Origin of the sequence: Nocardioides sp. SR21, from assembly GCF_022761125.1 — a bacterium.
Taxonomy (GTDB): Bacteria; Actinomycetota; Actinomycetes; order Propionibacteriales; family Nocardioidaceae; genus Nocardioides.
In genome coordinates, this window is sequence record NZ_JAKWJR010000003.1 from 391,556 (window position 1) to 449,226 (window position 57,671).

A 57,671-nucleotide genomic window follows, 5' to 3' on the forward strand; every position below is an offset into this window, starting at 1 on the left:
CACAAGGGCCTGTCGATGATCCTGGTGCCGGCCGACGCCCCGGGCTTCTCCTACACGCCGGTCCACACGGTCGCGGGCGTGAGCACGAGCGCGACGTACTACGAGGACGTGCGCGTGCCCGCCGCCAACCTCGTCGGCGAGCTCAACGGCGGCTGGGCGCTGATGACCAACCAGCTCAACCACGAGCGGGTCGCACTCACGTCGGCCGCGCCACTGACGTACTCCATCGACATGGTCCGGCGCTGGGCGCAGGAGACCAAGAACCCCGACGGCCAGCGGGTCATCGACACCGAGTGGGTGCAGATCGCGCTCGGCCGGGCGCACGCGCGCACCGAGGCGCTGCGCCTGATCAACTGGAAGCTGGCCGCCGACGCGGACGCGGGCGTCGCGCTCTCCCCCGCCGAGGCGTCGGCCACCAAGATCTACGGCTCCGAGCTCGCCACCGAGGTCTACCGGTCGCTGATGGAGATCGTCGGGCCCAACGCCGGCATCACCGGCGCGTCCGACGGCGCGGTCCTCCAGGGCCGCCTCGAGCGCTTCTACCGCTCCGCGCTCGTCATGACGTTCGGCGGCGGCACCAACGAGATCCAGCGCGACATCATCGGGTACGTCGGCCTCGGCCTTCCCGCAGCGAAGAGGAGCTGACGACATGGACTTCCGGTTCACCCAGGAACAGGACGAGGCCGCCGAGCTGGCCGCCGGGATCCTGAAGGACCGCGTCACCAACGACCGGCTCAAGGCCGTCGAGGCCGCCGGGGACCGCTTCGACCGCGACCTGTGGTCCGAGCTCGGCTCGGCCGGGCTGCTCGGGCTCGCGCTCCCGGAGGAGTACGACGGCGCCGGCCTCGGCATCGTCGAGCTCGGCCGCGTCCTCGTCGAGGTCGGCCGCACCGTCGCCCCGGTCCCGCTCGCGTCCCACGGCCCGGCCGCCCGGGTGATCGCCGAGCTCGGCTCGGACGCGCAGAAGCAGCAGTGGCTACCCGGAGCCGCGTCCGGCGCGAAGGTGCTGACCGCCGCGGTCGCGGAGGACCGCGCCTGGGCACCGACTCGCCCCACGACCGTGGCCACCCCCGAGGGGGACGGCTACCGGCTGACCGGCAGCAAGGCCGTCGTACCCGCCGGCCCGTACGCCGACCTCTTCCTGGTGCCGGCCGAGACCCCGTCCGGCGTCGTGGTGTTCCTCGTCGAGCCCGGTGACGAGGGCGTCACCGTCGTCGCGCAGACGTACTCCGACGGCGACGGCGTGGCCCGGCTCGACCTGGACGGAGCGCTCCTCGGCGCGGACCGCGTGATCGAGGGCGCGGACGACCGGCTGCGGCAGCTGCTGGTGCTCGCCGGCGCCGCCGAGCAGCTCGGCATCACCGAGGGGGCGCTCAGGCTGACGTCGTCGTACGCGAAGACGCGGGAGCAGTTCGGGCGCCCGATCGGCACGTTCCAGGCTGTCTCGCAGCGGCTCGCCGACGGCTACATCGACGTGCTCGGCCAACGGCTCACGCTCTGGCAGGCCGCGTGGCGCCTGGACCAGGGGCTGCCCGCCGAGAGCGAGGTCGCGATCGCGAAGCTGTGGGCGGCCGACGCCGGCCACCGGCTCGCGCACACGACCGTGCACGTCCACGGCGGCGTCGGCATCGACCTCGACGGCGAGGCGCACCGCTACTTCACCAGCGCGAAGCGGTTCGAGTTCCAGAACGGCGGCGCGACGGAGCAGGCGCTGAACGTCGGACGGATCCTGGCTGCCGAACCGGCATGACGGCCATGCCGACCGTGCGCGAGCAGCTGCTCGCGCGCGTCGACGACGACAACCGGGGGCTGCTGTTCGAGCACGCCGCGTGGACCTGGGCCGAGGTCGTGCAGGAGTCGTGCGTCCGGTCCGCGCTGCTCGGCGGCATGCTCGACCCCGAGCGACCGCCGCACGTCGGCGTGCTGCTCGAGAACGTGCCGGACTTCGCGTTCCTGCTCGGCGGCGCCGCCCTCGGCGGGCAGGTCGTCGTCGGGCTCAACCCCACCCGGCGCGGTGCGGCACTCGCGGCCGACGTACGACGGGCCGACGTGCAGGTCGTGGTCACCGACTGCGTGCACGCCGACCTGCTCTCCGACGTCGACGTCCCGGTGATCCCGATCGAGTCCCCCGACTGGACCGACCTCGTCGCCGAGCACCGCGCGGCCGGCGTTCCTGGTGCGGACGTCGGACCCGACGACCTGCTGATGCTGATCTTCACCTCCGGCACCTCGGGCGAGCCGAAGGCCGTGAACGTCACGCAGGCCAAGGTCGCCCACCCGGGGCAGTTCCTGTCGGAGCGGTTCGGGCTCGGGCCGGCCGACGTCGCGTACCTGTCGATGCCGATGTTCCACTCCAACGCGATCATGGCCGGCTGGGGGCCGGCGCTGGCTGCGGGGGCGACGATCGCGCTGGCGCCGAAGTTCTCCGCGTCGGGCTTCCTGCCCGACGTACGCCGCTACGGGGCGACGTACGCCAACTACGTCGGCAAGCCGTTGACCTACGTGATGGCCACGCCCGAGCGGCCCGACGACGCCGAGAACCCGCTGCGGCTGGTCTTCGGCAACGAGGCCAACGAGCGCGACATCGAGGCGTTCGGCCGCCGGTTCGGCTGCGTCGTCGTCGACTCCTACTCGTCGACCGAGAACGCCGTGATCGTGCAGCGGGTGCCGGAGATGCCGCCTGGCGCGCTGGGGCGCCCGCTCGAGGGCGTGAAGGTGCTCGACCCCGAGACCGTGCTCGAGACGCCCGACGCGGAGTTCGACCCGTCCGGTCGGCTGGTGAACGCCGAGGCCGCGACCGGAGAGCTGGTGAACACCGCGGGCGCCGGGGCGTTTGCGGGGTACTACAAGGACCCGGACGCCGAGGCCGATCGGATGCGCGGCGGGATGTACTGGTCCGGTGACCTCGCCTACCGCGACGCCGACGGCTTCGTCTACTTCGCCGGCCGCACGGCCGACTGGCTGCGCGTCGACGGCGAGAACCTCGGCGCCGCTCCGATCGAGCGGATCCTGCTGCGCCATCCGGCGATCGACGAGGCCGCGGTGTACGCCGTACCTGACGAGTCGGTCGGCGACCAGGTGATGGCCGCGCTCGTCGTCCGGTCCGGGCTCAACCCGGCGGGCCTCGAGTCGTTCCTCGCCGAGCAGGCCGACCTCTCCCCCAAGGCCTGGCCGCGCTACGTCCGCGTGGTCGACACCCTGCCCCGCACCGCCACCAACAAGGTCCTCAAGCGCGCGCTCGCGGCCGAGGGGCCGGTCGCCGGCGACGGCGTGCTGTGGACCCGCGAGCCGCGCGGGACGTCGTACTCGGGCTAGGGGGTGAGGCGCGCCCGGCTTCGGGCTGGCGCTGCTGCCCGGCTTTGCGGTGGTGGGCTTCGAAGCCACTCCTCGTCGACCGTGCGTCTCGGTGGTCATCAACGGCATCGGCTGACCCAGCCGGACGACTTGACGGCCTGTCCTGTCGCCTGACGGCCGTTGCAACCCCCGACAAGCGACCGAATCCCCGGTCGACCGGGGATTCCGACCGGGATCAGCGCAGCAGCACGACCGCCGCAAGTCCGGAGCCGCCACGCCTGCTCAGTACTTGGGTGGTGCTCCTGGGTCCTTTCGCAGCGACGAACGGAGGCTGGGCCCCATGAGGTCCGTCCTCTCGACCCGTGAGCGGACGTCGGACGGGTCGAACCCTCGCAGGGTCCGGTGCTCGTCGCTCACATTCCGTCTGCGGTACATCACCCAGCCGAGGACACAGACGACGAGCAATGCAGCGATGACGAGCCAACCCATGACCGCTCCCTCCGATGAGGTGACCTTGACCGCCATGGTGCTCCTGGGAGTGCTCGGCGCGCCAGACAAATCTCGACCGTTGCCACCCACCGTTCTGCCGCGCGCTTCGAGCTCAGCTGAGCGCGACGACCATGGCGGCGACCACCCGCCCCAGGGCGAGCTCGACCTGGGCTGCTGACTCGGGGTCGAGGGCCTGGGTACGGCAGCCGTAGCCCTTGGCAGCGCGGAACTGTGCGACCCAGGCCCGGCCGTGCTCGGTGCAGGCGACCGCGAGTGCGTTCGCCTCCCGCCGGATCGCTCGCCGGGTGCCGGGGTCGGCGTACTGCCGTGCCTGAAGACCGAGCGCCGCCGCGGGAGCCTCCTCGACGAGCCGGTGCAGGTCCTCGGTGAACGGCCCGGAGCCGGGGAAGAGGGTCGCGTCGAGCCGGGCGGCGTCCTGCGCGAAGGTCGCGGCGACGGTCGCGGCCTCGGCGGCCGAGAGCGAGAGGCGGTGACCGCGCTCGGCGGTTCCGGCGGCGCTCAGATCGGCGGCGATCCGCTTGCCGATCCTCTGGGCGACGGGTTCCGGCACCTCGCCGGCGCGGAGCGCGCGGTGGACGATGCCGAGGAGGGCGAGCGACTCGACGGTCAGCGCCGTGTTCAGTCGCTCCGTCGGGGCCGCGACGGTGGCACCGGGGCTGGCGAGCTGGAGGAAGTCGGCGACGACGTCGCCCCCGAGCAGAGCGGTCGGGGACGCGAGCCGCGCGACGAACCGCGCGTCGTACGCCGCGTGCCAGGCCGCCATGCGGTCCGCGTACTGGAACCTCTGGCCCTGCGCTGCGGCCTGGACGAAGTGGTCCAGCGACCCCATGAACGCCCCGGACTTCCGCTGCTGCGCGTAGGCCGAGACCAGCCGCGAGCCGTGCGGGCGCAGGTAGCAGACCACCCGGGTTCGCTCGGCCCAGCCCGGGAGGTGGCGTTGCACGGCGGCGGCGAAGGTCCCGGCGGGTACGGCGACGAAGAGCTCCGACGAGAGGACGGACACCTCGGCGTCGGCGTCGGCGAGCCATCGCCTCAGGTAGCGCAAGCGCCTGGCGGCGTCGCCCTCGTGGCCCTCCCGGAGTGCTCGGGCGAGGGCCACCTCGGTGAGCCGGTTCGGGTAGGCGACACGCACACCCTGGGTGGAGAACGCGCCGTCGTGCAGGGCGCGCTGCAGCGAGGACGAGCCCGTCTTGGGCGTACCGATGTGGATGATGAGTTCGGGCACAGCAGATGCCCCATAGCTGCCAGCGGGAGGACGTCGTCATGGTCCGCCCGCGGCCTGCTGTCGCGCCATACCCAGTTTTGCCGAACGGCCGCCGGGCCTACGGCCGCGCCACCTCGGCGAACTCCGGCAGCCCGACCTCGGGATCGGCGAACAGCTGCTGCGGGTCGGTGGTGTTGCGCGAGATCGAGACCAGCAGCTTGCCGTTCGAGAGCGGGACCTCCGGGTGGGCCAGCGGCGCGTACTGCAGCTCACCGGTGTCGAAGCCGGCAGGTGCCGCGATGCCCTTCCTCGGCGTCCACGGGCCGAAGGGCTCGGGCGCGGTCCACACGTAGACGAAGTCGCCGAGGTCGCCGTCGCGCTTGGAGACCGCGACCCACTTCCCGTCGAGGTGGTCGACCGACAGCGTCTGCGAGACCCCGCCCTGGGCGGGCAGCACCGGCGCGGCGAGGGTCTGGTCGGCCTGCCAGTCGGTGCCGTCCCAGAACTCCCAGCGGCTGCGGTCCGCCGGGTCCGAGACCCGCGCCCGGCCGACGTACAGCTCCCGGCCGAAGTCCTCGCCGGTGGCGCGGGTGCCGAACACGTAGAACCACGGGCCGAAGACGGTTGCCGCGGCGCCCCAGTTGACCTGGTCGAGCGCCTCGTCGTCCGGGGTGACCTCCATGACCTCCATCAGCTGCGGAGCCCCGCCGTCGTCCAGCGTGAACACCGCGGCCGAGGTGCCGAGGAACTGGAAGTCCAGGTTGTCGCCGCCGCGACGGGTGCGTGCCGCCATCACGACCAGGACCTCGTCGATGCCGAGGTTGGAGTACTGCTGCGCGGGCGGCATCGCGACCACCGACATCGGCCAGTGCACGACGCCGTCCCGGACGTCGGGGATCACCGGGCCGTCGGCGTCGGTGCGCAGCTGGGCCACGCAGGCGCCGTCCGAGATCAGCATCGAGTTCGCCACCAGCCGGGGCGAGAAGCTGTCGGCCCGCACGGTGTCACCGAAGACCCACACCATCCGGCCGTCGCGCAGCTGGGCGCTCGAGCCGATGTCGGCGGCCTTCCACGCGGGCAGGTCGGCGGACGCGACGATCCTGTTCAGCTGGGCGACCGTCAGCCCCTGCAGGTGGTGCGCCGTGTGCGGGCAGGACGGCTCGACGCGGTACGCCGGCGCCGCGGAGTCGGGTGTCTCCGCGTCGGAACCACACGCACCCAGCACCAGCGCGCCGAGCAGCACCAGGGCGACGGGCCGCCGCATCACAGCTCCGGCGGCGGGGACGCGTCGGTGTCGCCGACGACGAACGGGGTGCCGCCGCCGAACCCGTCGCGCATCTGGCCGGCGTCGAGCACGCGGTACGGCGCCGCCGCCTTCGCGGCCCGCGCCTGCAGGGCGGCGAGCGGCACGGCGACGCGGGAGGCGACCACCACGAGGTTGCCGAGGCGGCGGGCGCGCAGCGTGGCCGGTTCGGCGCTGAGCAGCATCTCCGGGAACGAGACCCGCAGCGCGCCGAGCACCCGTCGGGTCCAGCCGAACGGCGAGCGGTCGGTGAGGTTGAGGACGAACAGCCCGTCGGAGTCGAGCACCCGACCGACGTCGGCGAAGAACTCGGTCGTCACCAGCTCCCCCGGCACGCGGCCACCCGCGAACGCGTCGAGCACCACCACCTGGGCGTACTCGTCGCGCAGCTCCATGATCCCGATGCGGCCGCCGACCGGACGGACCTTGATCCCGCTGCGCTGCGGCAGCGGCAGCTCGGTGCGGACCAGCTCGGTGACCTCGACCGCCGGCTCGAGCACGACCTGCGCGGACCGCGGCCGGGTGGCGGCGACGTACCGCGGCAAGGTCATCGCGGCGCCGCCGATGTGCACCACCCGCAACGGCGCACCCGGGGCCTCGGCGAGGTCGAGCACGTCGGCGATGCGGCGTACGTACTCGAACTCGATGCGGGTCGGGTGGGCCAGGTCGACGTGCGACTGGCTCATGCCGTCCAGGCGCAGCACGAACGTCCCGGGGCGGTCCCCGGGCACGATCTCGCACGACTGCACGCGGGCCACGGGGAGAGCCTGCCACCTCCGGGCGGGGCAGGACGTACCATTCCGCGGTGCTGTCGGCGACCGATCCCCTGCCCGTCCAGCCGTCCCGGGTCGCGGTCGCGGGGGTGAGCGGCTCCGGCAAGAGCACCCTGGCCCGCCGGATCGGCGCGCTGCTCGACCTGCCGTACACCGAGACGGACTCGCTGTTCCACGGCCCCGGCTGGACGCGGATGCCGACGTTCGAGGCCGAGGTCCAGCGGCTCGCGGACTCGGACCGGTGGGTGTGCGAGTGGCAGTACGACGACGCCCGTCCGGTGCTGCTGGCGCGTGCCGACCTGATGGTGTGGGTCGACCCGCCGTTCCCGGTCACGCTCACCCGGGTCGTACGGCGCACCGTCCGACGCCGGGTCCGCCGCGAGGAGCTGTGGAACGGCAACCGCGAAGGCCCGCTCCGCGCGTTCTTCACCGACCCGGAACACGTCGTGCGCTGGTCGATCAGCACGCGCAACGTCTACGACGAACGGATGCCGGTCGTCGTAGCCGAGCGCCCGGACCTGCCGATCGTCCGACTGCGGTCGAGCCGCGAGGTCGAGACCTGGCTCAGGCTCCTGGCGGCAGCACAGGCGGGCTGACCGTCAGCCCCTCGGTCGCGAGCGACGCCAGCGCGTCGAGGTCGAGGTGCTCCTCGACCAGGTCGGCCAGCAGCTCCATCCGGCGCTCGCGGGCGGCCGCGAAGCTCACCCCGGACGGGGCGAAGAGATGCCCGCTCAGCCGCGCGACCTCGGTGAGGAACGCCGTGCGGAAGCCGTCGCCCTCAAGGCTGCCGTGCCACATCGTGCCGAACACGTTCCCCGCGCGGGCGCCGCCGAGGAACTCGTCGACACGGTCGCCGCGGGTGATCCGGCCGTGGTGGATCTCGTACCCGGTCGTGCTCGCGCCGAGCGCGACGCCCCGCGGCAGCCGCAGCACCTTCTCGCCCTGGAAGTCGGTGCGCACGTCGAGCAGCCCCAGGCCGTCGACCTCGGCGGGCGCACCCTCGACACCGTCGGGGTCGGCGACCGTGCGGCCGAGCATCTGGAAGCCGCCGCAGATCCCGAGCACGGGCCGCCCGGCGGCCGCGTGCGCATGGACAGCCCGGTCGATCCCGCGCTCGCGCAGCCAGGCGAGGTCGGCGATGGTCGAACGGGTGCCGGGCAGCACCACGAGGTCGGCGTCCGAGAGCGCCCGCGGGTCGGCGGCGAACACGACGTCCAGGCCCGGCTCCAGGCCGAGAGCGTCGACGTCGGTGAAGTTGCTGATCCGCGGCAGCCGGACCACCGCGACCTTGAGCGTGCCCTGGTCGGGCCCGGCGCGGCGGCCGGCCAGGTCGAGCGCGTCCTCGGAGTCCAGCCACACGTCCGGGTGCCACGGGAGCACGCCGTACACCCGCCGGCCGGTGAGCCGCTCCAGCTGGTCGAGCCCTGGCTGCAGCAGGGACAGGTCACCGCGGAACTTGTTGATGACGAAGCCGGCGATCAGCCGCTGGTCCTCGGGCTCCAGCAGCGCGACGGTGCCGAACATGGCCGCGAAGATCCCGCCGCGGTCGATGTCGCCGACGACCACGGTCGGCAGGCCCGCGTGCCGGGCCAGCCCCATGTTCACGTAGTCGCTCGCGCGCAGGTTGATCTCGGTCGGGCTGCCCGCGCCCTCGGCCACCACGACGTCGAAGCGGGAGGCCAGGTCGTCGAAGGCTTCGTACGCCGCGGTCGCGAGGTGCCGGCGCCCGTCGACGAAGTCCCGCGCGTCGACGTGGCCGGCCGGGCGACCCATCACCACCACGTGGCTGCGGACGTCGCTGCCGGGCTTGAGGAGCACCGGGTTCATCGCCGCCTCCGGCTCGGCCCTCGCCGCGATCGCCTGCACCCACTGGGCGCGGCCGATCTCGGCGCCGTCGGCACAGACCATCGAGTTGTTCGACATGTTCTGGGCCTTGAAGGGAGCGACCTTCACACCGGCGCGTGCCAGGGCCCGGCAGAGGCCGGTCGTCACCACGCTCTTCCCGGCGTCCGAGGTGGTACCGGCTACCAGGATCCCGCTCACCGGACGCAGCCTACGGTCCGGCTCCGGCGCCCGACCACGCGGACCAGAGCCGGGCGTAGGCACCGCCGGCCGCCACCAGCTCGTCGTGGGTGCCTCGCTCGACGACGCGACCGGAGTCCATCACCAGCACGGTGTCGGCGGACATCGCCTGGGTCAGCCGGTGCGCGATCGTGAGCGACGTACGCCCGTCGGTGACCGCCTCCGCGGCGCGCTCGAGGTCGCGCGCGCCCGCCGAACCCGCCTCGGCCGTGGCCTCGTCCAGCACGACCACCCACGGGTCGGCGAGCAGGACGCGGGCCAGCGCGAGCTGCTGGGCGAGGGCGGGAGTGAGCGTGAGTGCCCCTTCGCCGACCGGCGTCGAGAGCCCCTCGGGCAGCGCCTCGACGCTGGGCCAGGCTCCGACCGCGACCAGCGCCCGCTCGAGCTCGGCATCGTCGGCTCCGGGTGCGGCCAGGGTCAGGTTGTCGCGCACCGTGCCGGTGAAGACGTGGACCTCCTGGCTCACGAGCGCCACCGGCGGTCGCCCCCGGCCGTCGACCTGGTCGAGCGGGACGCCACCGAGCACGACGTCGCCGCGGCTCGGCACCAGCCGTCCCGCGACCGCGGCACCGAGGGTCGTCTTCCCGGCTCCCGAGGCGCCGACCACCGCGGTCCGGCGGCCCGGCTCGACGTCGAGGTCCGCCTCGTCGACCGCGGGGCGGCCGGCGACGTACTCGTGGTGGAGCCCGCGGACGGTGAGGTGCGCATCCGCCGGCTGCCGCGGCACCGCCGTGGGCGCGGGGGGCCGCAGCAGCGCGAGCCCGGCCAGGCGCGTGAGCGAGGCACCGGCCGACTGGACCTCGTCGAAGAGCGTCAGCAGCGCACCGATGGGGTTGAAGAGCCGGTGGAACAGCAGGGCCGCGGCGGTCACCGCGCCGACCGTCACCTCGTCCTCACGGGCCAGCAGGAAGCCGGTCGCCAGGATCAGCAGCAGCCCGATCAGCTCGGCCCGGTTGGACCGGCCGTAGAAGCGGGTGAGCAGGCGGAACACGTCGATGGAGATCCGCGCCGAGCGCCACGACGCCGCCTCGATGCGCTCGTGGTGCGCGTTCGCGATGTCGTACGCCCGCAGCGTGCGGCTCGCGTGCACCCCGGTCAGCAGGGCCTCGGCGCGGGTGCCGTTCGCCTCGCGCTCGCGCCGGTAGTACGGGCCGGACCGGGGCAGGTACCACCGGAGACCGAGCACGTAGAACGGCACCGCGCCGAGCCCGGCCAGGCCGAGCCGCCAGTCGAGGGCGAAGAGCCCGACCGACGTGAACACGACGGCGATCGCGGAGTTCACGATCAGCGGGATGACCTCGGTGAACGACTCCGCGATCAGGCGTACGTCGTCGCCGACCCGTGAGAGCAGGTCGCCGCTGCCCGCCGCCTCGAGCTCGGTCGACTCCAGCTCGAGCGCGTGCTCGACGACCTGCTCACGCAAGTCGGCCAGGGCCGGCTCGGCGGCCCGCGCCAGCAGGGCGATCGACAGGGCCGTGGCCACGCCGCCCACCACGGCGGCGCCGAGGATCCACACGAACGCGACGGTGATCTCGCCCGCGTCTCCCCCGCTGCTGACGACGTCGACGATCCGCCCGAGCATCAGCGGCGCGACCAGGCCGGCGAGGCCCTCGACCACGAACATCGCCAGGCAGGCGGTGAGCGCCCACCGGCGGGTGGCGACCAGCGAGCGCACCAGCGCGAACGCCTCGCGCCGGGTCGAGACCGGGAGCAGTGGCGCGCTCATCGCAGCACCGCCGTGCGGTACGCCGCGTCAGTGACGAGCTCAGCGTGCCCCGCACGCGCCGTCACCCGGCCGTTCCGGATCCAGACCACCAGGTCGGCCCGGGCGAGCAGCGCGGGGCTGCTGGTCAGGAGCAGGGTGGCGCGCTGCCCGGTGGCGCGTCGTACGTCGGGCAGCCGGTCGGCGATCAGCTGCTCGGTGACCGCGTCGACGGCGGTCGTCGGGTCGTGGAGCACCAGGACCCGCGGGTCCGCCCCGAGCGCGCGGGCCAGGCCGAGGCGCTGGCGTTGGCCGCCCGAGAGGGTGGTGCCGTCCACCTGGACGTGCTCGTCCAGACCGTGCTCGGCGCCGGCGACGATGTCGTCGCAGCCGGACGCGGCCAGCACGTCGGCCAGCCGCTCCTCGCCGAGCAGCGCGAGCGGGTCGACGTTCGACCGGAGGGTGCCCTCGAACAGGTCGACGTGGTGCTCCGCCACCAGCAGCCGGCGACGGGACTCGTCGATGCGCAGCTCCGTCAGGGGTACGCCGTCCAGCAGCACCCGACCCGCGTCCGGAGCCGTCTCGCCCCGCAGCAGCGCCATCAGCGCCGCCGCGTCGGCCGGCTCCTCGGCGACCAGGGCGACCAGCGCGCCGGGCTCGACGTCGAACGTGACGTCGTCCAGCGACCCCGACCCGACCGCCTCGAAGGTGAGTCGCGGTGGGCCGTCGGCGCTCCGGTCGCCGCCGATGACCAGCGGCGGGGTCGCCAGCAGGTCGACGATCCGGCGCGCGGAGGCCCGGGACCTCGCCAGCTGGGCGACCAGGTAGGCGAGCAGGCCCATCGGCTCGGCGACGAACTGCGCCAGCCCGACGACCGCCACCAGCTCGCCGATCGACATCTCCCCGGACAGCGCCCGGTGACCGGCGATCAGCGCGACGGCGGCGAGGAACGCGATGCTGATGCCCTGCGTGACGCCGTACAGGAGGCCCTCCCAGCGCGCGGCCGCGACGCTCGCGTGCATCGCCGACCGGCTCCGCCCGCGGTACCGGTCGAGGGCGACGGCCTCGGCACCGATCCCCTTGAGCGGACGCAGGCCGCGCACGAGATCCGTCGCGAGGCCGGTGGCCAGGCCGATGCTCTCCTGACGCGCGTGGCTGCGGTGGGCCAGCCGTGGCGCGAGGACCTGGGTGCACACCAGGACGACCGGTACGCCGACCAGCACGACGACGGCCACCAGCGGGTCGATCGTCGCGAGCACGATGCCGCTGACCACCAGCCCGATCAGCGCTGCGGTCGTCAGGGTCAGCTGGCGCACGATCGTCCCGACCGCGTCCGCATCGGCGGTCGCGACCGAGAGGACGTCACCGGCCAGGCGCTCGGTGCGCGCGCCGCGCGGGGCGAGCACGTGCGCCGCGATCTCGGTCCGAAGCCGGTGGCTCTCCTCCTGCTCGGCCCGGAACCCGATCCGCGAGCCGAACCGGTAGCCCAGGCTGAGCACGGCGAAGTGCACGCACAGCACGGCGCCCCACAGCAGCAGCCGCTCGACGTCCCCGGTGGCGACGGCGCGGTCGATCACCACACCGATCAGGACCGGCACGCCGGCCTCGCAGACCTGCCACAGGGTGATCAGCGCGATCGCGCCGGCGAGGGCACGTCGTTGCCGGCCGAGCGTACGGCGGATCAGCCCGCCGGCGGTCGCGGGCGCAGGGTCCGTCGTCACGCCGCCAAGTATGGGTGGCGACCCTCGGTTCACCCGGTCCGGGTGGGCGCTGACGCGCCTCTCCCCCGCTAGCGTCGCCCGCATGGGACGACGCCTGCGTTGGGGAGATCTCGGACGCGCCGTGCTGGGGCTGGTCGGGGCCACCCTCGGGCTGATCATCGCCTCGTGGGTGCTGCCCGGGTTCAACGTGGACGGCGCCGGTGAGGCGCTGGTCATCGCGGTGCTGGTGGCGATCTGCGGAGCCGTGCTGCGGGTGTTCCTGGTCGAGGGTGCCGTGCTGGTCGGCTGGGTGGGCGCGCTGCTCGTCGGCCTGTTCGGCCAGGCGATCGCCATCTGGCTGGTCGTGTACGCGCCTCAGGGCGACTTCGGCCAGGACGACATCTGGTGGGCGCTGGGCGCCGCCTGGATCGTCTCGGCCGTGTCCACCCTCTTCGTCTGGGTCGCGACGACCGGCACCGACGACGCCGCCACCGCCTCCCTGCTGAGGAGGGCGCGCCGCCAGGACGTCCGGCTCGACGACCCGGACGTGCCCGGCATCCTGTTCGTGCAGGCCGACGGCGTGCCGTACCCCGTCCTCGAGTGGTGCGTCCGGGCCGGAACCCTGCCCACGCTCTCGCGGTGGATCCGCGACGGCAGCCACCAGATGGCGGAGTGGCGACCCAAGCTCCCGGCGACCACGCCTGCCAGCCAGATGGGCCTCCTGCACGGCACCATCGACGGCATCCCCGCGTTCCGCTGGGTCGACCGGGCCACCGGCAAGGTCCTCGTCGCCAACAAGCCCGGCGACGCCGCCGTCATCGAGTCCCTGCACAGCAACGGCCGCGGCCTGCTCGCCGACGACGGCGTCTCGGTCAGCAACCTGTTCACCGGCGACGCGCCGACGGCGTACGCCACCATGAGCGCCGTCGACCGCACCGGCGAGACCCGGCAGGCCCGGCGGGTGGTCACGGAGTACCTCAGCCGGCCGGCCGGCTTCACCCGCAGCATGACGCGCACGATCAGCGAGATCGGCCGCGAGCGCTTCCAGGCCTCGCGCGCCAAGCGCCGCAACGTCCGCCCGCGGGTGCACCGCGGCTGGTCGTTCGCCGTCGAGCGCGCCGCGCTGACCGGTGTGCTGCGCGACCTCAACACCACCCTGGTCGCCGACTCGATGCTGCGCGGCCGACGCGTGGTGTACGTCGACTACGTGGACTACGACGCCGTCGCGCACCACGCCGGCATCAGCCAGCCCGAGTCGCTGGACGCGCTGGCCGGCATCGACGCCGTGCTCGCCCAGCTCGAGGCCGTCGCCGCGGTGGCGCCGCGGAAGTACCACCTCGTGGTGCTCTCCGACCACGGGCAGAGCCAGGGCGCGATCTTCGCGGACCGCTACGGCGAGGACCTCGCGACGCTGGTCGCCCGGCTCTCGGACTCGGCAGCGCTCGCCGCCTCGGAGAACGACGAGGGCAGCGGCGCCCTCAACTCGCTGGTCGCCGGCTCCTCGGACAGCGACACCGTGCTCGGTCGCGCCCTGACCCGCACCTCGACCCGGCTCACGATCGACACCATCGACACCGAGGTGCCCGGCACCGGCGACAAGTTCCTGGTGTTCGGGTCCGGGAACCTCGGCCTGGTCTGGGTCGCCGGCGAGAAGACGCGGGTCACGCTCGAGGAGCTCACCGCGCGGTGGCCCGCGCTCCTTCCCGGCCTGGTCGCCCATCCCGGCGTCGGGTTCGTGTGCGTGCAGACCGAGGAGCACGGTCCGGTCGCGCTCGGCATCGGCGGCGAGCACCGGCTGCGCGAGGGTGTCGTCACCGGCATCGACCCGCTGGCGAAGTTCGGCCCGCAGGCCGCCGAGTTCCTGCTGCGCGCGGCGACCATGGACGAGGCCCCCGACATCTACGTGAACAGCCTGATCGACGACCTCGGCGAGGTCGCGGCCTTCGAGGGCCTGGTCGCCTGCCACGGCGGGCTCGGCGGCTGGCAGGAGCGCGGGATGGTCGTCCACCCCGTCGACCTCGAGCTCCCGGAGGAGATGGTGGTCGGCGCCGACGCGCTCCACCGCGTCATGGTCGGCTGGCTCGAGCAGCTCGGCCACCGCACCGACCTCCCCCAGCGGACGGACGCCACCGATGACTGACGCACCACCGGCCCGCACCGGGTGGTTCTTCGTCCAGGGCAGCGGGGCCCGGTCCCGGCGCCCGGTCGACCTGGTGATCGTGGTCCTCGGAGTCGCGGTGGCCGCGACGTGCGCGGCGCTCCATCGCCACCACCTGATCGGCTACTCACTGCCGTCCTGGCTCTCGAGCCTGTCGCAGATGACCTACCTCGCCTGCTCGCTGTACGTCGCCGGCGTGGTCCTCGTGGTCCTGTTCCGGGCGCCGAAGCACCTCCGCCTCGCGTTCACCGTGCTGGTCGCGGCCGGGCTCGCGATCGCCGGGTCGCTGGCGCTGTGGGTGGTCGCGAACGACCTCTATGCGCTCCGGACCGCCGTCAGCGCGGCGGTGCTGCTCGCGCTGCGGCCATGGGTGACCCTCCCGTTCCGCAGGCTGCACGCCCTGATCGTCCTGGCACAGTGCGCGGCGGCCTGGGCCGCGGGGTACGTCGGGCCGGTCGAGGTCGTCGGCGGGATCGCCCTGGGCGCGGCCGCGGCCAGCGCGGTGCTGGTGGTCCTCGGGTCGCCGGCCGGCCACCCGGACCTGCGCCAGGTCCAGAGCTCGCTGCGCGGCCTGGACATCGAGGTCCAGGACCTGCGGTTCGCGGAGCGGCAGCCGTGGGGGGCCCGGGTGCTCCTCGGCACCATGTCCGACGGGCCGGTCCTCGTGAAGGTGTACGGGCGCGACGCGACCGACGCGCACCGCGCGGCCCGGTGGTGGAGGGCCCTCGCCTATCGCGACCAGAGCTCTCCGGGCGCGACCCGGGTCCAGCTCGTCGAGCACGAGGCCCTGGTGACGATCCTCGCCGACCGCGCCGGGGTGGCGGTCACGCCGGTGGTCGCCGCGGCGACCAGCCAGGGCGACGCCATCCTCGTCCTCGGCGCGCCGCCGGAGCCTCTCGACGACGAGGACCTCGACGACGAGCTGCTCGGCCGGATCTGGTCCGAGGTCGCGCTCCTGCACCGCGCCGGGCTGTCCCACGGCGAGCTCACCATCGACAACATCGGTGCCGGCGCGGTCCTGTCGGGCTTCGGCCGGGGGACGGTGGCCGCGTCGGCGGCCCGTCGGGCGCAGGACGTCGCGACGCTGCTCACCGCGCTCGGGATCCGGATCGGCCCCGAGCGCGCCGTCGCGGCCGCGGCGGCCGCCCTCGGGAACGACGACCTCGCCGCGGCCCAGCCGTACCTGCAGCACGCCGCGCTCCCGCACTCGATGCACGGCGCCGAGGGCCTGAAGGCGACCCTCACCGCGCTGCGCGACCAGGTGGTCACGACCACCGGCGCCGAGCCGCTGCCACCCGCGCCGATCACGCGGGTGAGCGCCCGCGACCTCATCACGGTCGCGTTGCTCCTCCTCGCGGCGTACGCGCTGCTCACGACGTTCGCCCAGCTCGACTGGTCCACCGTCCGGGCCGCCTGGGCGAACGCCGACTGGCGCTGGGTCGCGCTCGGCTTCGTCGTCGCGCAGTGCACCGCACCCGTCGACTCGGTGTCGACGATGTCGATGGTGCCGGCGCGGCTGCCGTTGCGGCCGCTGGCGATGCTGCAGTACGCCATCAAGTTCGTCGGCCTCGCCATCTCGGCCACGGTGGGCAAGATGGCCATGAACACCGCGTTCCTGGCCAAGTTCGGCGTCGGCGCCACCGTGGCGGTGACCGCGAGCGCCCTCGGCTCCTTCGTGACCGGAGCCGTCAACGTGCTGGTGGTCCTGGTCGCGCTCCCGTTCCTGGACAACCGTCCCGAGGTCGACCTCGGGGGCGGTGGCGACGACGAGCGCCTCCTGCTCCTGCTCGGGCTGGTCCTGGTCGCCTCGGTGGTGGCCCTGGTGTTCGTACGCCCCCTCCGGCGCCGGGTGCTGACGGTCGTCCGGAGCTCGTGGGCATCGATCCGGGTGGTCACCGACTCCCCCGCCCGCGGCATGCTGCTGGTCGGCAGCCGTCTGGCCTCGCTGATGATCACCGCGGTGGCGCTCTGGTGCATGGTGCAGGGCATCCACCCGGACCGCCCCTCGCTCGGGTACCTCACCGTCCTGGTGATCACCGCCGGCGCGGCCGCGTTCGCCAGCATCGTGCCGGTGCCGGGCAACGTCGGCGTCGGCGAGGCCGCGCTGACGGCCGGACTGGTCGCCGCTGGGGTGCCCAGCGGCCCCGCCTTCGCGATCGCGGTGACGCAGCGACTCAGCACGTCGTACATCCCGGACGTGATCGGCGCGGGTGCGGTCCGCTGGCTGCGCAGGTCGGACTACATCTGACCGACCCGGCCGCGCACGGCGCCGGAGCATTGTCTCGTTCCAAATTGTGATCGTTAACGTTTCAGCAACGCGATCGACGGAACTCGGCGGAAAATCGCACGCCCAGGAACGATTGCGTTACCAGAATGTTATCGCTAACCTCTCGCCAAGATCCCGAATGTGAGGGCTAACATTCGCGGCAAGAGCGCAGTCCCGGGAGCGCCGTATCACCCATACTCAGCCGGCCTCGCCCGGCTCAATCAGGAGGTTTTGGAGTGAAGACGAAGTTCCGTACCGGAGTCGCCGTGCTGGGTGCCCTTGCACTCTTCGCGACCGGCTGTGGTTCATCCGACTCCGACGGCGGCGACGGCGGCAGCGCCAGCGGCGACACGATCAAGGTCGGCTTCGCGCAGACGGGCTCCGAGTCCGGCTGGCGCAGCGCCAACACCGAGTCCATGAAGGAGGCGTTCTCCGAGGAGAACGGCTTCGAGCTGGTCTTCAACGCCGCGGACAACGACCCCGCCGCCCAGATCAGCGCGGTCCGCAGCTTCATCAGCCAGGGCGTCGACGCGATCGTGATCGCGCCGATCGTCGAGGACGGCTGGGACGACGTGCTCCAGGAGGCGGCGGACGCCGACATCCCGGTGATCCTCGAGGACCGGACGGTGACCTCGTCCGAGGACCTCTACGAGAGCTGGGTCGGCCTGGACTTCAAGAAGGAGGGCGTGATGGCCGGCGAGTGGGCCGCCACCGAGTTCGGCTCCGAGCCGACCAAGATGGTGGTCCTCGAGGGCACGACCGGCTCCGCTCCGGCCAACGACCGCGCCGAGGGCTTCGACGAGGCCATCGCCGGCAGCTCCATCGAGAAGATCGACTCCCAGACCGGCGAGTTCACCCGTGACGGCGGCAAGACCGTCATGGAGGGCTTCCTGCAGAAGTACGGCGTCGACGGCATCGACCTGGTCTACGCCCACAACGACGACATGGCGCTCGGCGCGATCGAGGCGATCGAGGCAGCCGGCGGCGTGCCGGGCGAGGACATCAAGATCGTGTCGATCGACGCGGTGCACGACGGCATGCAGGCCCTCGTCGACGGCAAGATCAACTTCATCGTCGAGTGCAACCCGCTCCTCGGTGACCTCGCCGCCGGCCTCGTGAAGTCGGTGCTGGACGGCGAGACGGTCGAGAAGCAGGTCTACGTGGAGGACCAGAGCTTCACGCAGGAGCAGGCCGCCGAGGTCATCGACTCGCGCGCGTACTGATCCGTCCACCACACACCAGTCGAGTCTGGTCCGTCGGCGCCGATTCTCCCCGGCGCCGGCGGGCCAGCGCTCCCGAGGCAAGGGTCGTCCACGTAGATGCATGCCGAGACCGAGGTGGCACCGCTCGTCGAGATGCGCGGTATCACCATCCAGTTCCCGGGCGTCCTGGCGCTCGACCACGTCGACTTCTGCCTGCGCGCCGGTGAGGTGCACTCGATCATGGGCGAGAACGGCGCCGGGAAGTCCACCCTGATCAAGGCGCTCACCGGTGTCTACTCCATCGACAGCGGCACGATCCTGGTCGGCGGCGAGGAGCGGGTCTTCGGGTCCACCGCCGACGCACAGGCAGCAGGCATCTCCACCGTCTACCAAGAGGTCAACCTCTGCACGAACCTGTCGGTGGGCGAGAACGTCATGCTCGGCCACGAGCCGCGCAACCTGCGCGGCATCGACTGGCGGGCCACGCACCGCGAGGCCGCGCGCTACCTCGCGGACCTCGGCGTCCACCTCGACACCCACACGCTGCTCTCCAGCCACTCGATCGCGATCCAGCAGCTCGTGGCCATCAGCCGCGCGATGGTGCTCGACTCGCGCGTGCTCATCCTCGACGAGCCGACGTCCAGCCTCGACCGCGACGAGGTCGACCAGCTGTTCGCCGTCGTCCGCGACCTGCGCGCCAAGGGCGTTGCGATCATCTTCATCAGCCACTTCCTCGACCAGGTCTACGAGATCTCCGACCGGATCACGGTCCTGCGCAACGGCCAGCTCGTCGGCGAGTACTGCGCCCAGGACCTGCCGCGCGCCGACCTGGTCACCAAGATGATCGGCAAGGTCCTCGAGGAGCTCGACGACATCGCCACCAGCGCCGAGCGCACCATCGACCGCAGCGCGGCACCGCTGCTCCGGGCGACCGGCATCGGCAAGCGCGGCGTCCTCTCCCCCGCCGACCTCGACGTGTACGACGGGGAGGTCGTCGGGATCGCCGGGCTCCTCGGCTCCGGTCGCACCGAGCTGGTCCGCCTCGTCTACGGCGCCGACCGCGCCGACGCGGGCCACTTCGAGCTGCACGGCGAGCCCGCGAAGCTGACCTCGCCGCGGCACGCCATCGACCACCGCATCGCGTTCTCCTCCGAGAACCGGCGCGAGGAGGGCATCATCGCGGACCTCACGGTCGGCGAGAACATCGCGCTGGGCATCCAGGCGCGGCGCGGCTGGCTACGCAAGCTCCGCGGCGCGGAGTACGACGCGGTGGTCGCCGAGTACATCGCCGCCCTCGGCGTACGCCCCGCCGACCCGAACCGCCTCGCCGGCACCCTGTCGGGCGGCAACCAGCAGAAGGTGCTCCTGGCGCGGTGGCTCGCCACGGCGCCCGAGCTGATCATCCTCGACGAGCCGACCCGTGGCATCGACGTCGGCGCGAAGGCCGACATCCAGCGCAAGGTCGCCGAGCTCTCCCACCAGGGACTCTCCGTCATCTTCATCTCCTCAGAGCTCGAAGAGGTGCTTCGATTGGCCCAGCGTGTCGTCGTGATGAGGGACCGGCACCAGATCGGCGTGCTCGACTCGAGCGACGTCGATGTCGACGGACTCATCGACTACATGGCCAACCAGGGCGATGCCCAGAGTGAAGGGAGCGTCGCGTGACGAGGCTGATGAAGCACCGGCTCTTCTGGCCCGTGTTCTCGCTGCTCGCGCTGATCGTCATCAACACGATCGCCCGCCCGCAGTTCATCAAGATCACCATGCGCGACGGTGAGTTCTACGGCGCGCTCATCGACATCCTGCGCAACTGCGCCCCGCTGATGCTGGTGGCGCTGGGCATGACCCTCGTGATCGCCACCCGCGGCATCGACCTCTCCGTCGGCGCGGTCATGGCCGTCTCCGGCGCGGTGACGCTGACGATCATCGACGGATCGAGCAGCCCGGGCAGCACGAGCACCGTGCTCGTCGCGATCCTGGCCGGCATCGGGGTCTCGCTCGTGCTCGGGCTCTGGAACGGCTTCCTCGTCGCCGTCCTCGACATCCAACCGATCATCGCGACCTTGGTGCTGATGCTCGCCGGCCGCGGTGTCGCGCTGCTCATCACCGACGGCTTCATCACGACCGTCAACAGCGAGCCACTGAACTTCGTCGCGACCGGCTACCTGTTCGCCCTCCCGTTCGCGCTGTTCATCTGGCTGGCCGCGGCCGCCGCGATCGCGATCGTCGAGCGGCGCACGGCGCTGGGCGTCCTCACCGAGGCCGTCGGCATCAACCCCGAGGCCAGCCGGCTGGCCGGCGTGCGGTCGCGCGGCATCATCCTCGGCGCGTACGTCGCCAGCGGCACCCTCGCCGGCATCGCCGGCATCATCTACAGCTCGAACATCCGGGCCGCCGACGCCAACGCGGCCGGTGACCTCATCGAGCTCTACGCGATCCTGGCCGTCGTCCTCGGCGGTACGTCGCTCATGGGCGGCAAGTTCACGATCGCCGGCACCGTGATCGGCGTCCTCATCATCCAGACGCTCGACTCGACGATCCTGTTCCTCGGGGTCTCGTCGGCGCAGAGCCCGGTGTTCTTCGCGATCGTCGTCGTCATCGTGGTGCTGATCCAGTCACCACGCGTCCATCAGTGGGGCCGAGCACTGACCGGCGGCTTCCGCACCCGCCCGGGCACCGAGGTCCGCAACGACGCGGAGGTCACCGCATGAGCACCACGACCGTCACCGCCCCGCGCGCCCGCCTGGCGTCGTACTCGCGGACGTTCCTGGACCGGCACTCCTCGATGATGCCGACGTTCGCCGCGCTGCTGATCTTCATCGCGCTGCTGATCGGCGCGGAGATGCACTTCGGCAACTTCCTGACGCCGCTCAACATGTCGGCGCTGCTGCTCAACTACGCCTACCTGCTGATCCTCGCGGTCGGCATGACGTTCGTGATCATCACCGGCGGCATCGACCTGTCCGTCGGGTCGGTGATGGCGTTCACCGGCATCTCGTGCGCGAAGCTGCTCGGGGAGGGCTACTCCGCCGCGGTCGTGATCCCGGCCATCCTCCTCGGCGGCGCGGCGATCGGGCTCCTCATCGGCGTGCTGGTGCAGTACTTCGACGTCCAGCCGTTCATCGCGTCGCTGGCGGGCCTGTTCCTCGCCCGAGGCCTGGCGTTCGTGGTCAGCCTGTCCTCGATCCGGGTCGAGAACGAGTCCGTGCTGTGGCTGCAGACGACCCGCTGGCGCTTCGGCGAGTGGTACATCACCCCGACCGGCATCCTCGCGCTGTCCGTCGCCGCGATCGGCGCGTTCGTCCTCGCGTTCACCCGGTTCGGCCGCACCGTGTACGCCGTCGGCGGCAACGAGCAGTCGGCGCGACTGATGGGCCTGAACGTCGCCCGCACGAAGGTCCTCGTGTACGTCATCAGCGGCGTGTGCGGCGGTCTCGCGGGCCTGGTGCTGACGGCGTACTCAGGCGCCGGCTACCCGCGCAACGGCATCGGCACCGAGCTCGACGTGATCGCGGCGGTCGTGATCGGCGGCACCCTGCTGACCGGCGGCACCGGCTACGTGCTGGGCTCCGTGATCGGCGTGCTGGTGTTCGCCACGATCAACACGATCATCGCCTACGAGGGTGCGGAGCAGGCGTGGACCCGGATCATCATCGGCCTGATGCTGCTGATGTTCATCGTCGTGCAGCGGGTGATCGTCGTCCGCTCGGAGCGTCGAAGATAGCCAGGCCGGTTCCCGGCGATAATGGCCGCGTGGAACGTCCGATCCTCGAGCTCACCGGCGCGACCGTGTACTTCGGTGCCGACGCCGCGCTCGACGGTGTCGACTTCCGGCTGTTCCCCGGCGAGGTCCACTCACTCATGGGCGAGAACGGCGCGGGCAAGTCGACGCTGATCAAGGCGATCACGGGCGCGCTCCAGCTCACCTCGGGCGAGCTCCGGATCGACGGCGAGGTGATGCACTTCGGGTCGCCGCACGACGCCCAGGAGGCCGGCGTCCGCGCCGTCTACCAGGAGATCGACCTGCTGCCGAACATCTCGGTCGCGGAGAACATCTCGCTCGGCACCGAGCCACGCCGGTTCGGTCTGATCGACTGGAAGGAGATGCGCGAGCGCGCCCACGCCGTGCTCGCCGACCTCGGTCTCGACATCGACCCGGCATCGATCCTCGGCCGGCACTCCCTCGCCGTGCAGCAGCTGGTGGCGATCGCCCGCGCGATCTCCACGGAGGCGCGCGTCCTGGTGCTCGACGAGCCGACCTCGAGCCTCGACCTCGACGAGTGCGCCGAGCTGTTCCGCGTGATCCGTGACCTCAAGGAGCGCGGCGTCGCGATCATCTTCGTGTCGCACTTCCTCGACCAGGTCTACGAGATCTGCGACCGGGTCACCGTGCTGCGAGACGGCAAGCTCGTCGGCGAGTACCTCACCCGCGAGTTCCTGCGCATCGACCTGGTGCAGGCGATGCTCGGCCGCAGCGCCGAGTCCCTGCGGGCCCGGCCGCGCCTGCACCTCGCCGACGAGCGCAGCACCGAGCCGTTCCTCAGCGCGCGGGCGGTGTCGGTCGGCTCGGGCATCAACGACGCCGACGTCGACATGATCGAGGGCGAGGTGCTCGGCGTCGCCGGGCTGCTGGGATCCGGGCGCACCGAGCTGGCCCGAGCGCTCACCGGCATCGACAAGCTCGATGGCGGCATCATCCGCATCCAGGGCACCGACGAGAGCCTCGGCAACCCGCGCTCGGCCATCTCGCTGGGCGTCGTGTACTCGTCGGAGAACCGGCGCACCGAGGGCATCCTCAGCGAGCTCAGCGTGCAGGAGAACATCACGCTCGCGCTCCAGGCCGAGCGCGGCGTGTTCCGCCGGATCCGACCGGCGCGGCAGCGCGAGCTGGCGATGAGCTGGGTCGACGCCCTCGACATCCGCCCACCCGACCTCGACCGACCGGCCGGCACGCTCTCCGGCGGCAACCAGCAGAAGGTGCTGCTCGCACGGCTGCTGGCGCTCTCGCCCCGTGTCCTGGTGCTCGACGAACCGACCCGCGGCATCGACGTGGGCGCGAAGGTCGAGGTGCAGAACCTCGTCGGCGAGCTCGCCGACAACGGCCTCTCGGTCATGTTCATCTCGGCCGAGCTCGAGGAGGTGCTGCGGGTCGGCAACCGGGTGCTGATCGTGCAGGACGGCCGGATCCTCGACACGGTGCCGTCCGAGGACCTCACCGCAGACTCGCTCACCGCTCTCGTCGCCCGCCCCGAGGCCGTCTGATGAGCACCGAACCCGCGAGCGCGGAGCCGGGCAAGGGCCGCGCGGCGAACATCTTCGACGTGGCCAGGCTGGCCGGGGTCTCCCACCAGACCGTGTCCCGGGTCATCAACGACCTGCCGAACGTGCGGCCGTCCACCCGCGCCCGCGTCGAGCAGGCGATCGCCCAGCTTCACTACAGCCCGTCGCCCGCCGCCCGCGCGCTGGTCACCAAGCGCACGCGCACGATCGGGCTGGTCACACCCGGCATCTCCGACTACGGCCCGACGTCGATCGCGATGCACTTCAACTTCGCGGCCCGCGCGGCGCGCTACAACGTCGAGTCGGTCAGCGCGCCGGCCGACGACCCGAAGGCGATCCGGTCGGTCGTCGAGGCACTGCTCCGGCAGCGCGTCGACGCGATCGTGCTGGTGGTCGTCGACGTCGCCGTGCTGGAGCTGGTGCGCAGCCTCGACCTCCGGATCCCGGTCGTGGTGGCGGCGTCCACCGCGCGCCGCAGCCCGCTGATCGTGTCGATCGACCAGTACCGCGGCGCCCGGTCGGCGGTCCGGCACCTCGCCGAGATCGGGCACACCCGGATCCTCCACCTCGCCGGCCCGCGCAACGCCCCCGACGCCACCGAGCGGGTCCGCGGCTGGCGCGACGAGCTCGCTGCGCACCGCCTCGAGATCGTCCCGCCGGTGTTCGGCGACTGGTCGGCGGCCAGCGGCCACCGGCTCGGCACCGAGCTGGACATCGAGCCCGGTGTCGCGGTGTTCGTCGGCAACGACCAGATGTCCATCGGGCTGCTGTCCGCGCTGCGCGAGCGCGGCCTGCGGGTGCCCGAGGACATCAGCGTGATCGGCTTCGACGACGTACCCGAGGCCGGCTACCTCTTCCCGCCCCTCACCACGGTCCGCCAGGACTTCGACACCCTCGGCGAGCTGATCATGCAGAAGGTGCTGATCGCGGTCGAGGAGGAGAGCACGGTCACCGAGGACACCCCGATCCCGACCCACCTGGTCGTGCGCCAGTCGACCCGTCCGATCGAGGACTGAGACCCGAAGCGGCGGTTCTCGTCAGATCCCGGCACCTCGTGCCGATAGAGAGACGTGTCCAAGTTCAGGCTCGTGCTCGCCTCGGTGCTCGGCGTGTCGTTGCTCTGGACCGGCGGTACGCCGGCCGAGGCGGCCACCGACACGGCTCCGCCGACCGTGGTGACCTTCGACTTCACGCCCAAGACGGTCGACGTCAGCGCGGGTGACCAGCAGGTCACGGTCACCGCCCAGATCACCGACGCCAGCGGGGTCGAGGCGCCCCGCGTCCGGGTCACCTCGGACTCGACCAGCCAGGCCTCGGAGTACGCCGACCTGACGCTCACCGCCGGAGACGCGAAGAACGGGATCTACGCCGCCACCGTCACCGTCCCGGCCGGCGCCGCGGCGGGCGCCTGGAGCGTGTCGATCGACCCGCTCGCCGACGTTCTCGGGAACGTCTCGGGCGCCAAGAGCACCCACGCGAAGAAGCTCGCCGTGCTCGACGACAACGCCGACCTGAACCCGCCGGCTCTCGTGGACTACACGTTCAGCCCGTCCACGGTGGACGTCAGCTCCGGCCCGCAGCTGGTCACCATCAGCGCGCGGATCACCGACGCCACCGGTACCGTGCCGCCCCACGTGACCGTCACCTCCGACCGGTCCACCCAGTCCGTCGGCACCCTCGACCTGGTCCTGACCGGCGGCGACGCGCGCGACGGGACGTACGAGGCCACCGCGACCATCTTGGCGGGCGCCACGGCCGGCGCCTGGACCGTCACCCTCGACCCGCTCGCCGACACGCTCGGCAACCGCGAGCTCAGCCACCACCGGCACGCGAGCTCGCTCACCGTCCTGGACCTCCACCCCGACCCGGATCCGCCGGTGCTGGAGGACTACACGTTCACCCCCACGACCGTCGACGTCGGTGCCGGCTCCCAACAGGTCGACGTCACCGCCCACATCAGCGACGCCACGGGCGCGGTCGCGCCGACGGTGTACCTCGACTCGGACACGACCAACCAGGTCGTCGGGCCGATCACCCTGACCCGGACCTCCGGCGACGCCAAGGCCGGGATCTACGGAGCCAGCGCCACCGTCCCCGTGACCGCTGCGGCGGGCACCTGGGCCGTGGTCCTCTCCCCGCTCGTCGACCTGCTCGGGAACAGGGAGCCCTCGGAGCACACGCACTGGGCGCGGCTCACCGTCCGCAACGAGCCGGTCAGCGTCCCCGACCCGCCGACCGCAGTGACGGCGCTGCGCTCCGACCGCTCCGCCCAGGTCAGCTGGACCCCCGGCAACGACCACGGCTCCCAGGTCACCAGCTTCACCATCACCGCCTCCCCCGGCGGGGCCACGAAGCAGGCGACCAGCAACCAGACGTCCACCCTGTTCACCGGCCTGACCAACGGCACGGCGTACACCTTCACCGTCACGGCGACCAACGCCAACGGCACCTCGAAGCCGTCGCTCGCGTCGACAGCGGTCACCCCGGCCGCGATCCCGGCGCCGCCGACGGCTGTCACAGCGACCCGTGGCGACAAGACCGCCCAGGTCAGCTGGACGCCGGGGTCGAACAACGGATACCCGATCTCGGGGTACACCATCACCACGTTGCCGGGCGGCGTGGTGAAGACCGTGACCGGCACCATGACCACCACCTCGATCGCCGGGCTGACCAACGGCACCCCGTACACGTTCACGGTCGCGGCCACGAACGCGAACGGCACGTCCCTGCCGTCGCTGCAGTCGACCGCCGTCACTCCCGCCGGGGTCCCCACGGCGCCGACCGCCGTCTCCGCGGTCCGCGGCGACAAGTTCGCCCAGGTCACCTGGACGCCGTCGGCGGACAACGGCTCCGCGATCACCGGCTTCACGGTCACCGCCTCCCCCGGCGGCGCCTCCATGAGTGTCTCGGCGGAGAAGACCAGCGCCACGCTCATCAACCTCTCGAACGGCGTGCCGTACACGTTCACGGTCAAGGCCATCAACGCGGTGGGAACCTCCACGGCCTCCACGCCGTCGCCTGCCGTCACCCCGGCCACGCTCCCGTCCGCCCCGGCGGGTGTGATCGCGAAGGGTGGCGACAAGTCCGCCATCGTCACGTGGACACCCGCCGTGGACAACGGCGCCCCGATCACCGGCTACACGATCACTGCCAGCCCCGGTGGTGCGACCGTCGTCCTCACCGGGACCAAGACGAGCACCACGCTCAAGGACCTGATCAACGGGCTCTCGTACACGTTCACCGTCACGGCGACCAACGCGGTCGGCACGTCGCCGTCGTCCCCGGCCTCGGCGGCGATCACCCCGGCCACCGTGCCCTCGCCCCCGATCGGGCTGATCGCGACCCGCGGCGACAAGTCGGCCCAGGTCACCTGGACTCCGTCCGCGGACAACGGCTCCCCGATCACGGCGTACACGATCACGGCGAGCCCCGGCGGGGCCACCACCACCGTCGCCGGCACCCTGACGACGGCGAAGATCCTCGGCCTGGTCAACGGCTCGACGTACACGTTCACGGTCAAGGCGATCAACGCACTCGGCTCGTCCGCGGCCTCGCCTCCCTCGGCCGCGGTCGTCCCCGCGACGGTGCCGGGTACACCGACCGAGGTGACCGCGACCCGTGGTCCGAGGTCGGCCGCGATCAGCTGGCGGGCACCGGCGGACAACGGCTCCCCGATCACCGGCTACACGATCACCATCAACCCCGGCGGGACGACCGCGACCGTGGCGGGCACCCAGACCCGCACCACCATCAAGGGCCTGGCCAACGGGACCAGCTACACCTTCACGGTGTCGGCCACCAACACCGTCGGCGCCTCGCCGGAGTCGCTCAGCTCGCAGTCGGTCATCCCGGCCGGCCGGCCGCGCCGCGTCGAGACCCCGACCGCCACCGTCGACAAGCGCACCGTGACGATCAGCTGGTCCGCGCCCGAGGACAACGGCGCACCGCTCACCAGCTACATCGTGAACGTGGACCCCGGCCGGGCGTACAAGACCGTGCTCCCGACCACCCTCACCGCGACGTTCGTCGGCCTCAACCCGGGCACGTACCGCTTCTCCGTCGTCGCGACCAACTACCTCGGGTCAGGGAAGAAGTCGCCGAAGATCACGGTGCGGGTGCGGGGCTAGAGGTGGTCCCTCGTCGAGGCGGGTCGGACCCGGCTAGATCCCCCGCCAGTGGGAGGTCGCGCGGCCGACCCGCTCCGAGAAGCCGGAGCCGACGAGCACGCCGATCGCGATCGCGACCACGGCCAGCAGCGCGTTGAGGAAGTCGCCGAGACCGGCCGCGCCCTTCTCGCCGATGATCTGGGTGACGCCCTCGAGGCCGAGTGCCCCCGGCACCAGCATCCAGAACGCTGGCAGGAAGGTCGCCGGCACCGGCGGACCGCTCTTCCGGTCCTGGACGAAGTACGCCACCGGCAGCACGACCGCGCCGGCGACGAAGCTCCCCCCGAGCGACCCGAAGAACGTGCCGGCGACGAACTGCGCGGCGTAGGCGGCGTACAGCACGAGGACCAGCCAGGCGAACGTCCGGCCCGGCGCCGCGTTCGCGAAGAAGTGCCCGACCGCGAACACGAAGACGCCGACCCACGGCGCCCACGCGCCCATGCTTCCCGTCCGGCCGACCTGGTCGGGCAGCCCGGCGACCTGGAAGCCCATCGCGATCCCGAAGCTGAGCAGCAGCAACCGTTGCAGGCCGTAGACCAGTCGTGCGGAGCCCGAGAGCATCGAGCCGCCGGCGAGCTCGACGGTCGCCATCGTCAGCGCGGCGCCGGGCAGGAACACGACCAGGGCGGCGATCACCAGGTCGAGCGGTGGCGCGTCGAACGCCGGCGCCACCCAGGCCGAGGAGGCCCACGTCACCGCGAAGGCCGCCGCCACCGGCAGGATCATCGCGAGCGTCCGCTCCCGCTCGGACACCCACTGGAGCACGCCGACCAGGAGTCCGAGCATCAGGTACGCCGGCACCGCGCCGGCGGTCGGGTTCAGCATCAGGCCCAGGCCGAGCGTCAGGATCGTCGTGCCGACGACGATCGACCAGTTCCCGAGCCTGCGGGGGGCCGCGAGCATCTCCTCGAGGCGCCGGGAGGCCGACGCGACGTCCAGGGCGCCGTGCCGGATGTCGTCGACGATCCGGTAGAGCTGGTCGATCTGGTCCAGCCGGAGGGCCCCCGCCGACGTGGTCGGCGCGAAGTCGATCCGGCTCGAGGTGCCCGACTCGATCCGGACGAAGATGCCGGTCGGGAGCACGAAGAAGCTGACGCCGTACGCGCCGTACGCCTTGGCCACGTCGTCGAGGATCTGCGTGATCCGCTCCGCGTTGTCCTGTGCACGACTCATCGCGGCGCCGAGGTTGCGCAGCAGCTCGAGGACGTCCTCCGGCGCCTGGTCGGGGATCCGGCTGCTGATCGCCGTGTCGTCACCGAGCGCGCGCTGGGCGATCTCGTCGATGCGCGAGAGCACCTTCCGACGCGTCCACCAGCGTCGTCCCGACCGTGTCTCCCCGGGGCGGCTCACGCTGCCCAGCATGCCGTCCGGTCAACCGACGGTACTCGCCCGAAAGGGGGGATGCGACCGGGCATCCGCCACTCCTACCGTCAGGGCGATGCGGCGACCGGAGGGGGCCTCTTGAGCACGACCGGAACGGCGGCACGGACGGGCGGCGTCCTCGCGGCGACCTGCCTGTCGACCTTGGTGGTCAATGCGAACACCTCGGCCGTCAGCATCCTGCTGCCCGCGATCAGCGAGGACACCGGCATGTCGGTGGACACCCTCCAGTGGGCCGTGACCGGCTACTCCCTTGTCGGCGCGGCGGTCATCATCACGTCCGGGTCGCTCGGCGACGTCTTCGGGCGCAAGAAGATCTTCCAGCTCGGCCTGCTGCTGTTCGTGGTGTCGTGCGTGCTGATCGCGCTCGCCGACACCGGAAGCATGGTGATCGCGGGGCGGGTGATCCAGGGCGCCGCCGGGTCCACGATCCTGGCGTGCGGCCTCAGCCTGCTGTCGGTCGCAACATCAGGGGACCAACAGCTCCGGTCGGTGTCCCTGTGGGGTGCCGCCGCAGCGGTCGGAGCCGCCGCCGGCCCGCTGCTCGGCGGCCTCCTCGTCGGCCTCACGGGATGGCAGGGGCTCTTCTGGATCGACGCCGGTGTCGCCGTCGCCTGCATGGCGCTGACCTACTTCACGATCCAGGAGTCGCGCGACCCGGACCGGCCGCGCTCGATCGACTACCTCGGCACGGTCCTCATCGCGGCCACGCTGGTGCCGCTGATCTACGGGTTCACCAAGAGCGGTGACTGGGGCTGGGTCGACGCGCGCACGCTGGGCTGCTTCGCCGCCTGCATCGTCTTCGGGTACCTCTTCATCGTCGTCGAGAAGCGGGTCGCCGTACCGCTGCTCGACCTGGCGCTGCTGCGCAACCGGATCCTGGTCGGCTCGACCCTGGCGATCCTGATCGGCGCCGGCACCATCAACGGCCTGATGTACCTGCTCAGCCTCTACTTCCAGAACCCGGACGCGCTCGACTTCAGCCCGCTCGAGGCCGGTGTCGCGACGCTGCCCGCCACGGTCGGGCTGGTGGTCGTCGCGCCGTTCGTGCCGAAGCTGGCCAACAGGATGGGCGGCCGGCAGGTCATCGGCGTCGGGTTCATCGCGATGGCCGCCGGGTTCGTCGCGATCGGCTTCACCCAGTCGTCCTGGGCGTACGTCAGCTTCCTCCTACCGATCCTCGCGATCGCGGTCGGCATGGGCCTCTCCAACGGCCCGGCGTCCTCCGCGGCCACCGCGTCGGTCCCCCAGGAGCAGGTCGGCGGCGCGTCCGGCGTCTCCAACATGGCGCGGTACGTCGGCGCCGCGGTCGCGACCGCGCTGTGCGCCACGATCTACAACAGCGTCCAGGTCAACCAGCTGGCCGACGGCGCCAGCGCGTCGGACGCCCTCGCGTCCGGGCTCGCCGCCGCTTCCTGGCTGATGGCCGTGATCAGCTCCCTCGGCATCCTGCTCGCCGTGGTCGCCATCCGCCGGCACAAGTCGGCGACGGGCACCGCCCAGGACGCCGCCGCGTCGGCCGCCGCCCACCTCCACACCATCCCCACCTCGGCCTCGGGAGCCGCCTCATGATCGCGCCGGAACCGTTCACCACCGCCGACTACGCGGCCCGGATGGCCCGGGTCGCGACCGACGCCGCGGCGGTCGGCCTGGACGGCGTGATCGTGACGCCCGGGCCGGACCTGGTCTGGCTCACCGGCTACCAGCCGACCGCGATCACCGAGCGGCTCACCGCCCTGGTCATCTCCGCCGCCTCGGAGCCGGCGCTGCTGGTTCCGACCCTCGAGCGCCCGGATGCCGAGTCCGCGGCCGGTGCGGCGGCGGTCCAGATGGTCGACTGGACCGACGGCGTCGACCCGTACGCCGCCGCCGCTCCCCTGATCCGCGCCACCGGTACGTTCGGCATCTCCGACAACGCCTGGGCGATGCACCTGCTCGGGCTGGAGGCCGCGCTGCCGGGCACGTCCTACCGCGCCCTCACCCAGTCCCTGCCGATGATGCGCGCGGTCAAGGACGCCGACGAGCTCGCCCGACTGGAGGCGGCCGGCGCCGCCGCGGACGCGACGTACCTCGAGATCCTGGAGGTCCGGTTCGCCGGGCGCCGCGAGACCGAGGTCGCCGCCGACCTGGCCGACCTGCTCCGCCGGCACGGCCACGAGCAGGTCGACTTCACCGTCGTCGGGTCCGGCCCGAACGGCGCGAACCCGCACCACGAGGCCGGCGAGCGCACGATCCAGGACGGCGACGCGGTGGTGCTCGACTTCGGCGGGCTGATGTACGGCTACGGCTCCGACACCACCCGCACGGTCAGCGTCGGTGAGCCGTCCGCCGAGCTGCGCGAGGTGCACGCGATCGTGCGCGAGGCGCAGCAGGCCGGCGTCGACGCGGTCCGCCCCGGAATCGCCTGCCAGGAGGTCGACCGCGCCGCGCGCCGGGTCATCACGGACGCCGGCTACGGCGCCCAGTTCATCCACCGCACCGGGCACGGCATCGGCGTCACCACGCACGAGCCGCCGTACATGATCGAGGGCGAGGAGCAGCCGCTGGTCCCCGGGATGTGCTTCTCGGTCGAGCCCGGCATCTACCTCGCCGGCCGCTTCGGCGTGCGCATCGAGGACATCGTGACGGTCACCGACGACGGTGGCCGCCGGTTCAACAACACCGACCACGGCATCGGCGTGGTCGGATGAGGAGGAGGTTGCGATGAGCACCATGGACGTCCCCGCCGAGGGCGTTCCGGCCCAGGCGGGCGCTCGCAGAGCGGTGCCCGCCACCCACTGGATCTCCTGGATCGCCCTGGCCATGATGACCACCAGCTCGGTGGCCAGCCTCCGCGCCGCGCCCACGATGGCCGTCTACGGCCTCGCGTGCGTGTTCCTCTACATCGTCCCCGCGATCGTGTTCCTGCTCCCGACGTCGCTGGTGTCGGCCGAGCTGGCCTCCGGCTGGAAGGGCGGCGTCTACAACTGGGTGTCAGAGGGCATCTCGAAGCCGATGGGCTTCCTGGCCGTCTGGTGCCAGTTCGCGATGACGATCTTCTACTACCCGAGCCTGCTCGGGTTCGTCGCGAGCACGCTGGCCTACGTGATCAACCCTGAGCTCGCCTCGAGCGGGGTGTGGACCGCCGCGGTGATCGTCGTCGTCTACTGGACCGGCGTCTGGGTGTCCTCACGCGGGACGAGCGGCGTCGCCGGGCTGGCCAGCGCCGGACTGATCATCGGGACACTGATCCCGGGCGCGGTGCTGGTCATCCTCGGCATGGTGTTCCTCGGGCAGGGCAACGAGTCGGCCGCACCGATGACCACCAGCAACCTGCTGCCGGCGTGGGCCGGCCTGTCGAGCCTGGTGCTCATCGTCAACAACTTCCTGTCGTACTCCGGCATGGAGATGAACGCCGTGCACGTCGGGTCGCTCAAGAACCCCGGCAAGGAGTTCCCGAAGGCGATGTTCCTGGCCATGGGCATGGTGCTGCTGATCTTCATCCTCCCGGCGCTCGCGATCGCCTGGATCGTCCCCGCCGACGAGCTCTCGCTGACCGCCGGCGTGATGCAGGCCTTCGACGCGGTGTTCGCCAACTTCAACGCGCAGTGGCTGACCCCGATCTTCGGGATCATGCTGGTCGCCGCCTCGCTCGGCGGCATGCTCACCTGGCTGGCCGGCCCGTCGAAGGGCCTGCTGATGATCTCGCGCCAGGAGGGCTACCTGCCGCCGTTCCTGCAGAAGCTCAACAAGCACGGCGTGCCGCAGAACATCCTGGTCACCCAGGGTGTCGTGACCACCTTCATCGCCCTCGGCTACGCGCTGATCCCCGACGTGTCCAGCGCCTACTGGATCTTCTCGGTGATCACCACGCAGGTGTACCTCATCGTCTACCTGCTGATGTTCGTCGCAGCGGTGCGGCTCCGGAGGAACCAGCCCGACCACGAGCGCGGCTACCGCGCCCCGATGCTGGTGGGTCTCTGCGGTGTCGGCTTCGCGGCCTCGCTCGCGGCGCTGCTGATCGGCTTCGTCCCGCCGTCGCAGTTCAGCGGCGGCAGCCCGCTGGTCTACTTCCTGATCGTCGGCGGCGGCGCGCTCGGTCTCGGCCTGGTGGTGCCGTTCCTCTTCTACAAGCTGCGCAAGCCCAGCTGGAAGCTGGCCGAGAACGAGGAGGTGTCGGCATGAGCGAGCACGAGATCCCGGACGAGAAGCGCCACATCATCTACATCGTCGCCGGCGTCGTCCTGATCGCGCTGATCGTCGTCGGCCTGGTCGCCTACCGCGGCCACGAGAGCAACGAGAAGGCCGAGGCGAACGCCGACCAGCTGATCGCGGTGATCGAGGCGGCGGGCTATCCCGCGCCCGATCGCGACGCGATCGTCGGCGTGCTGGGCGACGACGGCGGCGCGGCCTGCGAGGACCCTGAGGACGCCCTGAAGCGCGCGACCATCAACAGCATGCTCGCCAACGGCGCCGCCGGTCCGGGCGCCCGGCCGGTCATCACCGACAGCCTGGCGGTCCGCGGCCAAGCGGCGATCATCGCGATCTACTGCCCGGACGAGCTCGAGGCGTTCGAGGAGCACTTCTCCGACTACGACTTCGACGACGACCTGCTGGACGACTGACATGGACCTCGAGGCCGCCCGTGCCGCCGTACGGGACCTGATGCCGCGCGCTCGCGCGGACCTGACCGAGCTGGTCGCGATGAAGTCCGTCGCCGACCCGCGGCAGTACCCGCCCGAGGAGTGCGCCCGCGCTGCCCAGTGGGTGCTGGACGCCTTCGCCGAGCGCGGGTTCGCCGACGCCCACCTCGAGGAGACGCCCGACGGCAGCATGGCCGTCGTCGGCTCCCGGCCGTGCGGCGACCCGGGCGCCCCGACGGTCCTGCTGTACGCGCACTACGACGTACAACCGCCGCTGGACGAGGCCGCCTGGCACACGCCACCGTTCGAGCTCACCGAGAAGGACGGTCGGTGGTTCGGCCGGGGCACCGCGGACTGCAAGGGCAACATCGTGATGCACCTGACCGCGCTCCGCGCGCTCGGGGACGACATCCCGGTCAACCTCAAGCTGGTCGTCGAGGGCTCGGAGGAGATGGGCACCGGGGGCCTCGAGGAGTTCGTGCCCGGTCATGCCGACCTGCTGCGCGCCGACACGATCCTGGTGTGCGACACCGGCAACGCCGCCGTGGGGAAGCCCGCGGTCACCGTGAGCCTGCGCGGCATGGTGAACGTCGTGGTGCGGGTGAAGGCACTCGCCTCCGAGGTGCACTCGGGCATGTTCGGCGGCCCCGCGCCGGACGCCCTCGCCGCGCTGATCGAGATCCTGGCGTCGCTGCGCGACGAGCAGGGCAACACCACGATCGACGGGCTCGACAACACCCAGGTCTGGGAGGGCGCGCCGTACCCGCCCGAGGACTTCCGGTCCGACGCCGGCATCGTCGAGGGCGGCGCGCTGCTCGGCTCCGGGACGGTCTCGGACATGCTGTGGGCGCGGCCTGCGGTGACGGTGCTGGGCATCGACTGCTCCCCCGTGGTCGGCTCGGCCGCCGCGATCACCCCGGACGCCGCGGCGCGGCTGAACCTGCGGATCCCGCCGGGCACCACGCCCGGCGACGCCCAGCAGGCGCTGGTCGCGCACCTGGAGGGTCACGCCCCGTGGGGCGTCGAGGTCGAGGTCGAGATCGAGGCGACCGGGTCGCCGTTCCGCGCGGTCACCGACGGGCCGGCGTACCAGGCGATCGCGGCGGCGATGGGCGACGCCTACGACACGCCGATGACGTTCCTCGGCCAGGGCGGCTCGATCCCGCTGTGCAACGTGCTCGCGGACACCTTCCCCGGCGCCGAGCTGATCCTGATGGGCGTCGAGGAGCCAGCCTGCCTGATCCACGCGCCGAACGAGAGCGTGGACCCCGGCGAGATCGAGCGGATGGCGGTCACCGAGGCACTGTTCCTCAGTCGCTACAGCAGGTAGGGCGGATGACCGTCGAGCACTCCGACGTCGGCTCCGGGCCGCCGGTCCTGTTCGTCCACGGCTCCCCCGGCGGCTGTGACCAGGGCGAGCTGATGACCCGGTTCCTCGCCGGCTCGCACCGCGTGATCGCGCCGTCCCGGCCGGGCTACCGAGGCACGCCGCTCACCGACGAGCGCCGTACGCCGGCGCAGCAGGCGGAGCTCGCCCTCGGCCTGATGGACTCGCTCAGCGTCGACCGGTTCGACGTCGTGTGCTGGTCGGGCGGCGGGCCCTCGTCGTACCTCCTCGCCGCGGCCCACCCCGACCGGGTGCGCACGATGGTCGCGATCGCCGCGGTCAGCACGTCGTACCACGTGGACCTCCGACGACGGGTCGGGATGGCCGAGGAGAAGCTGCTGATGAACCGGTTCGGCACCTGGCTGGCCGGCAAGCTCGCCGACAGCGCACCCAGTACAGCGGTGAAGATGCTGCTGGCCGAGGAGGGCGACCTGTCACGCCACGAGGTCAAGGAGATCACCGCGCAGGTGCTCGACGACGAGGAGCAACGAGCCTTCGCCCTCGGGCTCTTCGACACCGTCACCGGCCCGCGCAAGCGTGGCTTCGACAACGACATGCACCAGTACGCCGAGCTCGACCTGCCGCTCGGCGACGTCACCGCACCGGTGCTGCTCGTGCACGCGCGCGGGGACGCCGACGTGGCCTACGAGCACAGCACGTACGCCGACCAACGACTCCCCAGCTCGCTGCTGGTCACGCTCGAGGGCGGCACCCACGTCTCGGCCTGGCTCGGGCCCGACGCGGGCGCCGTCCAGGCCGCGATCCGCGAGCACCTCGGCCGGGGCTGACCGTCCGGCTGGGCGATCCGGCGCTCGCCGCCGCCGTGACTAGGCGGCCGCCGGCTCCCAGCCGTTGTCCCAGGCGACGGCGACGGCTTTGCACTGCGAGGAGACGTCGAGCTTCCCGAGCACTGACTTGACCTGGGTTCTCACGGTCTGTTCCGAGACCACCCGGAGGACCGCGATCTCGCGGACGGCGCGTCCGGCCATGAGGTGACGAAGGATGATCCGCTCCTGCGCGCTCAGGCTCGCCAGCCGTCCTCTCGCTGCGTCGCGACCGTGCTGCTGCTGGCGATACAGGTCGACCACCCGGAGCCGCTCGAGGCGACTGATGGCCGGCACCCCTTGCATGGTCCTGCGAGCCAGGCCCAGGAACTCGTTCACCGGCATGCTCTTGCAGGCGACCGCAGAGGCGCCTCCGAAGAACGCCTCCCCGCGCCGGATCGCTCCGTCGGTCTCCATGACGACCAGGATCCGTTGACCGGATCGGGCCAGCGAGAGGTGCACGGCGGCCTGCTCCTCGTGTCCGGACCACCGGTCGATACCGACCACCACCAGTTCCGGGCTGGTCGCGAGGATGGTGCGCAACAGCGACGTCGGCGACGTACCTGGTCGGGCTATGACGACTCGACAGCGGTAGCCACGGCGATCGAGCGACTGCGCGAGGAGCTCGGCGAACATCGCGTGTGAATCGATGATCGTGACCCGCCTGAACTTTTCTCCCATGTGGACCCCCCGGACCTGGGAGACACACCTGCCGCTCCCCCCACGGGCACGGTCACGCGCATCGGTGTTCAGTAGAGCACGCGCGACGGGTATTGACCACGACGGCCGGTCTCGAGTCCCCGATTTCGCGGACGCCGGGTCAGGAGTGGCGGGGTACGGTGGTGCCAACCAGCCTGCCACGCCCGGCTCGTCGAGCCTCCTGGGCAGGAGACGAAGGGTGGACGTCATGCCGACGTCTCCGAACCAGCCCGCCCCGGCACTCGTGCCGCAGGGACGGCTCGAGCTGCGACGGGGCGACGGCACTCGGGACGGATCGGCGCGTCCGGCCGGGCGAGACGAGCGTTTCGTGCTCGCTTCCTGCCTGGCCGTGGCCGACGCCGCCCGCGCACGATTGCAGGTCGCTCGCCGCGGCCTCGGTCATGAGCGCGACCTGGACGCCATCCGAGCCGATCTCCTGGCGGCCTTGGAAGGGTGCGCCCAGGCGATCGCCCTTCTCGGGGCACCGATCCCGCCCCGGCTTCGCGACGAGATCACGCTCTACCGCCGCCTCTGAGCACGACACCGCACTGCTGAGTGGCCGGCTGCTGCAGGCGGCCAGGTCTCACACGGCTGCGACGCCGAGGGCCGATGGAGCCGCCTCGAGCAGGATGAGCTGCTCCAGGGACTGCACGACGCTGGCCGGCGTGGCAGGCGCTGGCCGGGCGAGCATGTCGAGGAGCTCGCGAACGGACTGCTCGACGGTGAGGTGGGCGCCGGCCCGACGTCTTGCGTCGGCCGACATCGGCCCTGCGGCGATCGCCTGCCGGATCCCGGCCCCGAGCGCCTCTGCGTTGTCCGGCTCGACGAGCACCAACGCGCCGCAGTCGGTCTCCGGCAGACCCCCGTCGTCGGAGGCGACGACGCGACACCCCGCATGCTGTGCCTCGACGGAGACGATGCCGAACGTCTCGTGCCAGTACTGGCTGTTCGAGGGCATCACCACGACGTCGTGGTCCGCCATCAGCGCCGCCATCGCGGCCGGCGTCTTGCAGGCAGGCACGACGGACACCCCGGGATGGGCGACCATGATCCGCTCGATGATCGCGCCCTGGGGCTTGTCGTTGCCCGCCGACGTCGCGGTGAAGGCGAGCTCGAGGTCCTGCTCGACGACGTCGAGGTGCAACATCTCGAGGAGGGTGTAGACACCCTTCTCCGGGCTCAGGCGGCCTGCGAACAGCACCCGAGTCCGTCCCGGCGGACGCGGGCCCCGCGCTCGGGCGGCGAACTCCGGTTCGGCGAACGGATAGATCACCTGGATGGTGGCGACGTCCACGTCGAGGTAGTCCGCCCACAACGTCGCGGCGTACCGACTCGTCGCGATCAACGTCTTGTCACGGGTGCCGGCGGTCGCGAACGCGTGGTGCTGCTCGCGGATCGGCGGCGGGTTGTGCAGGATCAGGTACGCCGGGTTGCGCGTGGGTACCTCGTGCGCCTCGTTGACGAAGATGACCGTTCCGTCGAGATCGGCCACCTCAGCGAGGCTGGCCAGGGCCAGGAACGCGACGTCGGTGAACTCCTCACGGCCGTCGTCAACGCCGAGCCCGACCGTCACGACCTTCGCGGCGACACCGCGCCGGTTCAGCTCGCGGACCTGGCCGACCGTGTAGTTCTCCGACCCTCCCGTGCCAGCAGGCAGACGGTTCCCAGGGGACCAGATGAAGAAGATCAACGCGGTGAGACTCATTCCCGCTGCCAGCCGCTGACCGCGACCAGGGCCGGTCTGCTGCGACTGCAGCAGGCCAGGGTCTCGCGCCGCGAAACTCGCTCGATCGGGGCCGCACGACGCAGCAGGGACTACTTCGTCAACGTAGCACGATGCCAAGCAGGCATGGGGATCTGCGACCCTGGCCATCCCAGGCAACCAGGCACATGATGGCGACATGACCGCAACGGTTCACCACGTCAACACGTCCGACGCCATCTTCATGCAGGAGATGATCCTGCTGCTGCGCAGAGGGGTCCAGGACGGCGCGATGGCCGACACGATGACCGGCCAGCACGGCGGTGACCCGGGACTGAGGTCGCTCGCGCGCACGTCGTCGGCCGCAGCCGTCGGACAGATCTCGGCGATGGCCTCCTGCATCGACGCCTGGAACGCCGAGTCCCGGAGCGGGGCGTATCCCAGGGATCGCGTCGAGGTCCCGGCCGACCAGCCGCTCCCCGCGACAGCGGCCACCACCAGGTACGACGAGGAGCTCGCGGACCTGCACGGCTCCGCGTTCGACGCCCGGGTCGCGCGGCACCTGATCGCGCACCACCACGCCGTCATCGATCGCTCGCGCCAAGAGATGATCGAGGGCCTGAACGGCGACTCCCGAGGCTTTGCCAGGACCGCGATCTCCCAGCACAACCGGGAGCTGCATCTGCTCGGGATGTGGCGGGCCGGCCAGCCGGCCCGTCGCTGACGCGGCAGGCCGGGGCGCACGTCGGCGGCCGGATCGGACCCGGCGTTCGGTCAGGGTCCGGCGGGTAGAGTGGAAGCAACAACCCTGCCACGCCCGGCTCGTCGAGCCCCCAAAGCAGGAACGAAGGGCGGACGTCATGACGACGTCACCGAACATGCCTCCTCTCGCACCGCAGACCCGAGGTTCCTTGCGCCTGCGACTCGCCGACGACCCGCCGCTCGGCGCCCCCGACGGCGCCTGGTGGCCCCGATCGCGGGACCTGCAGGATGAAGCCGCGGATCTCGTGGATCACTTCCCGGACTCAGCCGGACACATCTACCGACTTCTCTTCTCGCGCCCGGACTGGGACCACTCCACCAACGCCGACGGCGGTGGCGTACGCAAGATCGCGGCAGCGCGCGGCCCAGTGAAGGTCGGCTCCTTCCCCAGCGACGACACCCATCTGATGATCCTGACCATGTCGTCGGGCCGCCACCTGCGACTCGCCGTCATCCCCAGCAGCGCCACCCACGCTGACGGTGAACGCCTCCTGTCGGCGGCCGGAGCGATCGACACGACGCCCGGCGACGGTGCCGACCGGGACCGCTGGGACAACGAGGGCGGACACGACTGACCGAGGTCGGAGGGAGGCTGTCGATGGCTTACGTCATGCTGTACGGCGTCGGATGGACCCAACGCTGGCACATCGCCGAGGAGTCCATCCCACTGGTCACGTCGGCGATCGAGCGGGTCGGCCGCGACGAGTCCAGCCATCTGCCGGTCCGTGATCCCGGCACGGACGAGCCGACCACCTTGGTCGTGGCGTGGCGACACGTCGTCGCGGCGGTCGTCCTGGGGAGCGGAGAGACCGAGGGCACGGGCGACGGCGACGGCGCGGGCCAGTACCGGTAGTCACCATCGGCAGCCGGTCGGGCAAAGCGTTCGGACGACCCGACTAAAGAGGACAGCGGTGGGGCACCGTACAAGTGTCCCTTGGAGTCGGCAGTCGCACTCGACCCCGACTCCAAGGGACGTAGACCGAGGGGTGGCGTGAGGGTCAGCAGCCGACCCACACGACCTGCCGCCACCCGACCTGATCGGCCTCGACCTCGGTCCAGGCGACTCGAACCGGCCCCTCCTCACCACGGCCGGTCGGCGGAAGACAGTCCGGCCGCCCACCGTCATGAAATGCGCCGCGCGCGTCGGTCCAGGCGACGTCAAGCGGAACGGAGACGTCCCATCCGTCCCCGAGGGTGCAGCTGATGGCTCCTTCGGCGGAGAGGCAGCCGACGTCCTCGCTGACCACACGTGAGCCACGGCCCCACGTGTACCCCGCGAAGATCCCTGCCACGAGCACCAGGACGAGAACGACGGCTATCCACCGATAGCGGAACAACAGCTCCCGAGACGTGGAGGTCATGGCGGGAGTGTGCCAGGTACCGCGGGACCGGCTGACGATCAGCTGTGACGCGCGCCGTGACGGCGAGCCCGTCCAGCAGCAGCGCCGACGCAGCTCAGATCCCAGAGACGCTTCAGGCCCGGCGATCCGTGGATCACCGGGCCTGATTCCGCAGGTGCGAGGCCATCTCTGGCCTCCCTGCATTCGGTCGGGCTGACAGGATTTGAACCTGCGACCCCTTGACCCCCAGATTCCGGAAAGCTGTTCGCAGGGATCCCCCGCTGACCCGCAAGATGACACGTAATCCCAGGTCAGAGGCCCTTCGGGTCGCACGCGATCATCCTGGAACAACTACGGTCGATTCACGCAACTCGCGGCCATAAGGTTGTTCGTAAGGTTGTCGCGCCGAACGCCGCTCCGCGCGACCGCATCACCCGCATCCCGGAGGACCGGCACGAGTGACGAGTGGCTTAGCCACGCAGCGCCCATCAACTCTGCGTTTCAACGGGCCTCCGTGCTGGCCCGGCTCAACGGGTGTCGTCCGTGTTCGTGCAAGATCAACGCGAGTTCGCCCATTAGCAACCGTGTGATCTGCGTCACAGTGAGTTTTCTACTGAGTACTCCTGAGTACTACCGCTTATCCGATCCTCGCGCGAGCCGCACGCGTGCTCCCGGAAACCTGCCCTACTGGCTTGCATGCGCCCCCGGCGACGGGAAGGCTTCTACCCGTACACCGACGAGCACCGAAAGCCCGTCGCGAACCGGCACGGGCCTCCAAAGGGCCTCGGTCGAATCTGCGTAAACGGGGCGGTCCATCCGCCAAGAAGTCCCGCCCCGTCACGCGTCTACCCCAACTAAAGAAGGAGTTCCATGACGACGGTACACAATTCGCCGCCGATCCTCAGCGTCAACGAGTCGCGCTGGTACCTCGGAGGGATCGGGCGCACCTCCATGTACCGCCTCATCAACGCGGGCGAGGTGGACGTGATCCGCGTCGGTGCGCGCACGCTCATCACCGTCGCGTCGCTCGACAACTACATCAAGCGTCACCACCAGACCAACGCTGCCGGGCCGAAGTGCCACAACGCGGGGGTCCAGCTCGGGGCGAGCTGATGGGCGGCCCCGTACGCGTCGCTCCCTTCCGCCGCGAGACGTACGGCCTGCCTCCCGGCCCCCCGCCGTGGCCGTGTCCCTGGTGTCTCGCCCCCGCCGGGATCGCATGCACGACGCGGGGATGTACCCGGCTGCGGCTCCGGTCCAGCGCCAGCCGCATGCACCCGTCGCGCATGGTCGCTGGCAGCGGCAGGTGACGGTCCGGGCGGGAGGCGGCTACTGGTACGCCCACGCCATCCGGGAGAGCGCCCTGCCGCCACCGTCCCGTCACATCGCGCTGACGCTGGCCGGGGTCGCTGACAACGACAGCGGCGAGGTACGCGTCTCGCTGAAGTGGCTGGCCGGTTCGACGGGCCTGGCGCTCTCCACGGTGAAGACCCACCTGAACAATCTCGAGAACGGCGCGTGGGTGATCCGTCATCGCCCGCCCGTCTGGAAGGCGCGCCAGGAGGGCGAGCGGACGCGGTACGTCCTGACGTACCCGCACGGGGTCATGGCCGGGAGGCGGCCTACCCATGGCCGGGAGACTGCTGAATCTCGGCCGGGACGCGGCCACGTTTCTACTGAAACTAAGGCCGTCACCGCCCTGCGGGGCGACGACCCCCACACCCTTCCGCACGCGTACGGGGGCGCGTGCGCCTGCCCGAACTCGCGCCCGACCACTGACGGCGACTGCGTCGCCTGCGGTGGATGCATTCCAACCAACGACAGCAACAGGGAGAACACCGACTGATGCCTCACTACCCGGTGCAGCTCGACTGCGCCCAGCCCGGCTGCGATGCCATCGCGGTCATCGACTACGCGCACGTCGCGAACCTGACCGCTTCCGGCGGGTACGTCTGCCCGCCGCACAACGATCACGTCACGGACTTCATCGACTCCTGCATCCAGTGCGGTGCATCTGTGCGTGGCTGCGCGGCGCTGACCATCAACGCCGGACGGCGCTGCTGCACCGCCTGCGACGGCACCCACAGGGAGAAGCACTGATGCCCGCCGACATCACCCACGCCGACAACTGCCCTCGCCCGAGGACGCACCGCTACATCGACGCGCAGGGCAACGAACGAGGCATGTGCGACAGCTGCGCCGCCATGGCGCTGCTCCGCATCAAGCCCCGCAACACGAAGCCGCGCCCGGTCATGGCCGCGACCACCGACTCCAACCCGGCCCGACTGGCCCGCATGTGTCCGGAGTGCACCCGCCGCGAGTCTCGCGACCAACGCCCCGGACGGCGCGACGGACGGTGCACCTCGTGCTGGGACGCCGCACGTCGCCGCCCCAACCGCGCAGGCAAGCGCAACCGCAACACCGCCCCACCGACCTCCCGCAACATCGACTGAGACGAAAGAACCCACATGACCCGCATCCGCACTGCCCTCCCCTCGGGGGACCCCTACCGCAGCACCGCCGTCCCCCTCGACGCGCTCCCGAAGAACATCGCCACCCTCCTGGCTGAATACCGCAAGCTGACCGCCCGCGCTGATGCTGCACAGGGCGAGCGCAGCAACCTCTCGTTCAATCGCCACGCCGACGACAGCGAGGCCAAGCGCCTCGACGCCGAGGCCGCCGACCAGGCCGCGCGCACCGGAAAGCCGCTCAACGGCACGCCCAACGCCGACGCCCTCATCCGCCGCCGCGCGACCGTCGAGCACGAAGCCGCAGCGCTCGCCGATGCCGTCGAGCTGGTTCGCGGCGATCTGACGAACGCGATCATGGAGCACTACGCGTCCGACACGGCTCGTACCGCCATGCAGGACGCCCGTACGCGCCTGCTGAAGGCCTCCGAAACCTTCGCCGAGGCCCTCCGGCACGCGGCGTCCGCGAAGGCCCTGGACGACTTCCTCAACGGCATGGAGTGGGACACCTCCGTGTACGTCGCGCTCACCGACATCGCCCCGGACACGCAGAACCAGCTCGGTCCATACCTGTACGACATCCCGCCCCTCAATGCTCTGCCCATCGTGGCCGCGCTCGGCCACATCGCCGACTGACCAACCCTCCGAGAGGAAGCAACATGACCGAGAACATCCGCTCTTCCACCGACAACGCCCGCACCCGCATCGCCGCCGCCCAGGCCGCGCGCGTCCCCACCGACGCCCAAGGCAACCCGCTTACGCCGCCGACCACGTACACCTACGACGAGACCGGGCGTCTCATCGCCGCGACGCCCGCCAACAAGAGCAGCAACTGACGTGCCCCGCTCGTCCCACGTCCGGATGACGCCCGTGCAGGACCGCCGCCACGCCGGCCAGTGGTTCCTGTTCTGCGGCGAGTGCGGCTGGCAGTCCGTCCAGCTCAACCGCACCCTCGCTGACATCGCCATCAGCCAAGCCGCACCGCACCACCTGCACGACAACAACCCCAGCCACACGTCCGACTGAACCCGGGCACCGAGACGTGGCGGGCGCGGCCATCTCCTACCGTGCCCGCCACACCCGATCACAGCCCCAGACAGTTCATCGACGGATCGACGGTCTCGAAATGTTTGAACCCTCCGCACCAATCGGAGCCCTCCCCGGCGGTCCTGGGACCAGCCATTGATCGGAGGTACTCCCCGGGGGTGGGACAACTGATTCGACAACCTTATTCGCAATCTCGCCTTGGCAACGTCAAAGGGTCACTAGCATGGTGCGCATGACAACCGAGGAACGCCGTCGCCGCCACAAGGGCGAGGGCCAGGTGTTCAAGGACTCGCGCAGCGAGGGCAGGTGGATCGCGCGGGTCGAGTACGAAGACCCGATCACGGGCCGGATGAAGCGGGTGCAGGGAAGTGCCGAGAGCGAGCACAAGGCCACGAGGCTGCTGCCCGACCTCCGGAAGAAGGCCGAGAAGGCGAAGGCGGGGCAAGCCCCTGCACAGGCCGCCGCGCGCGGCACCTTCGGCGAGTACGCCGACCGGTGGGTGACCACCACCCTGGCAGTTTCACCTCGTAAGAAGGACTCCACGAAGGCGCTGTACGGATCGCTGGTGAAGCACCACATCGTGCCGTCCAGGTTGGGTCAAACGACGATGCGAAAGGTCACGCGGCCGGCTGCAACCGCGTTTGTGGCGGAGCTGCGATCCAAGGATGTGCGCCGCCCCGGTAGGGATGGAGTGCTGCCCGGAACGACGGCGAGGCATCTGGCCGCGAGCACGATCCGACAGACGTTCATCGTCGTGAGCATGATCGCGGACGAAGCGGTGAAGGACGGTGTGCTCGCGTCCAACCCGTTCAAGACGATCGAGCGACCTGAGGAGGACCGTCACACCGAGGCCGAGGTGCTGACCCCGGAACAGGTTCGCAAGCTGTTGGCGGCCGCTCTCGGCGCAGGCGGGCCCGACGATCCGGATTCACGCGCTCACTCGCTTATCGCATTCACGGTCGGCACTGGCGTCCGCAAGGGCGAGGCGCTCGCGCTGCGGTGGGAGGACGTGAACCTCGACGCCGGGACGATCCATGTTCGGGGCACACTCTCGCGCCGCGGCGGTGCGCTTGTGCGGGACGAACCGAAGACCAAGAAGTCGCGTCGTCACTTCGAGGTATCCAGCGATGTCGTGGAGACGCTGCGAGCGGTGAAGCGGCGGACTGCGCGAGAGCGGCTCGCCGCCGGACCCGCGTGGGAGGACACCGGCTACGTGTTCGTGACGGAGAAAGGCACGCCTGTTGACCCGCGAAACGCACACCGCGACATCAACCGCCTGGCGGGCTTGGCCGGCCTGCCCAAGATCGGAATGCACACCCTGCGCCACACCGCGGCGACGCTCATGCTCAGCCACGGAGTGCCGATCTCGACCGTCAGCATGATGCTGGGTCACGCGAGCATCACCATCACGGTCGATACATATGGCCACTTGCTCCCGCAGGCGGCACGGCAAGCCTCCGACGTCCTTGCCAGAGCGCTGCAGGGCTGACCCCAGCGCGGGCGCGGAGGTCAAACGCGAGACTCTCGCCCAACGCCCCGCGCTACTGATAGGACGCGAGCCCTACCCCGTCTCAGGTCTCTGGTGTGTGGATCAACCGGATCAGTTCCTCAGCTTGCGATTGCCACGTGGAAGCCTCGGCTTGAGTCAGATCCTCCCGCGCCCGATCGACGTCGCCGAAGCGGTCAGCGAGGGACTCGTAGAGGGCGTCGGCTTGAGTTCGAACGGACTTCGTCGGATGTCCCCAGGCGACCGCACGAGCGACATCGAGGACCTCCGATGTCTTGCTAAGGACCGTCTTCTCGGTCCCCGGAAAGTGATACGCCCCGACGTCCTCGAAATGGATGTCGTAGGCAAGTTTGGTGGCCCAGAGCGCTAGCGACTCGGCCATCGGCAGGAACGTGGCACGGGCAGCGTCGTGAGCGGCCTCCCGCCGCAAGGATGCTGCGTGCGCCTCCTCCGCCTCTCGCTCGGTCTTACGCGCCCTGCGGTCCAGCCAGTTCGTCAGCAGAGAAGTCAGGTTGTTGGCAACGCCGGCCACGAGACCAGATGTCACGGCGACGAGGAACCAGTCCGAAGCATCCATGTCCGCAGTCTGGCGCAACGCTTGGACCGCTGATCGATCCCTGGCTCAAGTTTGTCACCAGCTATGACCACGCGGCGCGGAGTTCCTCCACAAAGACCTGGGTCTCGCCAGGATGGAGTTCGGCCCAGAGCGCAGGTAGTACCTGCAGCACCAGCGGTCGTCCATACTCTTCGCCCAACTTGTTGACCCAGTCGTGACAGTCCTCCCCTTCGATGGATGCCAGGAAGGGCCTGAGTCGTTCTTCGGTGGTCATCAGCCGTTCTGCAAGCGCGGCAACCTCCGAGGCGAGACTCTGCATGAGCTCGTCCGGATCCTCATCGGTCGGCAGAAAGACGCCACCCCAGCGCTTGTCCTTTGTCGCGCCTAGCGTTCCGCGCTGGTCTCCGTCGAACGCATACGCGAAGCGCACCTCTGGCTGGGGCGGCTTCGGGAGATGCTTGTGCAGCTCCTTCAGGTAGCCGTCGCCGTCTCCGCCCCACAGAAACACCGTCCGCCGAACCTGTAGAGGATCCACAGCCGCCACCAGGGCCCTGGCCAATGCACACGCAGACTCGTCTTCGGCAAAGACGATGCTGTCAACGGGCGGCCGCGACAACAGACTGATCGCAACCATCGGATCATCGGTCGAATGCGAGGCAGTCGTCTCCCCCGCTTCGTTGACCTGCAGGAGGGTGAAGCCTTGGTTGTACGTCGCGAGGGCAATCATTTCTTCGGAGTGGGTGCTCAGCACCAAGGACCAGTTGCGCTTGAGGCACACATGCAGGAGGCGGGCGAGCAGGCTGTGGACGCCAACTGGTGGGAGGTAGGCGTCCGGTTCGTCCAACAGCAGAACGATGCCCTGCTCCTCTCGGAAGAGTTCGAGAACCCAAAACAGGAAGTGGACTGAGAACTCCCCGAGTCCCATGTCCTTGGACGTGTAGCTATGCCCGCGGTACGTCGCGCGGAAGTACGGGATCAAGGACTGGTCGCCTAACCAGCGAAACCGATCGGCCACCTCCGGATCGTCGGGCTCGATTTCCAGCGAGAACCAGTCGATCGAGTCGTACGAGCGGCCGACGATCTTCTGGATGTCCTTGAGGCGGTCATCGCTCGGACCCAAGGGATCCACTTCGTCGGTCATGGCGTCGAAGTCATCGCGCGATCGGTAAAGGATCAGCGCTTGTTCGGTCAGGTGGTGCAGATCGACTAGGAGTGCCCTGTCCCCTAGATGCGCCTCCAACTTGCGCAGTAAACGGCTCTTCCCCGCGCCGTTACGACCACCTAGCACGGTGCAGGGTCTTGCCAGATCGATGGTCGTGCCACTCCCGACCTCGAACGGCTCGGAGCCGGCTTCCGCCCGTGCCTTGATGAGGCTGCCCCAAACTGCGGCCTCTTTCGCTGCGCGCACGCCTTACCTGCGCTCGACTAGGGGTTCGCCCCACATCGTCTCGTCAGCGAACTGGAAAACAAGGGACGACGCGTCGTAGCGAGGATGGTCAACCAGGTGCTGTATGAACGCCTTTGAGCCGCGATTCTCCTGAGTGGCATAGAAGCCTACGGAGAACAGGTGGATCGCAAGGTCGCGGGCGACGACGGAACTAACATCGGTGACCCGATACGAGGCCCGGTCGTCATAGATGGACACGACCGATAGAAGCCGCTCTACATCACGGGGCAGGTCAAGTTCCTCCCGCCGCTTGAGACGCCGCCTCTCGTGTTCGAACCGCGCCAGAAGATCGATCGGAATCGAACCCGCTTCTTGGGGTGCCCAGTGGCAGTACAACAGCCACGTTTGCAGTGTTCCCTTATTGAACTTGACGCCGGCCATTGCGTTGACGACCTGGGACATCAGTTCGCGTCCCGCTTGGCGCACCGCCTCGATCGTCGAAGTTGAGAACTTCTGATCGCGGTAGTAGTCCTCGACCACGTTGTTGTTGATGTGCTTCCGCAACGTGTTGCGCTCAACCGCCACACACGTACGGGCCACGATGTCGTCATAGGCGAGCCGCTGATTGTTGAACCCAATACGTTCACGCTGGAGCAGTCCCCAGTCTTCCATTTCACGCACTAGGTCCTTGACCTGGTTGCGCGCGACTCCATGAAGCGCATTGCGCTTCTCGGGCGGCGTCAGGTTGTACGACTGATTGAGACGGAAGAACAATTCGTTCGGCTCGCCGGGCGAATGTCCGCTCAGGTAAACGACCGGCAGGGGGAAACGCCTGAATGCGCGCTGCCTACTTTCAGGCAGATCAGAGAACCGGAGACCGCCGTAGCTAGCGATCTCTTCCGAGAACGGCTCGGTCGTTCCGTCCACGGTCAACTTGTCCGCAAAGAAGTCCCGGATTGTCGCCAACCGTTGCTGACCATCGAGCACCAGTTCGCGATCATTCTCGCGAACGATGTGGACTGCCGGGATGTACCAGTCGCGCAGGATGGTGTCGATGAGACGACGGCGACGCCTCTCGTCCCAGATCTCGCCGCGCTGAAACTCGGGCTGCAAGTCGAGCTCATCGTCCATGATTCGTCGGACGATCGTCTCAAGCTCGATGTCCGTTCGATGGGCTCTCATCACGGCTTCACTCTAAGGCTCAAGGGTGGCGTCGCTATTCACTTTTCCACCGGTGCCCTGTGCACGCAGGGCGCGCGCGTTCCCGTGAAAGTTGACGGGAGTGTTGTCGAGAAGCACGTTCAGCATGACGTCGAAGAACCGTGCGGGACTGACCTCTTCGGGAACCAGGTCATGGCGAAGCGTCACCGCAGGCAGAGACGACAACCTCTGCTCGATCTCGTCCCGCCGCAGGTCCAACTCGAGTTGTGGGTCCGGCTCTGGGACGACTGCGTCATCGATCGGCGCTGACTCGGCCTCATCCTCCTCGGCCAAAACGCCCCCGCCATACTCAGGCACGATCAGTGCGACCGCGTGGTAGGCGTCGTCCTCCCGCCCGAGCTTGGTCAGCAGATCGACGAGCCAGTGAGCCTTATCCGGCGTCTCTACCCAGCACGTCGAGCGCAGACCGTAGACGAACCCTGTGGCCGCTTGGGGGTACCGCAACCGCAGGTTCTTCGAGTCGCCGTAGGACTCCTCGACCCGATTCGCAGCGTTCTTCCCGAACGAGGAATCCATGCGCTTCGTGGAGATCATCAACTCCGGGCCGGTTGACCAGTGACTGAGCACGACATCAACCTGCTTGAGGTAGTTCTTCCCAAGGATGTTTGCGGAACCGCCTACGGTTCCCCCAAAGGTGGTGCCGCCCTTGGAAAGGCGTTCCTGGATCTCGTTCTTCGTTCGCACATACTGCTTGTCAACGAACCGAAGAAGATCCGACGAGATCACGCGTGGCGGGGACTCGCGGGGCCACACGGCGTCCGGGTCGAGGCCAGACCGGCGCAACTCGTACGCAACCCACACGTCGAGGGCGAGGGCTGGAACCCCTGAGGTCGAGTCCGCGCCGAGAAGAAGAGGCACGGCGAGGAGCCGCTCCAACGTCTCGAAGTCAGGGACGAACTTGCCCCGGGCCCAGGGGTTGACCTGCCGCTTCGACGCTCCCGTAACGAGCGCATCGAACATCGGCCATGCGAGTGCCTTCTTCGAGTCATCCTTCGCCACGCGAGCCGCCTCTACCTCTGACCGCACGCCTCGAAGCAAGATTCGCTCGGTCGAGTCGGATCGCAGCCAGGTCGCGCCCGCTCAACCCAAGTGCCCCTGTGAGGAGGACGCCGTCCACGAGCGATACGGCATCGAGCAGTCGCCCTGCACGCAATGAGGCTGCCACCGCAGGTCGCAGGGACCTCAAAGTGTCGCGATGCGCATTCACTAGTTCCGAAGACGGCATCGGAAGTCGATCCGCCTCGCGCGGCTCGATCTTCAGCATCCCGCCCCCATAGGCGCGTCCCACAACCTCAGCGCCGAGGAGGGTGACGGAGTTCAACGATGCGAGCGGGAGCAGGCTTCGTCCCAGCTCGCGAACCCCCGCGTTCAGATACACGCCGTGCACCGAGTTCAGATGATGCGCCTTCGCTCGATTGGTCGCCAGGCGCGGGGTGTCGGCGTTCATGTAGGTCAAGAAAAGGTCGGCCGGCCGTAGATACGGGACTCGCCACCAGGTGCTGCGCACACGACACTTGTAAGCAGTGTGGACGTCGAGGTCCTCGCCAGACTTGATGTAGCGCCAAGCAGCCCGAGAAGGTTCGCCGTCGGGCCGAAAGAGGTATGTCGCCTCTCCTTGCGATGCGAGGCGCTCCAATCCGATCGATGTCAGCGTTAACGAACGGAGATGGCGTGACCCGGGGGGCGACAACGGCACAACGTCGGTATCCGTCAGTCCTAGCGCGGCGACCTTGCCGGGACCCATCGTGAAGAACTTGTTGTTACCGGTGACCATGCCTAACGTCGTGTCGCCCCACGCCTCTAGAACATCGATTCCATCCAGTCCGAGAGCGGACGAGTAAGCGGCGAATCCGTGCGAAGACATGAGCCCAGCCGACCAACGAGCGCCACGCGCTGGAGGAGTCCAACGACGGGCTGATGCGAGATCGGTGAGGTCACCGGCACCGCCGACCTGGATCAGGCTCATGTGGTCCGTGCCGTTGTGCCCTTCCGCATCGAAGCCATCCGCGAGCAGAAGAACAGCCTCCACTTCGATGCCGGGGAAGACACGCTCCTCAAAGAGCACCAACGTCACGTCGCCGAAGTGGTCCATCAGAAACTGCCTTACCGGCGCTGCATAGTTCACCGTCAACAGCTCGGCCGGGAGGACCAATCCCAGACGGCCCCCATCGCGCAGGTGAAGCGCGGAGTGAACCGTGAAGGCAGCCCACGAACTCGCAAGATTCGTGAGATTGACCCCCGCACCCAGGGCCGCCGCAAGAGACGCCTTGCGGGCCTCGCCGGTCCAACCCTGATACCGAACGTACGGAGGGTTGCCGACGGCTGCATCGAATCGTCCAAACTCAGTGTGAGCGAAGAAGTCACCGGTATGAACGGAGGCACGGATGCCGTCACGGTTGAGCGTACGTTCCGCTTCCCGTGCGGACGCCGGGTGGATCTCCACCCCGACGATCCGTCCTTTGTGCTCACGGCTGATCTGATGCAAGAAGACCGCCTCGCCGCAGGACGGTTCGATCACAGCGTCGGCAGACGACCGAACGGCCCAGTCGGTGACGAACCGAGCCACCTTCTCAGGCGTGAAAAACGCTCCACGGGCCTTTCGCAGGTCTGCAGAATCACCGGGGAGCATGAGTCAGATCCTCTCGCACGTACGTTCGAGTGCAAGGCCGACCCGCCGTACTTGTGCATCCCGGAGAGTCGTATTGCCAGCCGAGTAATGCTGGAAGCCTCGCTACCTACTCCGGAGCAGCCAGTAGAACCGGTAGCCATCTTAAGGTGGCAGATAAGGTTGTAAGACCAATCAGAGGCTGGATCCGGGGAGTCCTACTCCCCGGATCCAGCCTCTGACCTGCGGTTTCTTCGGTCGGGCTGACAGGATTTGAACCTGCGACCCCTTGACCCCCAGTCAAGTGCGCTACCAAGCTGCGCCACAGCCCGAACGGTCCCCGGAAGGACCGCAGGAACCTTATCGCAGCCGGGCGCCGGTGTCGGAATCGGGTCGTCCGCCTGCCAGACGTAGGACAACGTGAGAGGCGGACGACCCGAGCAGGCAGCGGTCAGCCCATCGACTTCTGGCCGTCGATGGTCTCGCGGATGATGTCGGCGTGACCGGCGTGCTGGGCGGTCTCGAGCGCGATGTGGATCAACGCGCGGCGCGCCGACCAGGTCGCGCCGGCCGGGAACCACGGCGCCTCGGGCAACGGGTGCCGGCTGTCGAGGTCGACGGTGCGCACGAGCTCGTCGGTCACGGCCGCGGCGTCGGAGTGATCCTTGAGCAGGCCCTCGAGGGTCTCGTGCTCGAGCATCCGGAAGCCGTTCTGGAACTCGAGGACCTCGGCGGGCGGGTTGCTCCAGTCGACGCTCGCCCAGTCCACGTCCGGCCGCTCGGCCGGACCGTTCACGATGAAGTCGGCCCAGCTCTTCTCCATCGCGGTCACGTGCTTGATGAGGCCACCGAGCGACAGCTCGCTGGCGGTCGGGGTGGTCCGGGCGGCGTCGTCGGAGAGGCCCTGGACGGTGAACCGGAAGAGCTCCCGGTGCTTGGTGAGGAGGTCGATCAGGTCGTCGCGCTCGGTGTTCGTCATGACCAGCACGCTACGAACGCATCCGGTCAGAACCTGACCTCAATCAGAATCGACCGCGGCCGAGTCCGGCGACACCTGCAGCGATGAGGTGTCGACCGCGACGAACGCCGATGCCGGGATCCGCTTGAGGTCCTCGATCAGGAACTCCGGCCAGCGCCGGTTCTGCTCGCCCTGGAAGAACCACGGCGACCCGTTGTCGGCGAGCACGAGCCCGTACTTCTTCATCGCGTCGATGACCGCGATGGCGTACGTCGAGAACCCGTGGGTCCGGAAGTCGGCCCTCAGCCGGAACCGCGCCCCCATCGGCGGATAGGCCAGGCCGCTCCGCGAGCCGGCGTCGTGCCGGGCCGGCCACAGGTGGTGGGTGCTCGTGACGTCGGTGGTGAACCGGATCGCGTGGTCGACGTTCCCGGCCCTCACCTCGTTGAACCGCAGCAGCCCGGGCAGGATCGGCAACCCGGCCGCATCGGCCGAGGTCCACCCGTCCGGGCGCAGCCTGTTCGACCTCAGCGACCACACCGCGCCGGAACCGGCGACCCAGCCACCCCGGCGCACGCGGGTGTTCCAGGTCTCGTAGAGCTTGCAGGCGCCCTTGTCGACGACGATCGCGTGCTTGTCCCCCGACGACCCGCGGCCGCCCTCGATCCGGGTGCCGCGGCCGAGCGGGTAGCGCACCTTGTCGCTCTCCCCCGCGTAGTCGAAGCGCACCCGCAGCTTCGGGTGAGACGACTTCACGACGGTGATCGGGATCCCGTAGTCCGGCCCGTCGCCGTACGACGGCCCGAAGTCCGGGTGCAGGTCGGCACCGGTCGACATGTGCGACAGCCACTGCCGGCTGCGCGCGTGCACGGGCAGGTCGCTCACGTCGGCGCGCCACCAGTTGTCGGCCGGGAACTCCGAGCAGCTGGTGCCGGCGATCGGCTTGGCCTGCACGGCCGCGCCACCGAACGGCACCGCGAGCAGAACGGTCAGACCGAGGGCCACGAGTCTCCTCATGGCCCGACGGTAACCCGGGCCACGCCGTGCACCGAATGGTCACCAACCGCGCGTGAGGGCCCCGAAAATGTGCGGTTGGTGACCATTCCGCAGCGATCATCCATGCCAGCGGTGCGTGGGCAACCATTCACGACGCAGAAACGGTTGCTGACACACCGCTCACACAACCACCGGGCGGCCGTGCACCGAATGGTCACCAACCGCGCATCAGAGCCCTGAAATCTGCGGTTGGTGACCATTCCGCAACGACCACCGAAGCCAGCGGTGCGTGCGCAACCATTCACGACGCAGAAACGGTTGCTGACACACCGCCGACACCACCACCAGGCCCCAGCGCACCGAATGGTCACCAACCGCGCATCAGAGCCCCGCAAACCTGCGGTTGGTGACCATTCCGCACATCTCCGGGCACGCAGATCAGCGCTTGCGCTTCTCCCGCGGACGCTGGTTCAGCACGATCGGCGTACCGACGAAGCCGAACTCCTCGCGGAGGCGACGCTCGATGAAGCGTTCGTACGACGCATCGAGCTTGCCGCTCGTGAAGAGGACGAACGTCGGGGGCGCGGTCGAGACCTGGGTGCCGAACAGCACGCGCGGCTGCTTTCCACTGCGCACCGGGTGCGGGTGCTCGGCGACGAGGCGGCCGAGGAAGGCGTTGAGCGCGCCGGTCGAGATGCGCGTCTCCCAACCCTCGATGGCCTTCTCGAGCGCGGGGACCAGGCGGTCGATGTGCCAGCCGGTGCGCGCGGTGATGTTGATCCGCGGCGCCCACTGCACCTGCACGAGGTCACGCTCGATCTCGCGCTCGAGGTAGTAGCGGCGCTCCTCGTCGACGAGGTCCCACTTGTTGAAGGCGATGACCAGCGCGCGGCCGGCCTCGCGGACGGTCTGCAGGATGCGGACGTCCTGCTCGGAGATCGACTCCCCGCCGTTCAGCACCAGGACGGCGACCTCGGCGCGGTCGATCGCGGTCGACGTGCGCAGCGACGCGTAGTACTCGTGGCCGGACGCCTCCTTGACCCGCTTGCGGATGCCCGCGGTGTCGATGAAGCGCCAGGTCTGGCCGCCGAGCTCGATCAGCTCGTCGACCGGGTCGACGGTGGTGCCGGCGACGTTGTCGACGACGACCCGCTCCTCGCCCGCGAGCTTGTTCAGCAGCGAGGACTTGCCGACGTTCGGCTTGCCGACGATCGCGATCCGGCGCGGACCGCCGACCTCCTCGAAGGTCTGCGGCGGCGTCTCGGGCAGCGCGGCGAGGACCGCGTCGAGCATGTCGCCCGAGCCGCGGCCGTGGAGCGCGGAGACCGGGTACGGCTCCCCCAGCCCGAGGTTCCACAGGCCGTACGCCTCGGCCTCGGTGCGCTGGTCGTCGACCTTGTTCGCCGCGAGCACGACGGGCTTCTTCGACGCGCGCAGGATCTTCACGACCGCCTCGTCGGCGTCGGTGATCCCGACGGTCGCGTCGACCACGAACAGGACGGCGTCGGCGAGGGTCACCGCGATCTCGGCCTGCGCGCGGATCGCCTCGGCGAGGCCCCTCGCGTCCGGGTCCCAGCCACCGGTGTCGACGACGGTGAAGGCCCGCCCGTTCCAGTCGGCGTCGTACGACACGCGGTCGCGGGTGACGCCGGGGATGTCCTGCACGACGGCCTCGCGGCGGCCGATGATCCGGTTCACCAGCGTGGACTTGCCGACGTTGGGCCGGCCGACGACGGCGAGCACGGGAACCGGACCCGATGCAGTGGCTTCGGGCGTGGGCTCGGTCATGGTGCTCCTTGATCGGTAACGCCGGTGGCGGGGTCGGGATCGACATCACGGCCCGGCAGCGGGCCGGGCAGCTCCTGCCCGGTCAACGCGCGCGCCTGGTCCAGAAGGACCAACATGTGCTCCCGCAACAACAACGAGTGCTTCTCGACTTGTTCCCGTGTTCTCGGCCACGCGACGGCGTCGACGTGGAACGGCTCGCCGAAGACCATGTCGACCTGCGCGCCGCGGCGCGGCAGCGAGCCGCTGGTGCCGCCGGGCTCGCGGCTGCCGAGCATGATCACGGGTACGACGGGAGCGCCGGACACGAGCGCGAGGTACGCCGCGCCGCGGTGGAACCGCTGGAGGTCCCCGCTCCCGCGGCTGCCCTCGGGGTAGATGCCGATCGCGCGCCCGTCGCGCAGCGCGCGCAGGCAGGTCTTCACGGCGTCGGGGTCGGTGTTGAACCGGTCGAGCCGGATCTGGCCGGCCCAGTACAGGAACCGGCCGAGGACGCCCTTGAACATCTCCTGCTTGGTCAGCGCGTGCACCGGCCGCGGGGCGTAGATCGCCAGCATCGGCCCGTCGATGACGCCCACGTGGTTGGACGCGAAGATCACCGGGCCGGTGGCCGGGACCGCGCCGGTCTCGTGGATGCGGACGTCGTACCGACGCCGGAGCAGCCAGGCCGCGAGCGGGCGCAGGCCGTGCAGCATGAACCGCGGCGGTGCCTTCTTCTGGTCGCTGCGCGGCGGCGCGAGGTGCTCGGCGCCGCTGTTCATGTCCGCGCCTCGGCGGCCTCGACCAGCCCGACGACGAGGCCGATGACCTCGTCGAGGGAGTACGGCGTGGTGTCGATGTGCACGGCGCCGTCGGCCATCACGAGCGGCGCGGTCGCCCGGCCGGAGTCGATCCTGTCGCGCGCCAGGAGCGATGCCTGGGTGGCCTCGACGTCGGCGCCGCCCTGCTCGGCGGCTCGACGGATCGCGCGGGCGGAGGGGTCGGCGCTCAGGTAGACCTTCACCGGCGCGTCCGGGACGACCACGGAGCCGATGTCGCGCCCCTCGACGACGATCCCGCCGTCGGAGGCGATCACGTCGCGCTGGAGCCGGAGCAGACGGGCGCGCACCTCGGGGACGGCGCTGACCGGCGAGACCGCGGCGTTCACGTCGTCGCTGCGGATCGCGACGGCGACGTCCGCGCCGTCGACGGTGATCGTGGGCGCGAGCGGGTCGGTGCCGGACACGATCTCGGGCTCGTCGCAGCGGGCCGCGACCGCGGCCGGGTCGTGCACGTCGACGCCCTGCGCGAGCATCCAGCAGGTCATCGCGCGGAACATGGCACCGGTGTCGAGGTACCGCAGCCCGAGGCGGTCCGCGACACCCCGCGAGGTGCTCGACTTGCCGGATCCGGAGGTGCCGTCGATCGCGACGACGAGTGGGCTGCTCACGGGCCCACAGCCTACCGGTGGGTCACCCATCCCCGGGATTCGAGCGAGGCCAGCAGGTGCTCGCCGCGCGACTCGTCGACCAGCAGCTCGACCAGACCGACCGCGCGGCCCAGGTCGTGGTCGATCCGGACGTCCTCGATGTTGACCTCGGCCTCGCCCGCCGCGGCGAACAGGCGCGCCAGCACGCCGGGTTCGTCGGGCACCGAGACGAACACCGACGCCATCGGGCGCACCGGCCCGCCGTGCTTGCCCGGGATCGCCTTCGTGCCATCGACGCCGCGATCGAGCAGCACCCGCAGCCCGTCGCGGTCGGCCTCGGTGAGCGCCTGGATCATCGAGTCGAGACCGGCGCGCACCTCGGTCAGCAGGTCGACCACGGCCACGGAGTTCGCGGCCACGATCTGCCCGTACAGGTCCGGGCTGCCCGCGGCCACCCGGGTGACGTCGCGGACTCCCTGACCGGAGAGCTTGAGGTAGTCCTCGGGTGCGTCCGCGAGCCGCCCGGCCACCAGCGAGGCGACCAGGTGCGGCACGTGCGACGTCCGCGCCACCGCTCGGTCGTGGTCCTCCGGGCTGAGCCGGACGACCACGGCGTTGCACAGCGCCACGAGCTGCTCGACGAGCGCGACCGCGACCGGGTCGGCGTCGGCGTGCGGCGTCACCGCCCACGGACGGCCCTCGAAGAGGTCCGCGGCGGCGGCCAGCGGGCCGGAGCGCTCGCTGCCGGCCATCGGGTGACTGCCGACGTAGCGACGTACGCCGGGCTCCCCCGCGACCGCGGCGAGCGGGCCGCTCTTGACGCTGCCGACGTCGGTCACGACGGCGTCGCTCGCGTGCAGCGCGTCGGCGATCGCCCGGCCGAGGTGGTCGGGCGGCACCGCGACCACGACGAGCTGGGGCCGGTCGTCCGGCTGGCGCGGCCGGCCGGCACCGAGGGCGGACGCGGTCCGCAGGTGCTCGGCCGACAGGTCGGTCAGCAGCACCTCGAGGCCTGCGCGCCGGCAGGCCAGCGCGATCGACGTACCGAGCAGGCCGGTGCCGACCACCTCGACCGGCCCGACCAGCGCGTCACTCATCGTCGGGGACCGCGTGCACCCGGGTGAGGTCACGGCGCAGCGCGGCCGCGCCGTGCAGGTAGACGTGTGTGATGTCGGAGCGCGGCAGGTCGGTCTCGACGTGCGCCATCATCCGCACGACCCGCGGCATCGAGCCGTCGATCTCGAGCTCCCGGGCACAGATCAGGGGGACGTCGCTGAAGCCGAGGATCCGCGCCGCATAAGCCGGGAACTCGGAGTTCAGGTCGGAGGTCGCGGTGAAGATGATCGAGATGAAGTCCTCGACGTCGAGCCCGTTGGA

The 57,671-nt window shown here is 70.3% G+C and carries 53 protein-coding genes and 1 tRNA gene (2 of these 54 running past the window's edge); 31 read left to right on the forward strand and 23 right to left on the reverse strand.

Annotation, left to right across the window (positions count from 1 at the left end; translation table 11 throughout):
• The 3 genes in view from MJ604_RS07920 to MJ604_RS07930 are tightly spaced (at most 4 nt apart) and all read left to right on the forward strand, a layout consistent with a single transcriptional unit that may run on beyond the window.
• A protein-coding gene (locus tag MJ604_RS07920) for an acyl-CoA dehydrogenase family protein (RefSeq protein WP_243057776.1) crosses the window boundary here: on the forward strand, positions 1–645 show its 3' portion. Its footprint begins 546 nt before the window's first position; only the last 645 of its 1,191 coding nucleotides appear in the window; its start codon lies beyond the left edge, outside the window; its stop codon occupies positions 643–645.
• Between the two features lie 4 nt (positions 646–649).
• Positions 650–1,750 carry an acyl-CoA dehydrogenase family protein gene (locus tag MJ604_RS07925; RefSeq protein ID WP_243057777.1) on the forward strand — a complete coding sequence of 367 codons (1,101 nt, stop codon included), beginning with the start codon at positions 650–652 and terminating at the stop codon, positions 1,748–1,750.
• On the forward strand, positions 1,747–3,315 hold the full coding sequence (locus tag MJ604_RS07930; protein WP_243057778.1) for a long-chain-fatty-acid--CoA ligase: 1,569 nt from the start codon (positions 1,747–1,749) through the stop codon (positions 3,313–3,315). Before MJ604_RS07925 ends, MJ604_RS07930 begins: the two co-directional genes overlap by 4 nt.
• Positions 3,316–3,895: 580 nt before the next feature.
• Here the strand turns inward: MJ604_RS07930 and MJ604_RS07935 are convergent.
• The 3 genes from MJ604_RS07935 to MJ604_RS07945 all read right to left on the reverse strand — a co-directional run bounded on the left by MJ604_RS07935 (position 3,896) and on the right by MJ604_RS07945 (position 7,069).
• Positions 3,896–5,029 carry a hypothetical protein gene (locus tag MJ604_RS07935; protein ID WP_243057779.1) on the reverse strand — a complete coding sequence of 378 codons (1,134 nt, stop codon included), beginning with the start codon at positions 5,027–5,029 and terminating at the stop codon, positions 3,896–3,898.
• Between the two features lie 97 nt (positions 5,030–5,126).
• The gene (locus MJ604_RS07940; protein WP_243057780.1) at positions 5,127–6,272 is read right to left on the reverse strand and encodes a DUF4185 domain-containing protein; all 1,146 of its coding nucleotides are present in this window, start codon (positions 6,270–6,272) and stop codon (positions 5,127–5,129) included.
• A complete protein-coding gene (locus MJ604_RS07945; RefSeq protein ID WP_243057781.1) occupies positions 6,272–7,069 on the reverse strand; it encodes a spermidine synthase in 798 nt (265 codons plus the stop codon). Before MJ604_RS07945 ends, MJ604_RS07940 begins: the two co-directional genes overlap by 1 nt.
• Positions 7,070–7,116: 47 nt before the next feature.
• Between MJ604_RS07945 and MJ604_RS07950 the strand changes: the two genes are divergently transcribed.
• Entirely contained in the window at positions 7,117–7,680 is a 564-nt protein-coding gene (locus MJ604_RS07950) for an AAA family ATPase (protein ID WP_243057782.1), read from the forward strand.
• Here the strand turns inward: MJ604_RS07950 and MJ604_RS07955 are convergent.
• Genes MJ604_RS07955 through MJ604_RS07965 form a run of 3 tightly spaced genes read right to left on the reverse strand, consistent with a single transcriptional unit; the run spans position 7,649 to position 12,589 of the window.
• Positions 7,649–9,127, reverse strand: coding sequence for a cobyric acid synthase (locus MJ604_RS07955; RefSeq protein WP_243057783.1), 1,479 nt, complete (start codon positions 9,125–9,127; stop codon positions 7,649–7,651). The two genes, MJ604_RS07950 and MJ604_RS07955, sit on opposite strands and share 32 nt — an antisense overlap.
• A 10-nt stretch (positions 9,128–9,137) precedes the next feature.
• A complete protein-coding gene (locus tag MJ604_RS07960) occupies positions 9,138–10,892 on the reverse strand; it encodes an ABC transporter ATP-binding protein (RefSeq protein ID WP_243057784.1) in 1,755 nt (584 codons plus the stop codon).
• Positions 10,889–12,589 (reverse strand): ABC transporter ATP-binding protein, encoded by a 1,701-nt coding sequence (locus MJ604_RS07965; protein ID WP_243057785.1) that lies wholly within the window; start codon positions 12,587–12,589, stop codon positions 10,889–10,891. Before MJ604_RS07965 ends, MJ604_RS07960 begins: the two co-directional genes overlap by 4 nt.
• Before the next feature lie 82 nt (positions 12,590–12,671).
• On the opposite strand from MJ604_RS07965, the gene MJ604_RS07970 reads away from it, so the two are divergent.
• The 9 genes from MJ604_RS07970 to MJ604_RS08010 all read left to right on the forward strand — a co-directional run bounded on the left by MJ604_RS07970 (position 12,672) and on the right by MJ604_RS08010 (position 27,601).
• Positions 12,672–14,708 carry a phage holin family protein gene (locus MJ604_RS07970; protein ID WP_243057786.1) on the forward strand — a complete coding sequence of 679 codons (2,037 nt, stop codon included), beginning with the start codon at positions 12,672–12,674 and terminating at the stop codon, positions 14,706–14,708.
• A complete protein-coding gene (locus tag MJ604_RS07975; RefSeq protein ID WP_243057787.1) occupies positions 14,701–16,974 on the forward strand; it encodes a lysylphosphatidylglycerol synthase domain-containing protein in 2,274 nt (757 codons plus the stop codon). Before MJ604_RS07970 ends, MJ604_RS07975 begins: the two co-directional genes overlap by 8 nt.
• 254 nt (positions 16,975–17,228) lie before the next feature.
• Positions 17,229–18,215, forward strand: coding sequence for an ABC transporter substrate-binding protein (locus tag MJ604_RS07980; protein WP_243057788.1), 987 nt, complete (start codon positions 17,229–17,231; stop codon positions 18,213–18,215).
• Between the two features lie 96 nt (positions 18,216–18,311).
• Positions 18,312–19,859 (forward strand): sugar ABC transporter ATP-binding protein, encoded by a 1,548-nt coding sequence (locus tag MJ604_RS07985; RefSeq protein WP_243057789.1) that lies wholly within the window; start codon positions 18,312–18,314, stop codon positions 19,857–19,859.
• On the forward strand, positions 19,856–20,905 hold the full coding sequence (locus MJ604_RS07990; protein WP_243057790.1) for an ABC transporter permease: 1,050 nt from the start codon (positions 19,856–19,858) through the stop codon (positions 20,903–20,905). Before MJ604_RS07985 ends, MJ604_RS07990 begins: the two co-directional genes overlap by 4 nt.
• On the forward strand, positions 20,902–21,918 hold the full coding sequence (locus MJ604_RS07995; protein ID WP_243057791.1) for a sugar ABC transporter permease YjfF: 1,017 nt from the start codon (positions 20,902–20,904) through the stop codon (positions 21,916–21,918). Before MJ604_RS07990 ends, MJ604_RS07995 begins: the two co-directional genes overlap by 4 nt.
• A gap of 29 nt (positions 21,919–21,947) precedes the next feature.
• Positions 21,948–23,456 carry a sugar ABC transporter ATP-binding protein gene (locus MJ604_RS24195; protein ID WP_243057792.1) on the forward strand — a complete coding sequence of 503 codons (1,509 nt, stop codon included), beginning with the start codon at positions 21,948–21,950 and terminating at the stop codon, positions 23,454–23,456.
• Entirely contained in the window at positions 23,456–24,490 is a 1,035-nt protein-coding gene (locus MJ604_RS08005) for a LacI family DNA-binding transcriptional regulator (protein ID WP_243057793.1), read from the forward strand. Before MJ604_RS24195 ends, MJ604_RS08005 begins: the two co-directional genes overlap by 1 nt.
• 54 nt (positions 24,491–24,544) lie before the next feature.
• Entirely contained in the window at positions 24,545–27,601 is a 3,057-nt protein-coding gene (locus MJ604_RS08010; RefSeq protein WP_243057794.1) for a fibronectin type III domain-containing protein, read from the forward strand.
• Between the two features lie 33 nt (positions 27,602–27,634).
• On the opposite strand, the gene MJ604_RS08015 is transcribed toward MJ604_RS08010, so the two are convergent.
• Positions 27,635–28,936: a threonine/serine exporter ThrE family protein gene (locus tag MJ604_RS08015; protein WP_243057795.1), complete on the reverse strand. Its 1,302-nt coding sequence runs from the start codon at positions 28,934–28,936 to the stop codon at positions 27,635–27,637.
• A 165-nt stretch (positions 28,937–29,101) separates the two neighbouring features.
• Between MJ604_RS08015 and MJ604_RS08020 the strand changes: the two genes are divergently transcribed.
• From MJ604_RS08020 to MJ604_RS08045, 6 genes are read left to right on the forward strand one after another with little or no spacing between them, the layout of a single operon-like run.
• A complete protein-coding gene (locus MJ604_RS08020; RefSeq protein ID WP_243057796.1) occupies positions 29,102–30,592 on the forward strand; it encodes an MFS transporter in 1,491 nt (496 codons plus the stop codon).
• On the forward strand, positions 30,589–31,710 hold the full coding sequence (locus tag MJ604_RS08025; RefSeq protein ID WP_243057797.1) for an aminopeptidase P family protein: 1,122 nt from the start codon (positions 30,589–30,591) through the stop codon (positions 31,708–31,710). The genes MJ604_RS08020 and MJ604_RS08025 overlap by 4 nt, the downstream gene beginning before the upstream one ends.
• 13 nt (positions 31,711–31,723) lie before the next feature.
• Positions 31,724–33,184, forward strand: coding sequence for an APC family permease (locus MJ604_RS08030; RefSeq protein ID WP_243057798.1), 1,461 nt, complete (start codon positions 31,724–31,726; stop codon positions 33,182–33,184).
• The gene (locus tag MJ604_RS08035) at positions 33,181–33,624 is read left to right on the forward strand and encodes a hypothetical protein (RefSeq protein WP_243057799.1); all 444 of its coding nucleotides are present in this window, start codon (positions 33,181–33,183) and stop codon (positions 33,622–33,624) included. Before MJ604_RS08030 ends, MJ604_RS08035 begins: the two co-directional genes overlap by 4 nt.
• Before the next feature lies 1 nt (position 33,625).
• Positions 33,626–34,972, forward strand: a complete 1,347-nt coding sequence (locus MJ604_RS08040; RefSeq protein WP_243057800.1) for a dipeptidase — start codon at positions 33,626–33,628, stop codon at positions 34,970–34,972.
• Between the two features lie 5 nt (positions 34,973–34,977).
• Complete coding sequence (locus tag MJ604_RS08045) at positions 34,978–35,817, forward strand: alpha/beta fold hydrolase (RefSeq protein WP_243057801.1); 840 nt, start codon at positions 34,978–34,980, stop codon at positions 35,815–35,817.
• Positions 35,818–35,856: 39 nt separating this feature from the next.
• On the opposite strand, the gene MJ604_RS08050 is transcribed toward MJ604_RS08045, so the two are convergent.
• Positions 35,857–36,534, reverse strand: a complete 678-nt coding sequence (locus MJ604_RS08050; protein ID WP_243057802.1) for a LuxR C-terminal-related transcriptional regulator — start codon at positions 36,532–36,534, stop codon at positions 35,857–35,859.
• A gap of 226 nt (positions 36,535–36,760) precedes the next feature.
• Between MJ604_RS08050 and MJ604_RS08055 the strand changes: the two genes are divergently transcribed.
• A complete protein-coding gene (locus tag MJ604_RS08055) occupies positions 36,761–37,087 on the forward strand; it encodes a hypothetical protein (protein WP_243057803.1) in 327 nt (108 codons plus the stop codon).
• A 48-nt stretch (positions 37,088–37,135) separates the two neighbouring features.
• Here the strand turns inward: MJ604_RS08055 and MJ604_RS08060 are convergent, their stop codons facing one another.
• The gene (locus tag MJ604_RS08060) at positions 37,136–38,257 is read right to left on the reverse strand and encodes a glycosyltransferase family 4 protein (protein ID WP_243057804.1); all 1,122 of its coding nucleotides are present in this window, start codon (positions 38,255–38,257) and stop codon (positions 37,136–37,138) included.
• 196 nt (positions 38,258–38,453) lie between these two features.
• Here MJ604_RS08060 and MJ604_RS08065 point away from each other — a divergent pair, with 196 nt between their 5' ends.
• The 3 genes from MJ604_RS08065 (at position 38,454) to MJ604_RS08075 (ending at position 39,869) form a co-directional block, all read left to right on the forward strand.
• A complete protein-coding gene (locus MJ604_RS08065) occupies positions 38,454–38,978 on the forward strand; it encodes a DUF305 domain-containing protein (RefSeq protein WP_243057805.1) in 525 nt (174 codons plus the stop codon).
• Positions 38,979–39,165: 187 nt separating this feature from the next.
• Positions 39,166–39,591, forward strand: a complete 426-nt coding sequence (locus MJ604_RS08070) for a DUF5994 family protein (RefSeq protein ID WP_243057806.1) — start codon at positions 39,166–39,168, stop codon at positions 39,589–39,591.
• A 23-nt stretch (positions 39,592–39,614) separates the two neighbouring features.
• The gene (locus tag MJ604_RS08075; RefSeq protein ID WP_243057807.1) at positions 39,615–39,869 is read left to right on the forward strand and encodes a hypothetical protein; all 255 of its coding nucleotides are present in this window, start codon (positions 39,615–39,617) and stop codon (positions 39,867–39,869) included.
• A gap of 145 nt (positions 39,870–40,014) precedes the next feature.
• Here the strand turns inward: MJ604_RS08075 and MJ604_RS08080 are convergent, their stop codons facing one another.
• Complete coding sequence (locus MJ604_RS08080) at positions 40,015–40,377, reverse strand: hypothetical protein (RefSeq protein ID WP_243057808.1); 363 nt, start codon at positions 40,375–40,377, stop codon at positions 40,015–40,017.
• Positions 40,378–41,226: 849 nt separating this feature from the next.
• Here MJ604_RS08080 and MJ604_RS08085 point away from each other — a divergent pair.
• The 8 genes from MJ604_RS08085 to MJ604_RS08120 all read left to right on the forward strand — a co-directional run bounded on the left by MJ604_RS08085 (position 41,227) and on the right by MJ604_RS08120 (position 45,360).
• Positions 41,227–41,469, forward strand: a complete 243-nt coding sequence (locus MJ604_RS08085; protein WP_243057809.1) for a helix-turn-helix domain-containing protein — start codon at positions 41,227–41,229, stop codon at positions 41,467–41,469.
• Between the two features lie 193 nt (positions 41,470–41,662).
• A complete protein-coding gene (locus MJ604_RS08090) occupies positions 41,663–42,202 on the forward strand; it encodes a hypothetical protein (protein ID WP_243057810.1) in 540 nt (179 codons plus the stop codon).
• Positions 42,202–42,456, forward strand: coding sequence for a hypothetical protein (locus MJ604_RS08095; protein ID WP_243057811.1), 255 nt, complete (start codon positions 42,202–42,204; stop codon positions 42,454–42,456). Before MJ604_RS08090 ends, MJ604_RS08095 begins: the two co-directional genes overlap by 1 nt.
• On the forward strand, positions 42,456–42,809 hold the full coding sequence (locus tag MJ604_RS08100) for a hypothetical protein (protein WP_243057812.1): 354 nt from the start codon (positions 42,456–42,458) through the stop codon (positions 42,807–42,809). Before MJ604_RS08095 ends, MJ604_RS08100 begins: the two co-directional genes overlap by 1 nt.
• A 15-nt stretch (positions 42,810–42,824) precedes the next feature.
• On the forward strand, positions 42,825–43,460 hold the full coding sequence (locus MJ604_RS08105) for a hypothetical protein (protein WP_243057813.1): 636 nt from the start codon (positions 42,825–42,827) through the stop codon (positions 43,458–43,460).
• Between the two features lie 23 nt (positions 43,461–43,483).
• The gene (locus MJ604_RS08110) at positions 43,484–43,660 is read left to right on the forward strand and encodes a hypothetical protein (RefSeq protein WP_243057814.1); all 177 of its coding nucleotides are present in this window, start codon (positions 43,484–43,486) and stop codon (positions 43,658–43,660) included.
• A gap of 1 nt (position 43,661) precedes the next feature.
• Complete coding sequence (locus MJ604_RS08115) at positions 43,662–43,850, forward strand: hypothetical protein (RefSeq protein ID WP_243057815.1); 189 nt, start codon at positions 43,662–43,664, stop codon at positions 43,848–43,850.
• 253 nt (positions 43,851–44,103) lie between these two features.
• Positions 44,104–45,360, forward strand: a complete 1,257-nt coding sequence (locus tag MJ604_RS08120; RefSeq protein ID WP_243057816.1) for a tyrosine-type recombinase/integrase — start codon at positions 44,104–44,106, stop codon at positions 45,358–45,360.
• 82 nt (positions 45,361–45,442) lie between these two features.
• Here MJ604_RS08120 and MJ604_RS08125 read toward each other — a convergent pair whose 3' ends face one another.
• From MJ604_RS08125 to aroH, 13 genes are all read right to left on the reverse strand, one after another.
• Positions 45,443–45,955, reverse strand: a complete 513-nt coding sequence (locus tag MJ604_RS08125; protein WP_243057817.1) for a hypothetical protein — start codon at positions 45,953–45,955, stop codon at positions 45,443–45,445.
• Between the two features lie 61 nt (positions 45,956–46,016).
• Positions 46,017–47,342: a hypothetical protein gene (locus tag MJ604_RS08130; RefSeq protein WP_243057818.1), complete on the reverse strand. Its 1,326-nt coding sequence runs from the start codon at positions 47,340–47,342 to the stop codon at positions 46,017–46,019.
• A 3-nt stretch (positions 47,343–47,345) separates the two neighbouring features.
• Positions 47,346–48,503 (reverse strand): DUF262 domain-containing protein, encoded by a 1,158-nt coding sequence (locus MJ604_RS08135; RefSeq protein ID WP_243057868.1) that lies wholly within the window; start codon positions 48,501–48,503, stop codon positions 47,346–47,348.
• A 12-nt stretch (positions 48,504–48,515) separates the two neighbouring features.
• Positions 48,516–49,541, reverse strand: a complete 1,026-nt coding sequence (locus MJ604_RS08140) for a hypothetical protein (protein WP_243057819.1) — start codon at positions 49,539–49,541, stop codon at positions 48,516–48,518.
• On the reverse strand, positions 49,528–51,171 hold the full coding sequence (locus MJ604_RS08145) for an N-6 DNA methylase (protein WP_243057820.1): 1,644 nt from the start codon (positions 51,169–51,171) through the stop codon (positions 49,528–49,530). Before MJ604_RS08145 ends, MJ604_RS08140 begins: the two co-directional genes overlap by 14 nt.
• 234 nt (positions 51,172–51,405) lie before the next feature.
• Positions 51,406–51,479 (reverse strand) — tRNA-Pro (locus MJ604_RS08150).
• Between the two features lie 119 nt (positions 51,480–51,598).
• On the reverse strand, positions 51,599–52,126 hold the full coding sequence (locus tag MJ604_RS08155) for a DinB family protein (protein WP_243057821.1): 528 nt from the start codon (positions 52,124–52,126) through the stop codon (positions 51,599–51,601).
• 39 nt (positions 52,127–52,165) lie between these two features.
• Positions 52,166–53,122 carry a hypothetical protein gene (locus tag MJ604_RS08160; protein WP_243057822.1) on the reverse strand — a complete coding sequence of 319 codons (957 nt, stop codon included), beginning with the start codon at positions 53,120–53,122 and terminating at the stop codon, positions 52,166–52,168.
• Positions 53,123–53,539: 417 nt separating this feature from the next.
• Complete coding sequence (der, locus tag MJ604_RS08165; protein WP_243057823.1) at positions 53,540–54,889, reverse strand: ribosome biogenesis GTPase Der; 1,350 nt, start codon at positions 54,887–54,889, stop codon at positions 53,540–53,542.
• Positions 54,886–55,647: a 1-acyl-sn-glycerol-3-phosphate acyltransferase gene (locus MJ604_RS08170; RefSeq protein WP_243057824.1), complete on the reverse strand. Its 762-nt coding sequence runs from the start codon at positions 55,645–55,647 to the stop codon at positions 54,886–54,888. The genes der and MJ604_RS08170 overlap by 4 nt, the downstream gene beginning before the upstream one ends.
• Positions 55,644–56,315, reverse strand: a complete 672-nt coding sequence (gene cmk / locus MJ604_RS08175) for a (d)CMP kinase (protein ID WP_308194122.1) — start codon at positions 56,313–56,315, stop codon at positions 55,644–55,646. The genes MJ604_RS08170 and cmk overlap by 4 nt, the downstream gene beginning before the upstream one ends.
• A gap of 11 nt (positions 56,316–56,326) precedes the next feature.
• Positions 56,327–57,391, reverse strand: a complete 1,065-nt coding sequence (locus tag MJ604_RS08180; protein ID WP_243057826.1) for a prephenate dehydrogenase — start codon at positions 57,389–57,391, stop codon at positions 56,327–56,329.
• A protein-coding gene (aroH, locus tag MJ604_RS08185) for a chorismate mutase (protein WP_243057827.1) crosses the window boundary here: on the reverse strand, positions 57,384–57,671 show its 3' portion. Its footprint extends 99 nt past the window's final position; only the last 288 of its 387 coding nucleotides appear in the window; its start codon lies off the right edge, out of view — the gene reads right to left on this strand; the stop codon is at positions 57,384–57,386. The genes MJ604_RS08180 and aroH overlap by 8 nt, the downstream gene beginning before the upstream one ends.

Bases quoted from the DNA above. Each gene is read 5' to 3' on its own strand.
- MJ604_RS07925 (WP_243057777.1), top strand. From the start codon at position 650: ATGGACTTCCGGTTCACCCAGGAACAGGACGAGGCCGCCGAGCTGGCC.
- MJ604_RS07930 (WP_243057778.1), top strand. From the start codon at position 1,747: ATGACGGCCATGCCGACCGTGCGCGAGCAGCTGCTCGCGCGCGTCGAC.
- MJ604_RS07940 (WP_243057780.1), bottom strand. From the start codon at position 6,272: ATGCGGCGGCCCGTCGCCCTGGTGCTGCTCGGCGCGCTGGTGCTGGGT.
- MJ604_RS07960 (WP_243057784.1), bottom strand. From the start codon at position 10,892: ATGAGCGCGCCACTGCTCCCGGTCTCGACCCGGCGCGAGGCGTTCGCG.
- MJ604_RS07970 (WP_243057786.1), top strand. From the start codon at position 12,672: ATGGGACGACGCCTGCGTTGGGGAGATCTCGGACGCGCCGTGCTGGGG.
- MJ604_RS07975 (WP_243057787.1), top strand. From the start codon at position 14,701: ATGACTGACGCACCACCGGCCCGCACCGGGTGGTTCTTCGTCCAGGGC.
- MJ604_RS07985 (WP_243057789.1), top strand. From the start codon at position 18,312: ATGCATGCCGAGACCGAGGTGGCACCGCTCGTCGAGATGCGCGGTATC.
- MJ604_RS07995 (WP_243057791.1), top strand. From the start codon at position 20,902: ATGAGCACCACGACCGTCACCGCCCCGCGCGCCCGCCTGGCGTCGTAC.
- MJ604_RS08005 (WP_243057793.1), top strand. From the start codon at position 23,456: ATGAGCACCGAACCCGCGAGCGCGGAGCCGGGCAAGGGCCGCGCGGCG.
- MJ604_RS08025 (WP_243057797.1), top strand. From the start codon at position 30,589: ATGATCGCGCCGGAACCGTTCACCACCGCCGACTACGCGGCCCGGATG.
- MJ604_RS08030 (WP_243057798.1), top strand. From the start codon at position 31,724: ATGAGCACCATGGACGTCCCCGCCGAGGGCGTTCCGGCCCAGGCGGGC.
- MJ604_RS08035 (WP_243057799.1), top strand. From the start codon at position 33,181: ATGAGCGAGCACGAGATCCCGGACGAGAAGCGCCACATCATCTACATC.
- MJ604_RS08040 (WP_243057800.1), top strand. From the start codon at position 33,626: ATGGACCTCGAGGCCGCCCGTGCCGCCGTACGGGACCTGATGCCGCGC.
- MJ604_RS08045 (WP_243057801.1), top strand. From the start codon at position 34,978: ATGACCGTCGAGCACTCCGACGTCGGCTCCGGGCCGCCGGTCCTGTTC.
- MJ604_RS08050 (WP_243057802.1), bottom strand. From the start codon at position 36,534: ATGGGAGAAAAGTTCAGGCGGGTCACGATCATCGATTCACACGCGATG.
- MJ604_RS08055 (WP_243057803.1), top strand. From the start codon at position 36,761: ATGCCGACGTCTCCGAACCAGCCCGCCCCGGCACTCGTGCCGCAGGGA.
- MJ604_RS08060 (WP_243057804.1), bottom strand. From the start codon at position 38,257: ATGAGTCTCACCGCGTTGATCTTCTTCATCTGGTCCCCTGGGAACCGT.
- MJ604_RS08065 (WP_243057805.1), top strand. From the start codon at position 38,454: ATGACCGCAACGGTTCACCACGTCAACACGTCCGACGCCATCTTCATG.
- MJ604_RS08075 (WP_243057807.1), top strand. From the start codon at position 39,615: ATGGCTTACGTCATGCTGTACGGCGTCGGATGGACCCAACGCTGGCAC.
- MJ604_RS08080 (WP_243057808.1), bottom strand. From the start codon at position 40,377: ATGACCTCCACGTCTCGGGAGCTGTTGTTCCGCTATCGGTGGATAGCC.
- MJ604_RS08085 (WP_243057809.1), top strand. From the start codon at position 41,227: ATGACGACGGTACACAATTCGCCGCCGATCCTCAGCGTCAACGAGTCG.
- MJ604_RS08095 (WP_243057811.1), top strand. From the start codon at position 42,202: ATGCCTCACTACCCGGTGCAGCTCGACTGCGCCCAGCCCGGCTGCGAT.
- MJ604_RS08100 (WP_243057812.1), top strand. From the start codon at position 42,456: ATGCCCGCCGACATCACCCACGCCGACAACTGCCCTCGCCCGAGGACG.
- MJ604_RS08105 (WP_243057813.1), top strand. From the start codon at position 42,825: ATGACCCGCATCCGCACTGCCCTCCCCTCGGGGGACCCCTACCGCAGC.
- MJ604_RS08110 (WP_243057814.1), top strand. From the start codon at position 43,484: ATGACCGAGAACATCCGCTCTTCCACCGACAACGCCCGCACCCGCATC.
- MJ604_RS08120 (WP_243057816.1), top strand. From the start codon at position 44,104: ATGACAACCGAGGAACGCCGTCGCCGCCACAAGGGCGAGGGCCAGGTG.
- MJ604_RS08125 (WP_243057817.1), bottom strand. From the start codon at position 45,955: ATGGATGCTTCGGACTGGTTCCTCGTCGCCGTGACATCTGGTCTCGTG.
- MJ604_RS08135 (WP_243057868.1), bottom strand. From the start codon at position 48,503: ATGAGAGCCCATCGAACGGACATCGAGCTTGAGACGATCGTCCGACGA.
- MJ604_RS08145 (WP_243057820.1), bottom strand. From the start codon at position 51,171: ATGCTCCCCGGTGATTCTGCAGACCTGCGAAAGGCCCGTGGAGCGTTT.
- MJ604_RS08155 (WP_243057821.1), bottom strand. From the start codon at position 52,126: ATGACGAACACCGAGCGCGACGACCTGATCGACCTCCTCACCAAGCAC.
- MJ604_RS08160 (WP_243057822.1), bottom strand. From the start codon at position 53,122: ATGAGGAGACTCGTGGCCCTCGGTCTGACCGTTCTGCTCGCGGTGCCG.
- der (WP_243057823.1), bottom strand. From the start codon at position 54,889: ATGACCGAGCCCACGCCCGAAGCCACTGCATCGGGTCCGGTTCCCGTG.
- MJ604_RS08170 (WP_243057824.1), bottom strand. From the start codon at position 55,647: ATGAACAGCGGCGCCGAGCACCTCGCGCCGCCGCGCAGCGACCAGAAG.
- MJ604_RS08180 (WP_243057826.1), bottom strand. From the start codon at position 57,391: ATGAGTGACGCGCTGGTCGGGCCGGTCGAGGTGGTCGGCACCGGCCTG.